Source organism: Staphylococcus sp. GDY8P54P (genome assembly GCF_017892645.1).
In the GTDB taxonomy this organism is placed as follows: domain Bacteria; phylum Bacillota; class Bacilli; order Staphylococcales; family Staphylococcaceae; genus Staphylococcus; species Staphylococcus ureilyticus.
Genome location: NZ_JAESLN010000001.1, coordinates 1 through 42,630 on the forward strand (window position 1 = coordinate 1; position 42,630 = coordinate 42,630).

The 42,630-nt window shown below is 33.4% G+C and carries 29 protein-coding genes and 1 riboswitch; of the genes, 9 read left to right on the plus strand and 20 right to left on the minus strand.

Going from position 1 to position 42,630, the window contains the following annotated elements:
- A partial coding sequence (locus KA883_RS00005; protein WP_210139801.1) for an Ig-like domain-containing protein occupies positions 1 to 7,285 on the minus strand: 7,285 nt, incomplete at its 3' end.
- A 375-nt stretch (positions 7,286 to 7,660) separates the two neighbouring features.
- On the opposite strand from KA883_RS00005, the gene KA883_RS00010 reads away from it, so the two are divergent.
- On the plus strand, positions 7,661 to 8,074 hold the full coding sequence (locus KA883_RS00010) for a DUF2871 domain-containing protein (RefSeq protein WP_210139802.1): 414 nt from the start codon (positions 7,661 to 7,663) through the stop codon (positions 8,072 to 8,074).
- 65 nt (positions 8,075 to 8,139) lie between these two features.
- Here the strand turns inward: KA883_RS00010 and KA883_RS00015 are convergent, their stop codons facing one another.
- Positions 8,140 to 8,880: a sulfite exporter TauE/SafE family protein gene (locus KA883_RS00015; RefSeq protein WP_046206959.1), complete on the minus strand. Its 741-nt coding sequence runs from the start codon at positions 8,878 to 8,880 to the stop codon at positions 8,140 to 8,142.
- Positions 8,881 to 9,249: 369 nt separating this feature from the next.
- On the opposite strand from KA883_RS00015, the gene KA883_RS00020 reads away from it, so the two are divergent.
- From KA883_RS00020 to KA883_RS00030, 3 genes are read left to right on the plus strand one after another with little or no spacing between them, the layout of a single operon-like run.
- Positions 9,250 to 10,176 (plus strand): VOC family protein, encoded by a 927-nt coding sequence (locus KA883_RS00020; RefSeq protein WP_046206958.1) that lies wholly within the window; start codon positions 9,250 to 9,252, stop codon positions 10,174 to 10,176.
- Between the two features lie 12 nt (positions 10,177 to 10,188).
- A complete protein-coding gene (locus KA883_RS00025; protein WP_046206957.1) occupies positions 10,189 to 11,250 on the plus strand; it encodes an LLM class flavin-dependent oxidoreductase in 1,062 nt (353 codons plus the stop codon).
- Between the two features lie 12 nt (positions 11,251 to 11,262).
- Positions 11,263 to 11,829, plus strand: a complete 567-nt coding sequence (locus KA883_RS00030) for an NADPH-dependent FMN reductase (protein ID WP_046206956.1) — start codon at positions 11,263 to 11,265, stop codon at positions 11,827 to 11,829.
- A gap of 198 nt (positions 11,830 to 12,027) precedes the next feature.
- Here KA883_RS00030 and KA883_RS00035 read toward each other — a convergent pair whose 3' ends face one another.
- The 11 genes from KA883_RS00035 to KA883_RS00085 all read right to left on the minus strand — a co-directional run bounded on the left by KA883_RS00035 (position 12,028) and on the right by KA883_RS00085 (position 31,706).
- A complete protein-coding gene (locus tag KA883_RS00035; protein ID WP_210139803.1) occupies positions 12,028 to 21,606 on the minus strand; it encodes a GA-like domain-containing protein in 9,579 nt (3,192 codons plus the stop codon).
- A 291-nt stretch (positions 21,607 to 21,897) separates the two neighbouring features.
- Entirely contained in the window at positions 21,898 to 22,884 is a 987-nt protein-coding gene (locus tag KA883_RS00040; protein ID WP_046206954.1) for a choloylglycine hydrolase family protein, read from the minus strand.
- Between the two features lie 125 nt (positions 22,885 to 23,009).
- Entirely contained in the window at positions 23,010 to 23,543 is a 534-nt protein-coding gene (gene nrdG / locus KA883_RS00045; protein WP_046206953.1) for an anaerobic ribonucleoside-triphosphate reductase activating protein, read from the minus strand.
- Positions 23,540 to 25,390: an anaerobic ribonucleoside-triphosphate reductase gene (nrdD, locus tag KA883_RS00050; protein ID WP_046206952.1), complete on the minus strand. Its 1,851-nt coding sequence runs from the start codon at positions 25,388 to 25,390 to the stop codon at positions 23,540 to 23,542. The genes nrdG and nrdD overlap by 4 nt, the downstream gene beginning before the upstream one ends.
- A 165-nt stretch (positions 25,391 to 25,555) precedes the next feature.
- Entirely contained in the window at positions 25,556 to 26,554 is a 999-nt protein-coding gene (locus KA883_RS00055) for a HesA/MoeB/ThiF family protein (RefSeq protein WP_046206983.1), read from the minus strand.
- Positions 26,554 to 27,321, minus strand: coding sequence for a thiazole synthase (locus KA883_RS00060; protein ID WP_046206951.1), 768 nt, complete (start codon positions 27,319 to 27,321; stop codon positions 26,554 to 26,556). Before KA883_RS00060 ends, KA883_RS00055 begins: the two co-directional genes overlap by 1 nt.
- 1 nt (position 27,322) lies before the next feature.
- Positions 27,323 to 27,523 (minus strand): sulfur carrier protein ThiS, encoded by a 201-nt coding sequence (thiS, locus tag KA883_RS00065; protein ID WP_046206950.1) that lies wholly within the window; start codon positions 27,521 to 27,523, stop codon positions 27,323 to 27,325.
- 39 nt (positions 27,524 to 27,562) lie between these two features.
- A complete protein-coding gene (locus KA883_RS00070) occupies positions 27,563 to 28,156 on the minus strand; it encodes a thiamine phosphate synthase (RefSeq protein WP_052722082.1) in 594 nt (197 codons plus the stop codon).
- Between the two features lie 75 nt (positions 28,157 to 28,231).
- A riboswitch (TPP riboswitch) is annotated at positions 28,232 to 28,344 on the minus strand.
- A gap of 155 nt (positions 28,345 to 28,499) precedes the next feature.
- Positions 28,500 to 29,987, minus strand: a complete 1,488-nt coding sequence (gene xylB, locus KA883_RS00075) for a xylulokinase (RefSeq protein ID WP_046206949.1) — start codon at positions 29,985 to 29,987, stop codon at positions 28,500 to 28,502.
- A gap of 339 nt (positions 29,988 to 30,326) precedes the next feature.
- Entirely contained in the window at positions 30,327 to 31,250 is a 924-nt protein-coding gene (locus KA883_RS00080; protein WP_046206948.1) for an AEC family transporter, read from the minus strand.
- A gap of 285 nt (positions 31,251 to 31,535) precedes the next feature.
- A complete protein-coding gene (locus tag KA883_RS00085) occupies positions 31,536 to 31,706 on the minus strand; it encodes a hypothetical protein (RefSeq protein WP_155390634.1) in 171 nt (56 codons plus the stop codon).
- Positions 31,707 to 32,339: 633 nt separating this feature from the next.
- Between KA883_RS00085 and KA883_RS00090 the strand changes: the two genes are divergently transcribed.
- Positions 32,340 to 32,894, plus strand: a complete 555-nt coding sequence (locus tag KA883_RS00090; protein WP_230623010.1) for a hypothetical protein — start codon at positions 32,340 to 32,342, stop codon at positions 32,892 to 32,894.
- Complete coding sequence (locus tag KA883_RS13545; RefSeq protein WP_192573705.1) at positions 32,891 to 33,160, plus strand: helix-turn-helix domain-containing protein; 270 nt, start codon at positions 32,891 to 32,893, stop codon at positions 33,158 to 33,160. Before KA883_RS00090 ends, KA883_RS13545 begins: the two co-directional genes overlap by 4 nt.
- A gap of 49 nt (positions 33,161 to 33,209) precedes the next feature.
- Here KA883_RS13545 and KA883_RS00095 read toward each other — a convergent pair whose 3' ends face one another.
- The 4 genes from KA883_RS00095 to KA883_RS00110 form a co-directional block, all read right to left on the minus strand.
- Positions 33,210 to 33,776 carry a DUF4064 domain-containing protein gene (locus KA883_RS00095; RefSeq protein WP_046206947.1) on the minus strand — a complete coding sequence of 189 codons (567 nt, stop codon included), beginning with the start codon at positions 33,774 to 33,776 and terminating at the stop codon, positions 33,210 to 33,212.
- Between the two features lie 121 nt (positions 33,777 to 33,897).
- On the minus strand, positions 33,898 to 34,350 hold the full coding sequence (locus KA883_RS00100; RefSeq protein ID WP_046206946.1) for a MarR family winged helix-turn-helix transcriptional regulator: 453 nt from the start codon (positions 34,348 to 34,350) through the stop codon (positions 33,898 to 33,900).
- A gap of 21 nt (positions 34,351 to 34,371) precedes the next feature.
- Positions 34,372 to 35,805 carry a YhgE/Pip domain-containing protein gene (locus KA883_RS00105; protein WP_046206945.1) on the minus strand — a complete coding sequence of 478 codons (1,434 nt, stop codon included), beginning with the start codon at positions 35,803 to 35,805 and terminating at the stop codon, positions 34,372 to 34,374.
- A 262-nt stretch (positions 35,806 to 36,067) separates the two neighbouring features.
- Positions 36,068 to 36,544 carry a peptide-methionine (S)-S-oxide reductase gene (locus tag KA883_RS00110; protein WP_046206944.1) on the minus strand — a complete coding sequence of 159 codons (477 nt, stop codon included), beginning with the start codon at positions 36,542 to 36,544 and terminating at the stop codon, positions 36,068 to 36,070.
- Between the two features lie 135 nt (positions 36,545 to 36,679).
- Between KA883_RS00110 and KA883_RS00115 the strand changes: the two genes are divergently transcribed.
- From KA883_RS00115 to KA883_RS00125, 3 genes are all read left to right on the plus strand, one after another.
- Positions 36,680 to 36,898, plus strand: a complete 219-nt coding sequence (locus KA883_RS00115) for a hypothetical protein (protein WP_046206943.1) — start codon at positions 36,680 to 36,682, stop codon at positions 36,896 to 36,898.
- Positions 36,899 to 37,187: 289 nt separating this feature from the next.
- Positions 37,188 to 38,135 carry an oxygen-dependent tRNA uridine(34) hydroxylase TrhO gene (trhO, locus tag KA883_RS00120; protein ID WP_046206942.1) on the plus strand — a complete coding sequence of 316 codons (948 nt, stop codon included), beginning with the start codon at positions 37,188 to 37,190 and terminating at the stop codon, positions 38,133 to 38,135.
- A 659-nt stretch (positions 38,136 to 38,794) separates the two neighbouring features.
- Complete coding sequence (locus KA883_RS00125; protein WP_046206941.1) at positions 38,795 to 39,712, plus strand: AEC family transporter; 918 nt, start codon at positions 38,795 to 38,797, stop codon at positions 39,710 to 39,712.
- A gap of 131 nt (positions 39,713 to 39,843) precedes the next feature.
- Here KA883_RS00125 and KA883_RS00130 read toward each other — a convergent pair whose 3' ends face one another.
- From KA883_RS00130 to KA883_RS00140, 3 genes are all read right to left on the minus strand, one after another.
- Positions 39,844 to 40,683, minus strand: coding sequence for a YitT family protein (locus tag KA883_RS00130; RefSeq protein WP_210139804.1), 840 nt, complete (start codon positions 40,681 to 40,683; stop codon positions 39,844 to 39,846).
- 371 nt (positions 40,684 to 41,054) lie between these two features.
- On the minus strand, positions 41,055 to 41,771 hold the full coding sequence (locus KA883_RS00135; RefSeq protein WP_210139805.1) for a transglycosylase family protein: 717 nt from the start codon (positions 41,769 to 41,771) through the stop codon (positions 41,055 to 41,057).
- A gap of 566 nt (positions 41,772 to 42,337) precedes the next feature.
- The coding region (locus KA883_RS00140; RefSeq protein ID WP_204173196.1) for a transglycosylase family protein at positions 42,338 to 42,630 on the minus strand (293 nt) is incomplete at its 5' end.

Here is a 42,630-nt window from a genome sequence, read left to right on the forward strand (position 1 = left end):
TCACCGTTGGTGCGTCTGGTGCTGTCGTGTCTACTACTGTTGTCGTTGCTTCTGTTGATGTGTTGTTATCTTTGTCTGTCGCTACAACTTTGATTGGCTCTCCACCTTCTAAATCCACATTTGATGGAATTTCAATCGTATAGTTGCCTTGATCATCAGCTGTGCCTGTTGCTGTTTTACCATCTGGGAATGTCACTGTAACCGTTGAGCCTGGTTCTGCTGTGCCACCAATTGTTGTAGCTTCGCTTGTTACTTCTTTCACCGTTGGTGCCTCTGGTGCTGTTGTGTCTTTAACTGTTGTTGTCGCTTCTTCTGATTTGTTGCCATCTTTATCTGTCGCTACAACTTTGATTGGTTCTCCACCTTCTAAATCTACATCTGATGGGATTTCGATTGTGTAGTTGCCTTCACTGTCTGCTGTTCCTGTTGCCGTTGTTCCGTCTGGGAACGTTACTGTAACCGTTGAGCCTGGTTCTGCTGTGCCACCAATTGTTGTAGCTTCGCTTGTTACTTCTTTCACCGTTGGTGCCTCTGGTGCTGTTGTGTCTACTACTGTTGTCGTTGCTTCTTCTGATTTGTTGCTATCTTTATCTGTTGCTGTTACGACAATGTTTTCTCCGCCTTTTAGGTCAACATTTGTTGGAATTTCGATTGTGTAGTTGCCTTCACTGTCTGCAGTACCTGTTGCTGTTTTACCATCTGGGAATGTCACTGTGACCGTTGAGCCTGGCTCTGCCGTGCCACTAACTGTTGTATCTTCGCTTGTTACTCCGTTCACCGTCGGTGCTGATGGCGCCGTTGTGTCTTTAACTGTTGTTGTCGCTTCTTCTGATTTGTTGCCATCTTTGTCTGCCGCTACAACTTTGATTGGCTCTCCACCATCTAATTTGACATCTGATGGAATTTCAATCGTATAGTTGCCTTGATCATCGGCTATTCCTGTTGCCGTTTTACCGTCTGGGAACGTCACTGTGACCGTTGAGCCTGGTTCTGCCGTTCCACTTACCGTTGTAGCTTCACTTGTCACTTCTTTCACCGTCGGTGCTGATGGTGCTGTTGTGTCTACTACTGTTGTCGTTGCTTCTGTTGACGTGTTGTCATCTTTGTCTGTCGCTACAACTTTGATTGGCTCTCCACCTTCTAAATCTACATTTGATGGAATTTCAATCGTATAGTTGCCTTCACTGTCTGCAGTACCTGTTGCTGTTTTACCATCTGGGAATGTCACTGTAACCGTTGAGCCTGGTTCTGCTGTACCACCAATTGTTGTATCTTCGCTTGTTACTCCGTTCACCGTCGGTGCATCTGGTGCCGTCGTATCTACTATTGTTGTCATTGTCTCTTCAGATGTATTGCCAACTTTATCTTTAGAAGTAACTTTGATATCTTCTCCACCTTCTAAATCTACATTTGATGGAATTTCAACTGTATAGTTACCTTCACTGTCTGCTGTTCCTGTTGACGTTGTTCCATCTGGGAACGTTACTGTGACTGTTGAGCCTGGTTCTGCCGTGCCACTTACTGTTGTAGCTTCGCTTGTCACTTCTTTCACCGTCGGTGCTGATGGCGCCGTTGTGTCTTTAACTGTTGTTGTCGCTTCTTCTGATTTGTTGCCATCTTTATCTGCCGCTGTTACGACAATGTTTTCTCCGCCTTTTAGGTCAATATTTGTTGGAATTTCGATTGTATAGTTACCTTGATCATCGGCTGTGCCTGTTGCCGTTGTTCCGTCTGGGAATGTCACTGTAACCGTTGAGCCTGGCTCTGCTGTGCCACTAACTGTTGTATCTTCGCTTGTTACTCCGTTCATCGTCGGTGCCTCTGGTGCTGTTGTGTCTTTAACTGTTGTTGTCGCTTCTTCTGATTTGTTGCCATCTTTATCTGTTGCTGTTACGACAATGTTTTCTCCGCCTTTTAGATCAATATTTGTTGGAATTTCGATTGTGTAGTTGCCTTCACTGTCTGCAGTACCTGTTGCTGTTTTACCATCTGGGAATGTCACTGTAACCGTTGATCCTGGCTCTGCCGTTCCACTTACCGTTGTAGCTTCACTTGTCACTTCTTTCACCGTCGGTGCTGATGGTGCTGTTGTGTCTACTACTGTTGTCGTTGCTTCTGTTGACGTGTTGTCATCTTTGTCTGTCGCTACAACTTTAATTGGTTCTCCACCTTCTAAATCTATATTAGATGGAATATCAACTGTATAGTTACCTTCACTGTCTGCTGTTCCTGTTGCTGTTTTACCATCTGGGAATGTCACTGTAACCGTTGAGCCTGGTTCTGCTGTACCACCAATTGTTGTATCTTCGCTTGTTACTTCTTTCACCGTTGGTGCTGCAGGTGCTGTTGTGTCTTTAACTGTTGTTGTCGCTTCTTCTGATTTGTTGCCATCTTTATCTGCCGCTGTTACGACAATGTTTTCTCCGCCTTTTAGGTCAATATTTGTTGGAATTTCAATTGTATAGTTACCTTGATCATCGGCTGTGCCTGTTGCTGTTGTTCCGCCTGGGAATGTCACTGTAACCGTTGAGCCTGGTTCGGCAGTGCCACCAATTGTTGTATCTTCGCTTGTTACTTCTTTCACCGTTGGTGCTGCAGGTGCTGTTATGTCTTTCACTGTTGTTGTTATAGAATCTGAGATATTTCCATTACCATCCATCGCTGATATTAATAGTTCTTCGTCACCTTTTAAATCTATTTTTTCAGGAATAGTAATTGTATATTCACCTTGGTTATTTGCTTTACTTTCTGCTGTAGTACCATCTGGGAACGTTACGGTAACTGTTGAACCTGGCTCTGATATGCCACTGATTGTTGTGTCTTCACTTGTTACTTCTTTCACTGTTGGTGCCTCTGGCGCTGTTGCATCAACTACTATTGTTGAAGCTTCTGTTGATTTATTATTAGATTTATCTTGTGCTATCGCTTGAATCTCTTCGCCACCAATTAAATCAATAGCATCTGGAATATCTACGCTAAAGTTACCGTGTTCATCCGCTTCTACATCAACCGTGATATTACCAGGGAATGTGATTGTGACTGTTGAATTAGGTTCTGAACTTCCCACAATTTGTGCGTCTTCACTTGATACTCTATTTATTTTAGGTGCATCCGGTGCTGTCTTATCTATAACAATCGTTGAAGTTGGATTTGAAATATTTCCTGTTTTATCTGTTGCTGTTACTTGTAGTTCTTCTCCACCTTCTAATTTAGTACCAGACGTAATATCTATTGTGTAATTACCTTGACCATCTGCTGTTCCTGTTGCCGTTGTCCCATCTGGGAACGTTACTGTAACCGTTGAGCCTGGTTCGGCAGTGCCACCGATTGTTGTATCTTCGCTTGTTACTTCTTTCACCGTCGGTGCCTCTGGTGCTGTTGTATCTTTAACCGTTGTTTTAACTGGTTCTGTTTCATTACCAGCATCGTCTGTAGATGTAACTTGTATTTCTTCGCCGCCTTCTAAACTAACTTCATTCGGAATTGCTATTGTATAATTTCCTGTTTCATCTGTTGCACCAGTAGCTGTTTCACCATTTGGAAATTTGATTGTTATTGTAGAATTTGGTTCTGCTGTCCCACTAATATTTTTATCTTGGCTAGTTACACTGTTAACCGTTGGTGGTGCAGGTGCTGTTGCATCTGTTACTGTTGTTGATCCAGCATGAGAAACATTACCAGCACTATCTTTTGATGTAGCACTAATCGTTTCTTTACCTTGTAACCCTTCATTTTCTGGGATAGTTACAGTGAAATTCCCATCTTGATCAGCTTTAGTTTCCACAACTTTGCCACTTGGGAATGTCACACTAACTGTCGAATTTGCTTCTGCTGTGCCTTTAACCTCTGTACTTACACTTGTCACATGGCTTATTTGTGGTACATCTGGCGCTGTTGCATCTATGACTTGAGTGCTACCTTTTTGAGAAACGTTACCTGCTTTGTCCTTCGACGTAGCTACTATCGTTTCCCCACCTTGTAATCCTTCGTTTTCTGGAATATCTACTGTGAAGTTTCCATCTAGATCTGCTACTGCATCTACAACTTCGCCACTCGGGAATGTCACACTAACTGTTGAATTTGCTTCTGCTTGCCCATTCAATTGCTTACTATTACTATTGACGTCATTTAATGTAGGAGCATCTGGAGCTGTTATGTCTGTTACTATACGCGTCGCAACAGGTGATTCATTACCTGCTTTATCTGTTGCTATAGCTTTAAATACTTCGCCACCTTGAAGAGTGACACCACTCGGTATATCTACTGCATATTTACCCTGACTGTCAGCAGTTGTTGAAACTTTACCACCACCTGGGAAAGCAACAGTTACTGTTGAATTAGGTTCTGCTGTACCAGTTACTTGTGTGGCTTTACTTGTTATTGGATTTATCACTGGTGCGTCTGGTGCTGTCGCATCTGTTACTGTAATTTGATCTGAAACTTCACTTGTTTTTCCACCTTTACTAGCTGTTGCAGTTAAAATAGTTCCAGCTTTCAATGGTTGATTCAATGTTAAAGAGGCAGCTGAACCATCATTGGGAATTTGAACTTTTCCAATTTCAACATTGTTATTATCTTTAACCGTAACAGTTGCACCCGCTGCACCATTAACTTTAATTACTGTATCATTGTCATCAACTGGATTAATTGATGGTGTTGGTACCTTGGAAATATCAATAACTTCGAATGTATTCACTTCATCATTTTCATAATTAGGTGAATCGATTGCGATAGTGTAGGTGCCCTCAGGTGATTGTGGTATAGATACTGAGAAAGTGCCATCAGGATTGACTGTTGATGTACCAATGACTTTTCCAGTTGCATCTAACACTTTTGCAGTTTGAGTTGCTGCACCTTCTTTTAATGGAACTGACCCAGTTACAACTCTAGCCTCATTTGTAATATCAGCCGCATCAGGTTTACCAACTAATGGTGACGTTTTATAATTGATAACTTCATCACCATCATTTTTACCATCTCCATCTGTATCTTCGTTTTCAGGATCTGAAAGTGATACTTGTCGTTCATATCGATCTAGTAAACCATCTTTATCATAATCTTGTAGTGCTAAAGTTGAAGTCCCTAACGTATTATTTATTAAAAGATTATTACTATCAGTTAAATAACCTGCGAAAGTAAAATCTTCTTTTTGTTTTGTTGTTTCTCGAATAAGATTACCTTCAGAATCATATTCCGCATCTTTAGTTAATATATTATTTACACTTTGATTTAATTTAATTACAATACGAACGCCTACTGTTTCAGGTAAAGTATTGTTAAACTCGATTAGTTTATTTAAGTCATTACTAGTAATTGTGCCATTACCGATACTATCAAGCTGTAAATCAGCTACTTTGTCTCCAGCATGATAGGTCTTGTCAAATCCTGAAAGACCTTTGTAGTCATATGTGTGTAGTTCTACTCCTTCAATATAAGGTAATAAATCTTTATCTATTTGATAGTTATATGACCATTGTTTTCCTTTAGTTTTAGAATATGCGAAAATACCATTTTTCATTATTTGTTGATCAATCAGTATTCCTCCGTGTTCTCCCACAGAACCATCATATGTAGCAGAGCCGCTACTTGCTTTAAATGCATTACTATTTTCTGGAGAAAGGTTATTTTCTAATTGACTTAAATCTTTATCAGCTGTAGTTAAGAAATAACCGCTACTTTCAGAAGTCTTAACAATTTTATTAGATAGTGAATCTCTAACAAACATTTGATAATTCAACTTATTATTACTTAATTCTCCAGATGCATTCAAAATGTTACCCACTGTATCATCTAATTCTATTTTACCGTTAGTCGCTGTATACTGTGATAGTATTTCAGCGCCTCCGAACAAACCATCATTTGCTCTGATAAAATTGATTTCCCAAGTATTAGTGAAATTACCGTTTTCATCTTTTAATCTTATAAATTCAACAGGGGTATTTCTACCACTAGGATTAGCAGATATTTTTGTGACATGATTTGCTATTTTCGGATCCAATTTCAGATCAATTTTATAGCGATCTCCTGAATTTGAGCCTGACATGTAACTATGAATATCAAAAGGAATGACATTGCTGTCTAGAGTCTTTTGTGAATCTAACTTACTTGGATCAAAAATCAATGATGCAAATGTATAGTTGTCCATATAGCCCAGTGATTTTTCAACTTTTTCATTTTGTTCTACTGCTGCTCGTAATGCAGTTGGCGTAGCCATTGAACGCAACAAAGTACGTTTTGGAGTGGCTAACGTTTTCGCTTTATCTTGTTCATTCGAAAGTTGAATAATTGAAGCCTTTAAAATTTCAATATTTATTGCTTCATCAGTTGTATTTTTATAATCAATATCAGCGTTTTCTAAAATTGCTTTAGTGTCTTCTGTTGAAAGCTGACTATTTAAATAATCTTCAACTGCCTTTTGTTTATTCTCTGTTTCTGACAGTTGTTTTGTTAATTTTGATTGTGTGTGATTACTCGTTTCAGGATTTTTCGTCATTTCTGTAGTTTTTTCATCATCAGAAGATGGTTCAGTTGATGGTTGTTTATCATTTTGCCCATCTAAATTTTCTGTTTTAGTGCCTTCTTTTGTATTATTAGAAGTGTCAGGATTTTTTTCTAGTGATTTTTCAGTTGGCGCTTCATTGCTAGATACATCTGTATCTTTTGTTGTTTCTGTTGACGTCTCATTTGTTGAATCTTTTACTTTATTGTTATCCGTTGTTGTTTCATTACTTTCAGTTGCTCTTTCTTGATCAGATTCTTCTTTGTTCGTACTATCTTCATCTAAATGTGAAGTATCACTGTTCTCATCTTGTTTTGTTTCAGATGTATCTGCTTTTTCTATTGTTTGTTTATTCAAAACCTCATTTGTAGATTCATTCTCGTTTGTAGACTCATTAGTGTTATTATATTCTTCTTGTTGACCTAAGGTTGCGTCGTTATTATCTGGCTCTTTTTGATCCTTACTTAGATCATTATCAGTTTCTTCTTTTTGTAATTCATTTTTAGAATTTTCTGTCTTTTCTTCAGTAACATTGTTTTCACTGCGACTTAACGTTGTGTCATTTTCTTCTACACTTTTTATGTCTTGCACATCAAGTGCTTCACCTTTATCTGAATCATTAGCCTTATTATCATTCGTAATTGAGTCTAATTCAGCAGCTTTTGCTTCACTACTTACTCCAAATACAAGTGTCGCCCCAATCAATAATGATGCTGTTCCAACTGTAAACTTTCTAATAGAGTATTTATTTAACCTATTAGGTAAAAATCCTTGTTTGTTTTTCATCTTTTCCCACCTCAAAATAAACTTTATCACAATTTAATTCTACTCAATTAATTCGAAAAATCAAGATATTTCTTAAAGGTAAGTTATTAATATGAAAAAATGTCGCAAATTACAGTTGTTCGCCATTTTAAATTTATATGTTTTAGCATGCCACAATCAAGATATTTTCAATATTGTTAATTTCTATATAGTTTCAGAAATTCTGTTTTACGAACAATTTTCTCCATTAAGCATGATAAAAAAATTGTTTTAAATTGTAAAATTAATTAAACAATGAAATGCCATACAAAAATAAAGAAGTTTTCAATCGTTCATATAGAGTTCACAATCTTACCTTATATTTAAATTAAACATTCATTACAGGAGGTCGTTAAAATGAAAAAATTAATGTTCAGTTCAGCATTTTATACATTATTAGGCATGCTAAGTGGTTTATTTTATAGAGAGATGTCAAAAGCAGAAAACTTTAGTGGTTATTCGCAATTAAATGTAACACATACACATTTACTTGTTTTAGGTACAATTATGTTTTTAATATTTATGGTGATAGAACATCAATTAAAACTTACTCAACACCACACTTTATTTAACTATTTCTTTTATGTCTATCATTTCGGTGTATTATTAACGGTTGCTATGCAATTTGTAAATGGTATAGCAACTATGAAAGGTTTTGAAGTGAGCCCTGCTATTGCTGGTATTTCAGGATTAGGTCACATTGCTATTTCTATCGCTTTCATTTTATTCTTTGTATTATTAAATAAAAGTATTAATGTCAATTCTAAATAAACGTAGATATAATTAAAGGTCGAATCACATTTCTAAACATAGAAATCGATTCGACCTTTTGACTTTCATATTAACAATAGTAAAAAACCTAAAATTATAATAAACAAGTAAATCCATTTTTCAAAATTATGATAAGTCGTATGGTTTATAAGATACTTTCCAACAACAACTGAAATAATCAAACAAGGTATGCTCAATAAAAATAATGATACCGTTTGACTGGTCCATATTCCTCCAGATGCTTGACCGATCACTACGAATATAGCTGTAATTAAAAAATGGGCTTGTATTGTACTTCTAAAATCTTTAATATGCCAAGGCGCCATTGTGCCATAAATGACAACTGGTACACCATGTGAATTATACAAACTTCCTAATACACCTGAAATCATACCTGTTAGGCTTGGCCATATGTTAGATTTTAATATGATATTATATCTATTTTTAAAAAAGGTAATTTTTCCAAACGCATATATACCATATAATATTAAAAATAACCCAAGCATAATTTGTATAAATGAAGTTGCAATATGCTGTAAAATCAAAATACCAAGTGGAACACCTAATAAACTCCCCAACAACATTAATAATAGTACTTTAATTTTTATATTTCTATAATCTAAAAATATATTTAAACTCGCTACTGTTAGTCCAGCCAACCCCACCAGTGAAATAGATGTATGTAAATTTAATCCTATCAATGCTAAAAGTGGCATACTCACGAGTGCTTCCCCAAAACCAAAATATGTTCTGACTAATCCACCTAAAAATATAGAAATCAAAATGTAAACTAAAAATAAATCCATGCTTTAACTCCTGATTCAATGCGTCATCCATAACAGCCATATCTCTTCTATTAATATTATGTTACTTATTAATTTATTTTGTTAACACTTACTAACGCTTATAATAATAACATTCATAAACTATCAAATTGATTATATTAAACTTTCATTATAATATTTTAAAAATCAGAGCACGCTTTATTCTACTATCATTCATAAACGCTCAAACTTGCTTTTTTTCTAAAAAGGAAATATATTATACAAAACTAGTATATTTTTTATACCGTTAGTGTTTAATCTACACGATAGTGGTTATGAGTATTGAGAAGTTTTATTACTACCATACTTAAAACACAAGCAACTAGAAAGTTTATTACGAGGAGGTATTATATGAATATCGTTGGTCACCATCACATTTCAATGTATACAAAAAACGCTCAAAAAAACAAAGATTTTTATACTCAAATTTTAGGACTAAGACTGGTTGAAAAGTCAGTTAACCAAGATAATCCTAAAATGTACCATTTGTTTTTTGGAGATGAAATTGGTTCGGCTGGGACACTATTAAGTTTTTTTGAAATACCACTTTTAGGAAAAAACCGTCCAGGAACTGATTCTATATATCGCTTATCATTACTTATACCTGACGAAAGTGCTTTGAATTTTTTTAAAGAAAGATTAAGTCAATTCAATATTACATGGACACCGTTAGTTTATTTAAATCAGCCTGCCATTACCTTTAAAGATATAGATGGTTTGGAGATCATTTTATTAGTTAATGACAATTATTATACACCGAATGCTTGGAGAAAAAATCCATATACTGAGATACCTGAGCAATACCAAATTTTAGGAATGGGTCCTGTAGAACTAAGAGTTAAAAATGCTCAAGCTACACTCGATTTTTTAAAAAATAGCTTATCATATACACTTAGAAGTGATTTAAACGAAACCGTGATGACTTTAGATCATAACGGATTATATACTGATTTTGTTATTGTAGAACAACAAGGTGAACGTGCTCGACCTGGCCAAGGTTATGTGCACCATATTGCTGTTAATACACCAAAAGATAGTGATTTAAATTCAATTCATAAAATAATAGAGCAACAACCTGAAAATAACTCAGGAATTATAGACCGATATTTTTTCAAATCTTTATATTTTAGACAAAACCGTATTTTATACGAATTTGCCACGGATGAACCTGGGTTTACAGTAGATACAAAAATAGAAGATTTGGGTAAACATTTAAATTTACCAGACTTTATGGAACCACAACGTACAGAAATTGAAAATAATCTACATGAATTATAGAAAGGTGATTATATGGCACAGTTAAAAATGAATGAAAATACTCCATTAGAATTTGGACTCTACTCATTGGGTGACCATTTATTAAATCCACATAATGGAGAAAAAGTGAGTTATGAACAAAGAATTAATGAACTTATTGAAGCTAGTCAATTAGCTGAACAGGCTGGTATAGATGTATTTGGTATCGGTGAAAGCCATCAAGAACATTTTACAACACAAGCACATACAGTAGTTTTAGGTGCCATAGCACAAGCCACTAAAACAATAAAAATTTCCAGTTCTTCTAGTATTATAAGTGCTGCAGATCCTGTAAGGGTATTTGAAGATTTTGCTACTTTAGACTTAATTTCACATGGCCGAGCTGAAATTGTAGCAGGTCGTGCTTCACGAACAGGTATATTTGATTTATTTGGATTAGATTTGAATAATTATGATGAACTTTATGAAGAAAAACTTAATTTATTAATGGAATTAAATAAAACAGATAAAATTACTTGGTCAGGCAAATTCAGACCTGATTTAAATAATATGAAGATTTTCCCACGTCCAATTGATGACACATTACCTATTTGGCGTGCAGTCGGAGGACCTCCAGCAAGTGCTATCAAAGCAGGTAGGCAAGGAATACCAATGATGATTACAACACTCGGTGGTCCAGCAATGACTTTTCAAGATTCTATAGAACAGTACAGATTAGCTGCAAAAGAAAATGGTTATGATAATTCACCTGAATCTTTACCAGTATCAACAGCAAGTTTATTTTATACTGCTGACACTACTCAAGATGCTTTAAAAGAATTCTACCCGCATCTAAATGTTGGAATGTCATTTATCAGAGGTGCAGGTTATCCAAAACAACAATTTGCAAAGGCCCCTGACTATAGAGATGCCTTAATGGTTGGTAGCCCACAACAAATCATTGAAAAAATTCTATATCAACATGAGTTATATAATCACCAACGATTTATGGCACAAATTGATTTTGGCGGTGTTCCATTTAATAAAATCATGAAAAATATAGACCTTATAGGCAATGAAATTATTCCAACAGTAAAAAAACATTTAAGAAAGTAGGTCAATGATACTATGAATATTGTATTACTATCTGGCTCTAGCGTTGGTTCAAAAACGCGTACTGCTATGACATATTTGAATCAAGCACTTATGAATCAAGATGATACACACCATATTAATTTTATTGATTTAAAAGAATTAGAACTAGTGTTTAGTGATGGCAGAAATTATTTAGATTACAATGGCGATACATTATATCTTACGCAAACTTTGATGAATGCTGATGTCATTTTTATCGGATTCCCAATTTTCCAAGCTTCTATTCCCGGTACATTAAAAAATGTATTTGATTTACTACCAGTTAATGCATTTAAAGATAAAATAGTAAGTATACTTGCAACTGCAGGATCGCCAAAACATTATCTCATCCCAGAAACACAACTAAAACCAATATTAGGTTATATGAAGGCACATATTATGCAAACTTATGTATTTATAGAAGAACGCGATTTTTCAAATAATGAGATTGTAAACGATGATATTTTATTTAGGATAGATGATTTAGTTTCATCTACATTACGTACTTCAAAAGCATATGCACAAGTTTTGAAAGAAGAAGAAGATCAATATGATTTCTAATTAATGATCATCAATATATTAAAATTCACGGTTGCTAAGTTTTAAGACTTATTTTGTTTACATGATTAGGAACAAAATAAGTCTTTTTTAATTACTATATACCATTAATTTTATTAAAAAAGCACTTTGGAGACTAGACTTTTAATCTAATCATTCCAAAGTGCTTATAAATCCAATGAAACTTTTTAAATTTTAAACTTAATGTTCTGTGTTTTTATCACTTTTTAAGTATCTTCTATAAACAATCATTAATCCTAAAATTCCAAATAGAATTTCGAATGCATAAGGGTTATTTTTGTCTAATCCACTATACGGTAAATTCATATTGAAATTATTTTCTTTGTTTGGATTTACAAATAATTTTTTGTTTAATCTTTCAAGATTGTGGTGATTATTTTGAACATTAAATTGACGTGAATGCATGTCTAGCAACTTATTATTTTTAGTCGTTTTTTCGTCATTTTCAAAATGACTTGAATTATATTTGTCATTTATTTTATCCATAACTAATGACTGTTTCTTATCTGATATACCATTACTTTCTATATCTTTTACTTTTGATAGCATTTCAGATGTGACTTTATCTAAGTTAGTCTGTAATTCAGCAATATTTGATGTACCGTTTGGCAAGTTACTTATTTTTTCTTTTGCAATACTTCTTAATGAATCTAATTTTTCAATTAGTTTGTCTAAGTCAGCTTGTTCACTTGGCGTAATCAAACCATCTTTTCTAATTTCTTTTATTTTATTAATCACTTTTGTTTGTGCTGCTTTAGCATCAGCAATTGCTTTTTTAGCTTCCGATACTTGTTTTGTATCTAGGACACCATTACTATCTGCATCATTCACTTCTGGTGATGTTACGGATGGTATTTGATTTAGTTTTCTTTGTAACTCTGCTTTTCCTGCTGTGCCGTTTGGTACTTTGGCTAACTTGTCTTTCACTGCTTGTTTTTCTTTATCTAATTTTTGAATCAACTTATCAATTTCTGCTTTCTCTTTTGGATTTACTAGTCCATCGGATTGAATCAATGCTAGTTTCTTATCTACTGCTGCTTTTGTTGATTCTGTTGCTTTAATCGCTTTACTTACCCCTGACACTTGTTTTGTATCTAGGACACCATTACTATCTGCATCATTCACTTCTGGTGATGTTACGGATGGTATTTGATTTAGTTTTCTTTGTAACTCTGCTTTTCCTGCTGTGCCGTTTGGTACTTTGGCTAACTTGTCTTTCATTGCTTGTTTTTCTTTATCTAATTTTTGAATCAACTTATCAATTTCTGCTTTTTCTTTTGGATTTACTAGTCCATCGGATTGAATCTCTGCTAGTTTCTTATCTACTGCTGCTTTTGTTGATTCTGTTGCTTTAATCGCTTTACTTACCTCTGATACTTGTTTTGTATCTTGAACACCATTACTATCTGCATCATTCACTTCTGGTGATGTTATCGATACAATATTATCCAATCTTCTTTGTAACGTATCTTTACCCGCAGTTCCGTTTGGTACATTCTCTAATTTCTCTTTCGCTACTTGTTTCGCAGTTTCTAATGTTTGAATCAACTGGTCTATTGCTGATTTTTCCTCTGGAGACACTAAGCCGTCGGATGTGATTTCAGTTAATTTTTTATCCACTGCTGTTTTTGCTATTTCAGCTGCTTCTATCGCTTTTTCCGCCTCTGATAATTGTTCTATATCCAAGATACCGTTACTATCTGCATCATTTACTTCTGGTGATGTTACTGATGTGATATTGTCTAATCTTCTTTGTAACACATCTTTACCTGGTATGCCATCCGGTACAGTATTCAATTTATTTTTCGCTGATTGTTTGATTACTTTCAATCCAAAGATTAGTCTATCAATTTCGGCTGCTTCACTTGGAGTTACTAAACCATCGAATGTTATCTCAGACAATTTTTTATCCACTGATGCTTTTGCTTTTTCCACATCTGCTATGATATGAGTCATTTCTAACAATTGGTCTGTATCTAAAACGCCATTACTATCTGCATCGTTTATCTCTGGTGACGTTACTGATGTGATATTGTCCAATCTTGTTTGTAAATCATCTTTACCCGCAGTGCCGCTTGGTACGCTATTTAGCTTTTCTTTTGCCGTTTGTTTTGCGCTTTCTAATGTTTGAATTAATGCATCTACTTCAGATTTTTCATCTGGCGTTACTAGACCATCGGATGTTATTTCTGTTAACTTGTTGTCCACTGTCGTTTTGGCTTGTTCCGCATTCACTACTGCTTGAGACGCTTCGGATAATTGCTCAGTATCTAGCACACCATTGTTATCTGCATCGTTCACTTCTGGTGGTGTTACTGATGTGATATTGTCCAATCTTGTTTGTAACTCGGCTTTCCCTGCGGTACCATTTGGCACACTACCTAATTTCTCTTTCGCTGCTTGTTTCGCGCTTTCTAATGCTTGGATTAACGCATCTACGCTCGCTTTTTCATCTGGAGTCACTAATCCATCTGCTGTTACCTCAGACAATTTTGTATCTATTGCTGCTTTTGCCTGTTCCACATTCACTACTGCTTTTCCTGCTTCAGAAATGTGTTGATTATCTCCATTACCATCACTATCTACATCATTTACTTCTGGTGATGTTACGGATTTAATGTTATCCAATCTTGTTTGGAGCTCATCTTTCCCTATGGTACCGCTCGGTACGCTATTTATTTTCTCTTTTGCAGTTTGTTTCGCGCTTTCTAATGCTTGAATTAACGCATCTACTTCTGCCTTTTCGTTTGAAGTCACCAATCCATCTGCTGTGATTTCAGTCAATTTCTTATCCACTGTCACTTTCGCTTTTTCCGCACTTACTACTGCTTGCGTTGCTTCAAACAATTGGTCTGTATCTAATTTACCATTACTATCCGCATCGTTTACTTCTGGTGATGTTACTGAAGCGATGCTGTCTAATCTTGTTTGGAGGTCACCTTTACCTGCAGTACCATTCGGCACACTTTCTAGTTTCTCTTTTGCAGTTTGTTTCGCGCTTTCTAATGCTTGAATTAATACATCTACTTCTGATTTCTCATCTGGTGTTACTAAGCCATCGGATGTTACATCTGTTAACTTCGTATCCACTGCGGTTTTCGCTTTCTCGGCATTCGTTATTGCTTGCGTTGCTTCAGACAATTGTTCAGTATCTAGCACACCATTGCTATCTACGTCATTTATTTCTGGTGATGTTACTGACGCGATGTTATCTAGTCTTGTTTGTAAATCATTTTTACCCGAAGTACCATTCGGTACGCTATTTACTTTCTCTTGGGCTGTTTGTTTCACACTTTCTAATGCTTGGATTAACGCATCTACTTCGGCTTTCTCATCTGGTGTTACTAGACCATCTGATGTTACTTCTGCTAATTTATTATCTACTGCGGTTTTCGCTTGTTCCGCATTCGCTACTGCTTGCGTTGCTTCTGATAATTGCTCTGTATCCAACACGCCATTGCTATCTACGTCATTTATTTCTGGTGATGTTACTGACACGATGTTATCTAATCTTGTTTGTAAATCATCTTTACCTTCTGTACTGTCCGGTATATTATCTAATTTCTCTTTCGCTACTTGTTTCTCAGTTTCTAATGCTTGAATTAATACATCTACTTCTGATTTCTCATCTGGTGTTACTAAGCCATCGGATGTTACATCTGCTAACTTCGTATCCACTGCGGTTTTCGCTTTCTCGGCATTCGTTATTGCTTGCGTTGCTTCAGACAATTTCTCTGAATCTAACTTACCATTACTATTCGCATCATTTACTTCTGGTGACGTTACTGATGTGATATTATCCAATCTTGCTTGTAAATCATCTTTACCCGCAGTACCATTCGGTACATTGTTTATCTTCTCTTTCGCCGTTTGTTTCACTGTTTCTAATGTTTGAATTAACGCGTCTACTGAAGTTTTTTCGTCTAGAGTCACTAAACCATCTGCTGTGATTTCGGCCAATTTCATATCCACTGCGATTTTTGCTTGTTCGGCTTTCGTCACTGCTTGCGATGCTTCTGATAATTGCTCTGTATCCAACACGCCATTACTATCTGCATCATTTATTTCTGGTGATGTTACGGATGTGATATTGTCTAATCTTCTTTGTAATACATCTTTACCTGGTGTGCCATCCGGTACAGTATTCAATTTATTTTTCGCTGATTGTTTGATTACTTTCAATCCAAAGATTAGTCTATCAATTTCGGCTGCTTCATTCGGAGTCACTAATCCATCTGCTGTTATCTCAGACAATTTTGTATCCACTGCTACTTTTGCCTTTTCCACATCTGCTATGATATGAGAAATTTCTAACAATTGGTCTGTATCTAAAACGCCATTACTATCTGCATCGTTTATCTCTGGTGACGTTACTGATGTGATATTGTCCAATCTTGTTTGTAAATCATCTTTACCCGCAGTGCCGCTTGGTACGCTATTTAGCTTTTCTTTTGCCGTTTGTTTTGCGCTTTCTAATGTTTGGATTAACGCATCTACTTCGGCTTTCTCATCTGGAGTCACTAATCCATCTGCTGTAATCTCAGATAACTTCGTATCCACTGCTGTTTTCGCTTGTTCGGCTTTCGCTACTGCTTTTCCTGCTTCAGAAATGTGTTGATTATCTACAATACCATCACTATCTACATCATTCACTTCTGGTGATGTTACCGATGTAATGTTGTCCAATCTTGTTTGTAGCTCGTCTTTACCTACGGTTCCGCTCGGTACAGTGTTTAGTTTTTCTGTTGCCGTTTGTTTTGCGCTTTCTAATGTTTGGATCAATGCATCTACTTCAGATTTTTCATCTGGCGTCACTAAGCCGTCTGATGTTACTTCTGCTAGCTTATTGTCCACTGCTGTTTTCGCTTGTTCTGCACTTACCACTGCTTGAGATGCTTCGGATAATTGATTCATATCCAAGACTCCGTTACCATCTGCATCATTTACTTCTGGTGATGTTACTGACACGATGTTATCTAATCTTGTTTGAAGATCAGACTTACCTTCGGTACTAGACGGTACACTATTCACCTTTTCTTGAGCCGTTTCTTTCGCTGTTTCTAATTTTTGAATTAGCGCATTTACTGCTGCTTTTTCATCTGGAGTCACTAAACCGTCTGACGTTATTTCAGTCAACTTCGTATCTACTGCGGTTTTCGCTTGTTTCGCATTCGCTACGGCTTGCGTTGCTTCGGATAATTGATCTGTGTCCAAGACTCCATTACTATCTGCATCATTTACTTCTGGCGATGTTACTGACGCGATGTTGTCTAATCTTGTTTGTAAATCATCTTTACCAGCAGTACCGTTCGGTACGCTATTTACTTTCTCTTGGGCTGTTTGTTTTGCGCTTTCTAATGTTTGTATTAACGCATCTACTGCTGATTTCTCATCTGGAGTTACTAATCCGTCTGATGTTACTTCTGCCAATTTCGCATCCACTGCGGTTTTTGCTTGTTCCGCATTAGTCACTGCTTGCGTTGCTTCGGATAATTGGTCTGTATCTAAGACTCCGTTACCATCTGCATCGTTTACTTCTGGTGATGTTACTGACGCGATGTTATCTAATCTTGTTTGTAAATCATCTTTACCCGCAGTACCATTCGGTACATTGTTTATCTTCTCTTGGGCCGTTTCCTTCGCTGCTTCTAATGCTTGAATTAACGCATCTCCTTCAGCTTTTTCATCTGGTGTTACTAGACCATTAGATGTTACTTCTGCCAACTTCGTGTCTACTGCCGTTTTCGCTTGTTCTGCATTCGCTACTGCTTGCGTTGCTTCAGACAATTGCTCAGTATCTAAAACACCATTACTGTCTACATCGTTTACTTCTGGTGATGTTACAGATAAAATGTTATCCAGTCTTGTTTGTTGCTCTGTCTTACCTTCGATACTTGCTGGTACATTATTTATCTTCTCTTGTGCTGTTTGTTTCGCACTTTCTAATGCTTGGATTAACGCATCTACTTCGGCTTTTTCATCTGATGTTACTAGACCATCTGTTGTGATATCAGATAACTTCGTATCCACTGCGGTTTTCGCTTGTTCCGCATTAGTCACTGCTTGCGTTGCTTCGGATAATTGATCCGTATCCAAGACTCCGTTACCATCTGCATCGTTCACTTCTGGTGATGTTACTGACGCGATGTTATCTAATCTTGTTTGAAGATCAGACTTACCTTCGGTACTAGACGGTACGCTATTTACTTTCTCTTGGGCTGTTTGTTTTGCGCTTTCTAATGTTTGGATTAACGCATCTACTTCAGCTTTTTCATCTGGTGTTACTAGGCCATCGGATGTTACTTCTGACAATTTAGTATCAACTGCGGTTTTTGCCTGTTCCGCTTTTGTCACTGCTTGATCTGCTTCGGATAATTGATCTGTGTCCAAGACTCCATTACTATCTGCATCGTTTACTTCTGGTAATGTTACTGATGCAATGTTATCTAATCTTGTTTGTAAATCTTCTTTACCAGCAGTACTAGATGGTACGCTATTTACCTTCTCTTTCGCTGTTTGTTTTACGCTTTCTAATGCTTGGATTAACGCATCTACTGCTGATTTTTCGTTCGGAGTCACTAAGCCATCTGATGTTACTTCTGACAATTTCGTATCCACTGCTGTTTTCGCTTGTTCTGCATTCGCTACTGCTTGCGTTGCTTCAGACAATTGTTCAGTATCTAGCACACCATTACTGTCTACATCGTTTACTTCTGGTGATGTTACTGACACGATGTTATCTAATCTTGTTTGTAAATCTGTCTTACCTGCGGTACTAGATGGTACTCTATTTACCTTTTCTTGAGCCGTTTCCTTCGTTGTTTCTAATGTTTGAATTAACGCATTTACTGCTGCTTTTTCATCTGGCGTCACTAATCCATCTGCTGTAATATCAGATAACTTCGTATCCACTGCGGTTTTTGCTTGTTCTGCATTAGTCACTGCTTGCGTTGCTTCAGACAATTGTTCAGTATCTAGCACACCATTGCTATCTACGTCATTTATTTCTGGTGATGTTACAGATGTGATGTTATCCAGTCTTGTTTGTAGCTCACCTTTGCCTGCAGTACCGTTCGGTACACTATTCACCTTTTCTTTTGCCGTTTGTTTCTCTGCTTCTAATGTTTGGATTAACGCATCTACTTCGGCTTTTTCATCTGGTGTTACTAGACCATCTGATGTTACTTCTGCTAATTTATTATCTACTGCGGTTTTTGCTTGTTCCGCATTCACTACGGCTTGAGATGCTTCGGATAATTGATCCGTATCTAAGACTCCGTTACCATCTGCATCGTTTACTTCTGGTGATGTTACGGATGCAATGTTATCCAATCTTGTTTGTAAATCTGTCTTACCTGCGATACTAGATGGTACGCTATTTACCTTCTCTTTCGCTGTTTGTTTCGCACTTTCTAATGTTTGGATTAACGCATCTACTGCGGCTTTTTCATCTGGTGTTACTAATCCATCTGCTGTAATATCAGATAACTTCGTATCCACTGCGGTTTTCGCTTGTTCGGCATTCGCTACGGCTTGAGACGCTTCGGATAATTGTTCAGTATCCAAGACTCCATTACCATCTAAATCGTTTACTTCTGGTGATGTTACGGATGCAATGTTATCTAGCCTTGTTTGGAGATCATCTTTTCCTACTATGATATTCGATACATTATTTAATTTTTCTTTCGCTGTTTGTTTTGCGCTTTCTAATGTTTGTATTAACGCATCTACTGCGGCTTTTTCGTCCGGAGTCACTAATCCATCTGCTGTTACTTCTGCCAACTTCGTATCTACTGCTGCTTTTGTCTGTTCCGCATTCACTACTGCTTGTGTTGCTTCAGACAATTGTTCAGTATCTAGCACACCATTACTATCTGCATCGTTTACTTCTGGTGATGTTACGGATGTAATATCATTTATTCTTTTTCGTAATAAATCTTTATTAGTGAGGCCATTCGGTAGAGCGTCTAATACTTGTATTGCTGATGATTTGGCCTTTTCAATTTCTACATTCATTTTATCTATTTCGGCTTTTTCATCTGGTGTTACTAATTGGTCTTGCGTCACTTCACCTAGCTTTATTTTGGCTTGTTTTTGCACTTGTGTTGCTGCTTCTATAGCATCTTCTACTTTTTTGATTTTTGCTTTTTTCAAAGCTTCATTGATTGTTTCTGCCACTTCTTGGATATTAACAGCTTTATTAGTAATATTTACGCCTCTTAATACATTAGTATCTGTAGTATCACTCAAGATATAACCAAATAATTTATCTTTATTCACATCAATATATTGATTAGCGTCAAAAGAAATGTAAAATTTTACTGATCCGCCTGATCCACCACCTCTATCAGGGTCACCATTTCCGCCACTGTTTGGACGTGTATATGAATAATAACCTAAATGATCTTGTCGTAGTACAACTCTTTGTCTACCCTCATAAACTGCTACGACCTGTTTAATTTTTTTATTGAGGCTATCATTTGGTCTTATCGCATAGTTTTCAAATCTATACGTTCCTCTACCTTTTTCTTTTGACAATTCCATTGTTGCTATTAAAGCTTCACCATCATGTAACACTTCATCTTTTACTATACCAAAATCATTTTTAGTTACATCATTTTGATTTGTAAATGTATATATACCTTGATAATTCGGACTGTCACGATTAACTGTTAAATCTTTCATTTTTGACAGTAGTGTGTTTATATTATTCGCTTGACTCCCTGTGATTTTTCTATTTCTTGCTACAGAATAATCCCTATTAAAAATTCTGTCATAAGCCGCTTTATTATTTTTTAATGAAGTTTGTCTAATAATATTTCTTAAAAACAGCTTTCTTTCTTCTTCCGTTAGTTCTCCTCTATTTCTTTCTACTTCATTAAGTGCCGTCGCAATATAATCTCCGGCTCTTAATGAATTATAAGATAATCTAGGTCCAAAGTAATGGTGATTATTGCTTATTCCATTATAGTATCGATTTCGGTCGATACTTCTAGCTACTCGAGTTTTTGGAATATATTGCTTTTCTGGTTGTTTTTCATTTTTGACGTCTTTTTCGTTCGTGCTCAAACCTTTTTCTGATTCATTTTTCTCTATATTATTATTAGGCACTTCAACTTTCGTTTCAGTAACTCTATTTTCCATCGAAATCAAATTTTGAGTGACTGATTGCTCTTTTTCGTTCAATTTCGAATTACTATTTATTTTAGTATCCGTATTTTCGGCAGTTGATGATTGTTTTTTATCTATATCTGGCTTTTCAGTATCTAACTCCTTTATTTCCTCATCGTTTTTTATTGTTTCAGGTGTTTTTTCTTGTTTATCATTTTGTATATCTTGTTCGTTTACATCTGAATGGTCTGGTTGTTCTTTATTTTCAATAATAGTATCGGCATTTGACTCGAATTGTTGCGACGTTATCTCAGTACCTTCCTCAACTGATTTTGTATCTTTTGAAGCACTTTTGTTTTCTGTTTTATTATCAATTTCAGCTTGGATGGGTTGTTGTACTGTGTCATTGTTACTCTCTTTTTCTAATATATTATTAAAATTTGAATCATTGTTAGTGTTCTCTTTATCTACTTTAGGAGGTATTTCTTTCACTTCTTGTTGTTCTTTTTGTAAAGTATCAGCTTGGGCTTCTTCACTATGTTGAAAAATTAATAAACTTCCTAAAAGTACTGAAGCTGTTCCAATCGTAAATTTGCGTATGGAATATCTATTATTTCTCCTAGCCATATACTCTCTAAATATCCTCATTGTTATCTAACTCTCCTTTTCGATAGTAAAATCATTTTAGATGTTATTAAATTTAATACAATTTATCTTTCTTTAATCATTATAATTTTAAATTTAATGACCAACAGTACTTATAATGCGTCAGTAAAAAAGTTGAATTTTTAAGTAAAATAGTGAGATAAAAACTTTTTTCCATCAAAAATGATTGTTATTAAACATAAAAAGACACATAAAAAACGATCGTTTTTTATGTGTCTCATATTAGTTATTGATTGTTTAAAATTCATTCTAATTAAGTGCTCGCTTTAAATCTTAATTCAAGCGATTTATCGCTAATCCATCAGTTGGCTCAAAAATAGTCATTTCTTTTTTATTCAGTAGATCTTCTGATAAATGTAGTTCAGTAATTTTATTAGAGTTATACCATTTAATATAAAATGTACGTGTCGTTAAATTTAAGACCGTCTGATATAACGAATAATGTAAATCATTTTGTTCATCTCTAACTGCGCCTTTAGGTATACTCATAATTTCCAATAATTTAAAAGCGTTAAGTATGTCTTGTTCAGGACTGTTTGCTGCTTCTTCTAAATAATTTTTCAAGTAAGCAATACGAACAAATCTTTCTGATGATGTGTATCCACCTGGTAAGCCATAGGTGCCACCTTCATTGCCTAATGATTTTAAATTAATATTAGCAAAATTTCTTTCATTTGGTTTATGTGGTGAAATGTTTATATAATTTCTTAAATTTTCATAATGCCAATTCAAATCAGGATTGTTAGTCAAAACGGCAACTGGATTGTCATTAACGACTATTTGACCTTTATCAAAAGTGAGTTCTACCGTTCTACCCGTATCATCAGAAATATGATAATGTAACGGTGGAACTTCAGAGAGATCGTTCAAAGTATGTGCCACGACATTAACATTTTGTGCGTTTTTAATTAAATCAGCTATGTTTTTGTTATAACCTAATATCCAATTTATCACTTCATTTTGAGCAATATTCATATAGCCTGCTTTAGTTTCATTTGCATAAGAAGCATAGCCTCTGAAATATTGTACTGAAACACCAACGCCATGCTCGTTAACACCATCTCCAAATAAAAATCCTTCCATATCGCTGCCAGAACCTACGAAGCCATACAATGTTTCACCTTTATACTCTACACGCGATTCCCAGTAATAGTGGCGTGGTTGAACCGCTGGATTACCTTTTAATTGATAAACAAAATCCATTGTTCGACCTAATATAGCTTGATGATTTTCAGACATAAATGAAAAACCTGTACACATTGCTCATACGCTCCTTTATTAGCAATTTGCTAAATCTATTTTTGTCTTAATTATGATTGTAATTAACTTTATATCATATTAATAGCAATTCGCCTCAATTTCAGGACACAGATATAACCACAATGTTAAATTATATACTCATGGATTCTACCATCGACTAATGATTTTTGCACATCGATCACACGTTGATTTAATGAACCTTTATAAGGTAAATTGGGTTTATATAAGTGATGCATGAAAGGACCGTCGACGAGTACATCTATAATTTTCAATAATTCATTTCTCTGAGATTGATCATTCCTTAAGTATTCAAATAAAAATCCAGTCCATACCCATAAGGTTTTGCTATGACCAAAACGTTGTCTAAATGCATGAGCACAATTGAGTGTTATATCTAAGTTACAAAATGGTTCCCCACCTAAAATACTTAAACCTTCTATATAATCAGGTTCGCAATTTTCTAATATTTCATTTAAAGTTTCAATATTAAATTTCTCACCATACTTAAAATTTTGAGCTGCTTTGTTATAACAATTTAAACATGCAAATGGACACCCTGAAACATATAAACTACATCTCACGCCTTCGCCATCTACGAAACTTTGTGACTCTATTTTGGCAATGTAACCTTGTCCATTAATGATATTTAGTATTGTCATATCGACTGGTCTTTCATGTGTTTTACTCTTGCACAAATTTCTTTATGTCTACCTTCGATTGTAGGACGTTGCACTGGATTACCTAAATAGCCACATGTTCGTTTTACTACATCTACGGTTTTAGGGTCGCTATTTCCACATTCTGGGCATTGATATCCTGATGCAGTTGTTTTAAAATCACCTTTAAAATCACATAAACGACAATGATCTATAGGAATATTTGTTCCTAGATAACTAACTTTGTCATATGAATAATCCCAAACCGCTTCTAATGCTTTAATGTTATGGTCTAATTTTGGATATTCACAATAATGTATGTAACCACCACTAGCATAAAATGGATAATCTTTCTCAAAATCTATCTTTTCAAATGGTGTAATATCTTTTCGCACATCGTAGTGGAACGAATTTTGATAATACCCCTTGCTTGTAATATCTAATATATCTCCGAATTTTTCTCTATCTAATCTGCAAAAACGATCTGTTAATGATTCACTTGGTGTACTATATATACTAAACCAAATGTCGTAGCGTTCAGTCCATTCCAATTGGTAAACTTTCATAGCTTTTAAAATTTGTAAGGTGAAGGCTTTACCTCTTGCAGTTTTTTCCCACTCAGGGCCATAAAAAACAGTAGCTGCCTCATACAGACCAATATAACCTATCGATAACGTAGCACGTTTGTTTTTAAATAATGACATAACACTCTCTTCATCACTTAAACGATGTTTAAACGCACCATTTTTATATAAAATTGGAGCGTTATCAGGTGTAGCTTGTTCCATACGTTTAATGCGATAAACTAATGCGTCGTGCATAATTTGCATTCGTTCATGAAAGATTTCCCAAAACTTTTCCATATCACCATCTGATTCTATAGCTATTCTCGGCACATTAAGCGTTACTACACCTAAATTACATCTTCCATTATTTTCTGCTTCACCTTGCTCATTTTTCCATACTGGTAAAAAAGAACGACAACCCATTGGCGCTTTAAAATCACCTAAAATTTCTACAGTTTTATCATAATTTAATATATCTGGATACATTCTTTTTGTAGAACACTCTAATGCTAATTTTTTAATATCATAATTAGGGTCATCTTCACTAAAATTCACACCTTTTTTAATAGAAAAAACTAATTTAGGAAATATAGCTGTTATACGGTCTTTTCCAAGTCCTTTTATTCGTGTTTTCAATATCGCTTGTTGAATTTTTCTACTATATTCATCTATACCTAGACCAAAACCAAGAGTGACAAATGGCGTTTGTCCATTTGAAGTATAAAGTGTATTTATTTCGTATTCTAGACTTTCAATTGCGTCATTAATATCTTGGGTGATTTGATAATCAACATATGTATCAATATGTGTATCATCAACAAATTGTTGTGCCAATTTTCTATGTTTTGCTTCGTTATATTTTACGTAATCACTTAATAATTCGTCTACTCGATCAATGGTACAACCCCCGTATTGACTACTAGAGACGTTGGCAATAATTTGTACAAGCTGAGCAGAAGCTGTTTGAATTGATTTTGGCGATGTCACAGATGCATTGCCAATTCGAAATCCATGTTTCAACATATTTTTAGCATCAATTAAACAACAGTTAGTGAGTGGTTGAAATGGGTGATAATCTAAGTCATGGAAATGTATATCTCCACTTTTATGTGCTTCAGCTATATGTTTAGGTAATAAGTAATCCAAAGCATATGATTTAGATACAACACCTGCTGTTAAATCTCTCATTGTAGAAAAAGTGGCACTATCTTTATTAGCATTTTCGTTAATAACTGTTGGATCTTTTGTAATAAGTTTCGTTAAATTTTGTTCTAATTTATTCATTTTACCCCTTCTTTTCTATATATTGTATATAAACATAATTTATACCACAATATATAGTGTTTCAATGTTGAGAAGAGCTGTTAACAAATATGTCACAAATTTGTTACGATTTAAGAAACTTTAATTTTTATTCTAAAATTTTTGCTTTTGAGAAATGTAAATGTCCTATTTTATGCTTTTAGCAAAATGTGTATATAATGCTTGCGCCTGTCCTTCATCTTCCAAGCCATAAACATTCATACGACCATCTTTAAATAAAGTAATATCGATTTCGTTATAAGAAAGTAATTTAGCAAAGCTATTGGCCTTTTTAATTTTGGCAGGTAGGTAATGTGCATATTCAAAAATATTTTCATCGAAACGAAGCAAAAATGTATTGCCACATTGAGATTCTACGTTTATATGTTGAGGTTGGTTCAGTAAATCATATCTCTGATGTACACAAATGCTACAATCGTCATTTTTAAGTTGGTTGATATTCACTGTATGGTACTGGATTGAAAAAGTATCTAGCGTTATTAATTTTTGAGAGAATCCAGATGCTGTTATCCAACGTAATAATTCTGAAACTTCCATGCTAGCTACTTGGTATATAACTGTAGGTAACACACCATTAATAGAACAACTTTCTGCAGATTCTGGCATCTTATCGAGCACACATTTTAAACATGGGCCTTTATAATCAATACCATAAACGGTACCTTGACTTCCGATTGCTGCCCCATAAATCCAAGGTATCGAAAATTTATGGCATACTTCGTTAATCAAGTATCTAATTTTAAAATGATCCATGCCATCCATGACGATATCAGGATTTGATTTTCTTAAAATGTGTTCAATGTTGGTGCAAGTTATTTCTTTGTATAATGTGTTGATTTTAATATTAGAATTTATATCTAACAAATGCTTTTTTAGTGCTTCCACTTTAGGCATCATCATTTGTGCATCGTTTTCAGTATATGTGGCTTGTCTATGCAAATTTGATAATTCTACAATATCCATATCAATAATCGTAAGCTCGCCAATCCCCATACGTGTTAATATTTCTGCACAATGACTTCCTAACGCTCCTGCTCCTACAATCATCACATGTGTTTGCGCTAGTTTACGCTGGCCTTGTTCACCAAAATTTTTATAGCGTATTTGACGAGAATATCTTTCCATCATAAAAATCCGATGCCTTCTGTTGGACTTGAAGCTTGAGCTGTGTACTTAACTGGTATTCTCCCTGCTTGATAACTCATTCTTCCTGCTTGAATACCCAACTTCATGGCTTCTGCCATTTTCCCTGGATCTTTCGCACTAGAAATTGCTGTGTTTAATAAAATGGCGTCGGCCCCTAATTCCATAGCATGACATGCATCTTTTGGTGATCCAACCCCTGCATCCACAATTACGGGTACATTGGCGCGTTCAATAATATAACGTAGATTTAAAGGGTTGTTTATTCCTCTTCCTGTACCAATAGGTGAAGCTAGTGGCATAATCGCGTGTACTCCTAATTCTTCTAAACGCTTAGCAAGTACAACATCATTTGAAATGTAAGGACACACTGTATAACCTTTTTCTAGTAAAACCTTGCACGCCTCATATGTTTCTAGCGGATCAGGTAGTAAGGTTTCCTGATCACCTATCACTTCTACTTTAATCATGTCACAAAGATTGGCATGATTAGCAATTTCTGCAATTCTTATCGCTTCCTCAGCTGATGTTGCTCCAGCAGTATTAGGAAAAGTAACAAAATTTGATAAGTCAACTTTTGCTAAAGGGTTAGGAAATTTCTCATCATATAAGTTCATTCGACGTACTGCAAAAGTTAAAACCTCTGTTTCAGACGCATTTATTGCCTCTTTTTGAATGGCTTCTGTTTCAAATTTACCAGTACCTAATAACAATCTTGAATTAAATTCAAATTTTCCTATTTTAAACATCTTATCCGCCTCCTACAAATTCTAATAATTCTAAACAATCTTTATCATTAACGATATGATTCTGAAATTGGTTTTGCTTAATTAATTTTTTATTATGTTCAACAATCACTCTTTTTTCGTCTAAACCAAGTGTTTGCAATACCTCTTGTATATTTAAAGGATTTTCAAATGTGAAATTATCACCATTAATAATGCAATGCATCATGATTCATTCCTTTCTCGCTTATTGATTAGTAAATCATTAATTTTGTGTTGTTTCATAATGTAACCATGCTCTGTGTAACGCTTGTACTGTTTTTATTGAGTGATTAAAAATAGAAATACCTGCGATACCTTGAAATCCCTTAGGCAAATGAGGCATAGTTGTTAAATTAATGCCACCTAATGCGATTACGGGAATATCACTTTTCAATGCTTCATTGACCTCACTAAATGATCTAGGGGTTAACCCCTTTTTAGACTTTGTTTCAAATACGTGCCCATAAAGTACAAAATCTAAATTTAAATCTTCTGCATATTGAATTGCATGGCTACTGTGTGTAGACATACTTATTTTTATGTCTGAACAATGTTGTTTTAAAGCACGGATTTGCTCATCATTTTCTCTAAAATGTATGCGTGATAAGCCGCAAGATTGGAGTACACGATAATCACTGTGAATAATAATTTTATCTTTTGGAAAATGTTGTTGCTTTAGTTGGTTAATCCATTCAATCTTCTCAGAAGTACACATCGGTGACCTGACGATGAGATAATCAATATAAGGTTCAACTTCACAATAATTCGCGCTATCTTTCTTGGTTAATTTATGATAATTGGTAATCGCAATAATCACTATAATCACTCCTAAAAATAAAAAAACGTTACTTTTCCAAATAGGAAAAATAACGTTAATATGAACGGACTAATACGGTTTATAACGCCACTTTTCCTACGCCAGTACAAACTGGATCAGGTTCAAGGAATTCTAGCGTATCACGCTCGTCTCAGCCTTTTGTCATAAAGGCACTTCCAGTGGTCTAAACTTATCTCTATTTAATTGATATGCATTTTATGTTTATTTCATGTTTAATTTAACGTAAAAACTGTATTTTTTCAACCGTCTATATTTTTTAAGCTTTTTATTTTCCAGGAAATATCATAAGAAATAGCGACATAATTGCACCGATATTATAATTTTATTGCGATAACTTTAATAATTCTTTTGTTATTTTTTTGGTATCACCATAGATTTTTTTATATATTGCAAAATACTGCTTATATTGCATATGGTTTTCTATACATGGTTCAAATACTTTATCATATTGTATAAATTGTCTTACCATCTCAGCGGTATCATGAAACCACCCTACACCTTTTGCTGCTATCATCGCTGCACCCATACTTGGTCCCTCTTCATGCTTTAATTTATATACTTTAGCGTTGAAGATATCAGCTTGTAATTGAAGCCAAAAATCACTTTTAGCTCCACCACCAATAGAAGTCATTTCTTTAATTTTTTTATCATTTTCACGTAAATAATAGATAGATTCATATAATGCAAAAGTAATACCTTCAATAACCGCGCGAGCCATATCTTTAATCGAATGCATACGGCTTAAGCCAATAAAACTTCCTCTAATTTGACTATCCCCATGAGGTGTACGTTCTCCTGATAGATATGGTGCATATATTAAACCATTACTCCCTATAGAAGACTGTTTTGCTTCATCCAAAATTTGACTATAAGTTAAATTTGGAGCGATGTTTTTTTGAAACCATTTCAAACTATCTCCTGCAGCTAATATTACTCCCATCGCATAAGATTTTTCAGGGAGTACATGATTAAAATGATGTATATTGTGATAATAAGTACCCGTATGCTCAGAATCACACGCTAGTATCACACCAGAAGTGCCGATACTGCATAATGTATCGCCATCGTTAATAACACCTGCACCTAATGCACCACAGGCATTATCTCCACCCCCAGCAAATACTGCCACATCATCACCCATACCTAATTCATCTGCAATTGAAGTATTGATGTATCCTACAAATTTTTGTGATTCAATTAAATTGGGACATAGTTGATATACACCATAATACTCACAAATTTTTTTATTCCAACACTTATATGCTATATCCATTAACAACGTGCTTGAGCCATCAGAATACTCCATATTTATCGTATCTGTGAATTTAAATCTCACATAATCTTTAGGCAATAAGAACACATTTGCTTTGGACCAAATCAATGGTTCGTTTTCTTTTACCCATAACAACTTAGTTAATGTAAATCCTTCTAACACAGGATTATCCATTACATATTCACCAAATTGCTGTTTTATTTGTTCGCATTGAAAAGTGGATCTTGTATCATTCCATAAAATGGCATTTCTAAGTGGTTGAAATTGATGATCAAGCAGTACTAAACTGTGCATTTGGCCAGAAAATGAAATACCTTTGATCTTCATATTTGCTAACTTTACAGAATTTAATAAGTACTTAATGCAATCTTTAGAAGCTTTAAACCAATCATCTGGATTTTGTTCACTAAAACCTGTTTGTTGATTAATAACATCGATGGGTTCGCTGACGCTATCTAAAACGTCACCTCTTTTATTAATAGCAATGGCTTTAACAGAACTTGTACCGATATCTATGCCTAATACAATCTCTTTCACATATACCATCCTTCAATTTATAGTTATTTTCAAACTATTTATTTTAAATGTCGTTCACGCTATATTTATAGCACAATAAATTTGAAAATAAAAATTATTTTTACAAATAAAATATTTTCGATTCAATTTTTATACAATAGACAAACAAGGATATTACATGGTTTAAGTTTGATATAGCAAGAAAAGTGGCATTAAAATTTTCAGCACTTTAAATACATCAGTGATTTTTTAATTCATAAAAATTTGCTAAAAACTGAAATAAAAAACGCCAAGATTTAATTTTTATATCTCAGCGCTTAAACGTATTGGTAATGATAATTCATATAACTTTTTATTTATCTAAAATAATAATTTAGAAGCATAAATAACAATTACCACAGTAATTGAACTTAATAAAGTTGATAAAAAGACAAGTTCTGCTGCAAGTTCAGGATGATTGTCATACTCTTGCGCTATCACAGAACTATTTACTGATGTTGGCATTGCTGAAGCGATAAAAAGTGTTTGTGCAATCACTCCTTCAATACCCATGATTTTTATAATGATTAATGCGATAGCTGGTCCAATGACTAAACGTACAAATATAAAAATATATGATAGTGACCACTTGAAAGTAAAGTTTATATTCGCAATTTGTGCTCCTAGCATGATTAAAGCAATTGCAATCATCGCATCTGCCACATAATTAGCTGGCGTCCAAATAAATTCCGGTATGGGGATATCCGCATAATTTAAAATAATTGCAAGTAACAAAGCGTATAGCACTGGCATTTTAAAATACCCTAACATCGCTTTTAACTTTCCAATTTGTGCAGACTGTATTGCAAAAATGCCATACGAAAAAGTGAAAATATTTTGTAATGATAAAACGATGACTTGAACAGACATCGCGAGTGGATCTCCCTTAAACACTAAGTCATTAACTGGTACACCATAATTTCCAGAATTAAAAAATAATACACTATTGGTTAACGTCGTAGCTTCCCCTTTATCTCTCTTGTTTATTAAAGTTAAAGCTTTGCCCACGATATATAAACAAATTATGTATATTATAAAGAAAACTACAATATATAATAATAAATGTAATTCAAAATTTGTCTTATAAAACTTTACAAAAATAAATCCTGGTACAAACACATATATATTTAATTTCGCTAAAGTTTTTAAATCTAGTGTGAACTTTTTCTGTAAGATAAATCCCAATACAATCATTATGAAAATAGGTAATAATACACTTTGTAATATATATATCATTTCACTCATTATATAACACTTCCTTGTAAGAAAATTTAACACTAGACATATTTCATTTGTGTTTAAGTTAAATTTAGATATCTGACCATTAAAATTATGTCGTTGATATACTTTGAAAATATAAAAATTAGGAGTGAAATAAAAATTGATAAATTAGAAATCAATTTTATATTTCAACTCCTATATCGTATCAATAGAATGCTAAACTTTGCTTTGTTCATACTATTTTAATATGTGCATGATTTAATGGAGCACTTTACTATTTAAAGAGGTTTATAACAATAAAATAATGAATTATTCATCTTTACGGTTATCCTCATTGCTATTAGTCGTATTATTTATGTGCTTTTGATCATCGTTATTATTTTCTTGCTCTCTTTTGTTTCGTTTTTTTTCTTCCAAAATTGACATAACTATAAAGCCAATAACCAATAGCGGTGTAAGTATACCAATCATCATCATCATTTAGCTCACCTCATTCGTTAATTTCAATTTAATGTCTATATTAACCTTTACTATCAATTTACATGTTTTTATTATCTTCCTCAATAGAACAACTTATTTTATTGCATTTTAATTTAGTTTAATAACAATCCAATTTATGCTACTTGATTTGATATTACCCCAATTTGTATACAGCATTCTATTTTTTGGACGCTAAACTCACTAAAATGCTACTTTTATGATTCTCATTTTATGGAAATCAATACCCTATGACATCTTGCTAATTAGCTGGAATACTGACTTAATACAACGCTGAAAATATTTTCAATTATTCAGTACTTCAAAATTATTCACGAATTGTTCGAATTTATCACTATTTTTACGCTCAATAATAGAATATATTATAAACAGATGTAAAAATTATCCATTTTTTTAGTTTTAGAATTTTATTTTATTATAATTACGCAACATTAATTGACGTATTAATTTTAAAAAGAGTACTATTTAAATAAATGAAATTAAATTTAAGTATATCTACATTTCCAAAACAAATTTATTGCTCTCACTCCCAATACCTTAATACTTAATCTGATTCTCATTTTACATAAATTGATGCTAACTTTTCTAGCAACATTTAAGGAATGGAGGGTTTCAATGGATTATAATCACATCATTTATGATGAAGGTGATCAATTAGAACATTTAAATACACCTAACTTTTCCAATATATATTTGGTTATTTCAGGTATGATTCATTTCCAAAAAGTAAAATCAAATTTTATATTTCATCGAGGCGATGTATTTGTGGTATACGATTTCGAAGAAAATCTCATTGTACATCGAGAAGGTATGCTTGCTTGTATTTCAGTAAATAATTTAAGTTATCATCGTTTCACCTTAATCAATCGAGAAAATCTTCTAGAAAAATATAAATTAAGTAAGTTGATTACCGAAACTTATATTACAACTTTAAAAAATATTTTAGAAAATAATTTATTTAATGGAGACATCGGAGTTATTAAATTAATTAATTACCTCAATTCATCTCAAGCAAATATATATGGTCAGTTGACTTACTCGAATAAATTAATTAAAAACGTTGTAGAATATATTAACCAACATTACAAGCAACCATTAACGCTTAATTTACTAGCTAAAACATTTTACGTAAATAGTAGTTATTTATCTAGAGAATTTTCAAAAAAATGAATATTTCATTAATCAAATACATTAAAAAAGTTAAAATCTATAGTTTATCTAGGGATTTATTAACAAATGGCAATAGCGAATCAATTTGGGTAGATTATGGGTTCCGTTCATACAATACTTATTTGAGAGATTTCAAAAATGTGATGCATATGACACCAAAAGATTTTATAAAACAACATAATTCTAAAAATACAAATACGAAGATAGAACCACATCAATTATATAACCAACTCCAATTAATTTTAGATACAATCAAATCTGAATAATATATAAAAAATCCAAGTTTACCTATCAAAGGCAAACTTGGATTAAAAATTAATATTTATATTTATTATCCTCGTCAGTATCGGAATAATTTTCTTTGATTTTTTCTTGTTCGTTCTCTTTTTGATTTTCAGATAATACATATGAGTTATTATGTTCATTTACTTGTGACCCATCTTTGATAAAGGGATTAGCATCATCTTCTTCATCTCTGCTATAAATAGGTTTTTGAGGTTTTCTTACTAGCAACATGATACCGGCTACTAACCATAAAATGGCAGTAATCCAGTTACCGATTAATGAAATAACACCCACAATGATTAATAAAATGCCGGCAGCTTTGGCTTTTTTACCAATTAACACTGCACCAATAATCGCCACTATAAGTAGCACAATAGATAATACTAGTCCTGCAGTTACCAAGGCACTTAACATATTAATAACCGCTTCTCCATTTTCATATGTGATTGAACTATCATCTTCCATCATTGCTTGTATCATTGCATTTTTATTGTCACCATTTCCAATTAATGGTAAGAATATTGCCAGAACAATTACACCTAATAGCTGTAAACCAATACCAATCCAGGCAAGTATACGTTCAGCTGTTCTTTTCATTATGTTTCACCCCTAATCAAAAATTTATGTTTTTCAGTTAGTATACGCTTGAAATTATATCATTTAGTATACTAATCCTGTAGCTACAAGTCCATGTATAACTCATTTAATTGCTTAGTAATTATTTACTTTTTCTAAACGCTTCATCGATTCGTTCCAATTGATTTACAAAATCTTCTATTTCTTCAAGTGAAAATTGGTTACCTAAGCGATTTTTCACTGATTCACTCATTGCTGAAGTCGCTTGTTTTAAGAAACTTTCACCTTCTAAACTTAATTGGACTAATTTAATTCTTTTATTATTTGAGTGTGCCCTTTGCACATAACCCATTTCTTCAAGTTTACCGATTCTTTTTGAAGCAGCTGTTTTAAATATATTTTGTAGCCCAGCTAACTCATTAATCGTAACTTGACCTTTTGTTTGAATAATTCTCATCGCTTCAATTTGTTCTCTTGAAAGTAGGTTTGTGAGAGATGATTCATTCACCATTTCAATAATTTCTTTGTTTAAATACAGCATCACGATTTGAAATTTGGTTATCGCTTTCTCAATCGATGCATCTACATCATTCATCACTTTATCCCCCTTTATAAGTTACTTGAATTCGATAGAAAGTGGTAATTTTTCACGTTTATTAAACCATAATAAAACTAAATATTGTAAAATCATCATTACGATAATGATTCCGATAAGTAGAGCTACAACAAATCCAAAGTCGAAGTGACCTGCATTAGTGAATATTGCTTCTCTATATCCTTGAATAGCATATGACATTGGTGAAAATGGATGTATCCATCTATAGAACGTTGCAGAAAGCTCTATTGGGAACATACCTTCACTTGCACTCAATTGTAAGATTAAAAGAATCATTGATATAAAGAGTCCTATTCTATCTAAGAATAATGTTAGGAATGATGTGATTGTAATTGCTGCAATAGCCCATAATAACCCTACTAATATAAATTTCCAGACATTACCAACTGACATATTAAATACAAATAATACCCAACTACTCATGAACAATGCAGATAACGCACCTTGAACAATATATAATGCAAATTTTCCTAAAGTTTGTCTTATTGAAGTTGTAGATTTATCAATCGTTTTTCTCAATGGATAAATCGCACTAAACGATAGCGCACCAACAAATAAACTTACACTTGCCATATAAGGAACAATTGTTGCACCATATTCATCAGCATTCGTCGGATTATTTTCTTTTACTTTAGTAACATCATTAAGCGCTTTTTCATTTTCGGATTCAAATGAAACATTGTTTTGCTGACTCACTGCGTCGTCTATTTTTGATTTTAATTCGTCATTATTAGCCTGAAGCTCTTTCAACCCATCTGTTACTTGCTGATTTCCTGATAATAACTTTTGAGCTGGTTGACCTACCATCGGCGCCATTTGTTGAATACCATCTGTCACTTCTTGATTACCATCAATAAGTTGTGTTTCTGCATCAGACATTTGCCCTAATGCATCAGATGTATCTTGATAACCTGATTGTGATTTTTTAGCACTAGCGAATAATTCATTCAAATAATTTGATCTAATATTATCTTTTATAGATTCAGTCACTGTATTGATAGCTGAATTTGCAGATTGACTGCCCGTATAGCTAGAGCCTGGGTTCACCTTAGTTTCCAGATTTATTTTTTTAGGATTTTCATCTAAAATTGTCGTTGCATTGGATGAAGCATTCTTAGGAACGATAATTGTTCCTACACTTTCACCTCTATTCAATTGCTTATCTGCTTCTTTTTCAGAAACAACTTGAAAATCAAACTTATCATTATCTTTTAATTTGTCTACTAAATCATCACCGATAGTAATATCTTTATTATTAAGCGTTGCTTTTTCATCATGGTTGACAACAGATATTTTTAGATTTTCTGTCTTGTCGTATGGATCCCACATTGAACCAACAAACAAAGCTACATATAGCAATGAAATAAGCGATATAGCAATTAAAGAGACCACTAACATTTTATTTTTAAAAATAAATTTAAATTCATTCAACATTTTTCCAACTACCTTCCTTTAATCGTACATCCCGTGTACTATAAGATAAAAAAAGACTAAAACAAAAATATTTGTCTTAGTATAATGCGTATGACTAAGTATTTAAAGGGATGAAAATACATTAGTACACCCCATGTACTTTTAGTATATTACGCGCCTTAAATTTAAATGTCAAACCCTTTTTTCAAAAATTTTATGGTTACTTTTTATGAAAATGTTTTCAAAATATACAAAGAAGTTTTACTTTAAAATCTATATTGTTTCATCGCTTTTTATACTTATTAATAAGTCCTTTAGGTATATGACAGTAGTCATTTGGAAATTTTGATAATCTGTCTTGATGTGCTTCTGCACTTTTAACATAATTCGTCAGTGGCAATACCTCTGTGGCTATAAGATGATGATCTTCAATTGCATCTATGTATGCCTGTGCTTCTTTTAAATGTTTTGCGTCTTCACTATATAAGCCAGTTCTATATTTTAATCCTATATCTTGACCTTGTTGATTTACACTATAAGGGTCAATAATTTCAAAAAGATACCCCATTAAATCAGAAACAGATACTTTTTCCGGTTCAAAACTCGTTTTAATTACTTCTACATAACCATCATATTCTCCATCAAGTGTATGCGTAATACCATTTGCCCTACCAGCTTCTGTTTGAATGACACCTGGTAATGTCTTAACGAATGCCTGAACACCCCAAAGGCATCCACCTGCTAAATATACAGTTTCCATTCTATCCTCTCCTGCTTTATTTCATTGATTAATAAAAGTATAGCCACCTCAAGCATATGATGCAAACACCTATATATTGATGGTTTATTTTTTGTTAATAGGGAAAAATTATAATAGAGAATAAGGAGGTATAACATGCCTAAAGTTAAAGAAAGATTATTAGAAGATATTGAAGAAAAGCCTTCAAGAGCTGACAGTGATTTTAATTCAGAGAAAGAAATGCAACAAAATGCTTTTGAACGATTAGGCAAAGATGTAGTGATTATAGAAACACTTTCTATTATGAATATTATCTTTGCTATCAGTACAATTAGTTTAGTAGTTGCACTTATCTTTACAAATAAAAATAAGTAAATTTATATACATGTTCTTTTCATTGATAATAAATTTGAAAAGAACATGTTTTTTATCATAATTCAAATGCTCTTCAAAAAATTTTTGACAATATTTAGTTTTACAAAATTTTTAAATTGAATATTGTTCCTTTTTTGTTACAATATATTGAGGAGAATTTCGTCCTTTTATAAAAGCATATAGCAAACATTCATAATATCATTATGAATGATAGCCGCACGACATCACTAAACTATTAATTTTATATAAAACTATTATAAACAGAAATAAATTAGAGGAGAATAGAATTATGGATTACAGAGTATTATTGTATTATAAATATACAACGATTGAAGACCCAGAAACATTTGCTACAGAGCATTTAGATTTTTGTAAAGATTTGGAGCTTAAAGGACGTATCTTAGTATCAACTGAAGGTATTAATGGTACTGTATCAGGAACAGTTGAAGCAACAGAAAAATATATGAACGCATTACAATCAGATGAAAGATTCAAAGGAATTACTTTCAAAATTGATGAAGCAGATGGTCACGCGTTTAAAAAAATGCACGTGCGTCCTAGAAAAGAAATTGTAGCATTAGATTTAGAGCAAGATATTAACCCTAAAGAACTTACTGGTAATTATTTATCACCTAAAGAATTTAAAGAAGCATTATTTGATGATGACACAATTGTTATCGATGCGCGTAATGATTATGAATATGATTTAGGACATTTCCGTGGTGCGATTCGACCTAATATTACTCGTTTTAGAGATTTACCAGACTGGATTAAAGAAAATAAAGATCAATTTATGGATAAAAAAATCGTCACTTATTGTACTGGCGGTATTCGCTGTGAGAAATTCTCCGGTTATCTACTAAGAGAAGGTTTTGAAGACGTAAGCCAACTTGAAGGTGGTATCGCCACTTATGGAAAAGATCCAGAAACAAAAGGTGAGTATTGGGACGGCAAAATGTATGTATTTGACGAACGTATCAGTGTAGATGTCAATCAAGTTGAAAAAACTGTTGTAGGTAAAGAATGGTTTGATGGGACACCTTGTGAACGTTACATCAATTGCTCTAATCCTGAATGTAACCGTCAAATTTTAGTATCTGAAGAAAATGAAGCACGTTATTTAGGCGCTTGTTGCCATGAATGTGCTGAACACGAAAATAATCGCTATGTTAAAAAACATGGTATTAGTGATGAAGAAAAAGCAAAACGCCTAGAAAACTTTAAACAACTTGTCTAGTAAATGATGCTTTGAAACACTGTATGAACATACGATAATGTCATACAAAATATTAGACATATCTATCAAGTTAACTAAAAAATAGTCTGGGACATAAAGTTCTTAGACAAGTGAAAAAGGCAATTTCTATTGAAATAATATAGAAATTGCCTTTTTCAATACTGTTTTAATTATAGTTAGCTCATTGAGTTACTACTTGGATTGATATAGTGTCTTTTTTTTAAAGTATTTAACGTAAAAGTACATATGAATACATTGTATTTTGGCGAGACGTTTGCTGGAACAAGACAATCTGAAGACGAGACAGACTGAATCTGTCCCTAAGAAATCGAGCCAACAATATGCTGCAATATTGAATAATCAAAGAAACACTCAGATGGATTGAATTAAATCATATGAGTGTTATTTTTCTAGGGTTTATGTTTCAGTACCTTGTCTTTTTAAAATTACTTTTTTTACATAATTAGCTACCGCACGCTTTATATTTATTGAGATTTTTACATTTCACTTACTATTTGAGCAACATAATGATAACCTTTACTTATCAATTCTAATTATTAAGATTTATTTTACTTATAATAAATATGTGCTAACGTAAAAGTAAATGAATATTGCATTATTTTTCATCACATAAAATTTTTAGAGATAGAAGGTTGCTTATGTTTATTTTTATTCTTTCAGAAGTTATTTTGCCTATTTTACTTCTGATATTGTTGGGTTTAATACTTCAAATAAAATTTTCTTTTAATCTTAAACACTTTTCCACTTTAATAACATACTGCTTAATGCCGGCATCAGTATTTGTAAACATTTACCAAATTAACATTGATATACCTTTATTACTAAACATAATATATTATATTATCATTTTCAGCGTTATTTTAATTTTACTTGGCAATTTAATTTCTAAATGTCTACATTTAGAAAAAGGAGAAAGTGCTGCTCTAAAAAATAGTATTTCGTTAATGAATTCAGGAAATTACGGGTTACCAGTCAGTCAACTCGTATTTAGTCATAATCCAATCGGTGTCTCAGTCCAAATTTTCATTTTAGTATTTCAAAATTTACTCACATATTCTTATGGTATGTATAATCTACTATCAGCTAGTAAATCAATGGCAGATATCACACGCGGATTTTTACGTCTACCAGTTTTTCATGCACTTCTACTAGGAATTATCTGCCAAGTTTTTACTGTTAAGCTTCCCAAAACGATTTTAATTCCCCTCGATCAACTCTCTGATGGATTTGTAGCTATAGCACTGATTTTGTTAGGAGCACAACTTGCCAGAATTAAAATCAACTTTTTCCATCGCGTTATTTCATGGTCACTTATTGGTCGTTTAATAATAAGTCCAATACTTTCTTTAGCAGTTATCTATTTATTAGGTTTAGACGGTGTTGTGGCACAATCACTTTTTATTGCTAGTTCTTTCCCTACTTCAAGAAATACTTCTACGATTGCCATGGAATATCAAATTGAACCGGAATTACATGCACAAATTGTATTGTTTTCTACATTATTTAGTATTTTTACAGTTACCACTGTTATCTTTTTATCTCGTATCTTATTTTAAAAATTGGTAAAGATAACATATTTATCCCATAACAAATGCGCATATAAAAATACCAGCCATCCAATATATAAATGAAAGACTGGTATTTTCAAATTTTTGTAGTTAATTTGAAGATATTTGCTTTTCTATGCTTATTGTAATTTCATAAACCCATTTCCTAGGACATCTCGTACATCATGGATTACTAAAAAGGCATTTTCATCATGACGATTTACAATTTTTTTAATTCTAGCTAACTGATTTTGAGGAACGACTACGTAAAGTACATTCGTCTCTTTTTGTTGATATCCTCCTACACCATTTAGCAGTGTTGAGCCACGACCTGTTTCTTCATTAATTTGTTTACTAATGTCTGCATTAAAATCTGAAATAATAGTAATCGCTTTTTTAGGATTAAATCCTTCTATTACAAAAGACATGCTTTTTTCAACGATAAACAACATGACAATAGTATAAAGTACCTTTTGTATAGGTAAGACAAGTAAGAATGATAAAACTATCAATGAATCAAGTATAAATAATGCTTGTGACGTTTTAATTTCGCTGTATTTGTTTATAATTTTTGCAATAACTGAAGTACCGCCCAATGTACTACGGGCAGATATCACAAAGCCTGTACCGATACCAATGAGCACGCCTGAAAAAATAGTATTGATAAAATCAGACTCTAAATTTAAATTAAAAGATTCAGTAATACCCAAGAAGAATGAACTTGCAACCACAGTAATCAAAGTATAAAGTGCAGTTGTTTTACTTAGATATTTCCAACCAACACCAATTAATATGATGTTAATGATAAGTGTCGTCAACGCTGGAGAAAGACCTAAAGTATATTTTAGATTCAAAGAAATACCGACTGTGCCACCTTCTCCTAAATTTGAAGCTAAAACAAAAGAATTGACGCCTATTGCAATTAAAAAAGTACCTAAAAGACAAAAACAAATATTTTTCAGATGAATTTTATATACCATTGAACCAACACCTCTTTCTATAGATTAATCTATTTTTTGAACAACCATTTTCTTAACTATACTTCGTCCATTTTGCTTTCAACACAAAAAGAAACTTTTCAGCAATAGCTAAAAAGTTTCAGAATTACAATTTCAAATTATAATTTTTTTAATACAGAAAACATAATAATAAAAATACGTATGTTTTTCAATGTATGCGGGTTATGTTGAATTATAAGTATATAATGTTTACTTCAATTTATTATAAGCTGTTTAATATTATGCTCTAATTTAATCATTTTCATGTTCCACTAAAAAATGAAAAATCCCTAGATTCTATAAAAGAACCTAGGGACTGATGACACAATATTTCAAAATTAAATATTATTTTATTATGCAGTAACCCACTGTGAAGCACCTTCAGATTCATATAAATCCATTGCTGCTTGGTCTTGTACTGATTCTGGTGCTTCTGTTGGTGATTGACCTTTATATTCATCTGGCGCTACTGAATCCCATGTACTTTGTAAGAATTGATATTTACCTGCTGCACCTGAAGATGGATTAACTGCTTTTAAGTCGCCACCTGATTCACGTTGCGCGATTTGTTTCAAGTGATCGTTTACTTCTACTGATGAACCACTTGATGCTTCACTTGAATTATCTGTTGATTGTTGTGATGAAGCTGCTTCTTGTTGTGGTTGTTGCGTTTGCTCAGTTTGAGGTGCTTGCTCTTGTGCTGGTTGTTCTGATGAAGCTTGTTGTGGTTGTGTTTGGTCTTGAGTTTGCGGTGCTTGTTCTTGTTGTCCTGCATTAGTTGTTGATTGTGTTGATGCATCACTTGATCCGTTTGAACCTTCACCATAGCTCCATGACCAATTTGTACCATCAGATTCAAAGTTATAATTTAAATTATCTTGATTAAAGTTATAGTTATAAGCACCTTCATGTACTGGCTTAGCATTTAATTGTTCAGGGTTGTTTTGTGCTTGTTGAGCTAGTTGTGCTTGATCGATACCTTGTTCAGACGCATCTGCTGAATTTCCTGCTGCGATCCCTGTTACGCCGAGTCCTACTGCTAACGTTGAAGCTAATACTGTTTTTTTCATTATTAATAAATCCTCCTAAGAGATAATACTTTTAAATTTGTGTTTAAATTTGTGTTTTCGATTTTGCAAAATTACTTTTATCAAATTTGCTAATCCCTACTGTAACATCTAGAAAAAGCTTGTGGGTTACAGTGAAGTTAAAAAATATCTAGAATTTTTACGTCCTAATGACATAAAAGTTAAATATTACACTCATCAAAAAACCTTAGAACGCCATCATCATCGTTTTAGGGTTAGTTATATTTTCAATTTTATTGTAATGATGTTGTAATAAAAGCACTTTTTATTCTATTATTGCAAGATTTAGTTCATTAATTAATAAGTCAGCAGTTTTAAATTAAGTATTATTTTTAGTATATTATTTAAATATCTTTTTTAAAATTAACTTTTCTATTAATTTTCTACAATTAATTCTATAACTTTCGAAAATATATGTCTTTCCCTCAATGTAAAAAGGACTAATCCATGTTGTTGCTAACGGATTAGTCCTTTATTTTTAACATGAGCTTTATATGTCACTCACTCTATACATTTATATTCATATTTTAAAATTGCATATTATCTTATTATGCAGTAACCCATTGTGAAGCACCTTCAGATTCATATAAATCCATTGCTGCTTGGTCTTGTACTGATTCTGGTGCTTCCGTTGGTGATACACCTTTATATTCATCTGGTGCTACTGAATCCCATGTACTTTGTAGGAATTGATATTTACCTGCTGCACCTGAAGATGGATTAACTGCTTTTAAGTCGCCACCTGATTCACGTTGCGCGATTTGTTTCAAGTGATCGTTCACGTCTACAGATGAACCACTTGATGCTTCACTTGAACTACCTGTTGATTGTTGTGATGAAG

Bases quoted from the DNA above. Each gene is read 5' to 3' on its own strand.
- KA883_RS00105 (WP_046206945.1), bottom strand. From the start codon at position 35,805: ATGTTGAATGAATTTAAATTTATTTTTAAAAATAAAATGTTAGTGGTC.
- KA883_RS00110 (WP_046206944.1), bottom strand. From the start codon at position 36,544: ATGGAAACTGTATATTTAGCAGGTGGATGCCTTTGGGGTGTTCAGGCA.
- thiS (WP_046206950.1), bottom strand. From the start codon at position 27,523: ATGCATTGCATTATTAATGGTGATAATTTCACATTTGAAAATCCTTTA.
- KA883_RS00035 (WP_210139803.1), bottom strand. From the start codon at position 21,606: ATGAGGATATTTAGAGAGTATATGGCTAGGAGAAATAATAGATATTCC.
- KA883_RS00020 (WP_046206958.1), top strand. From the start codon at position 9,250: ATGAATATCGTTGGTCACCATCACATTTCAATGTATACAAAAAACGCT.
- KA883_RS00085 (WP_155390634.1), bottom strand. From the start codon at position 31,706: ATGATGATGATGATTGGTATACTTACACCGCTATTGGTTATTGGCTTT.
- nrdD (WP_046206952.1), bottom strand. From the start codon at position 25,390: ATGAATAAATTAGAACAAAATTTAACGAAACTTATTACAAAAGATCCA.
- KA883_RS00055 (WP_046206983.1), bottom strand. From the start codon at position 26,554: ATGGAAAGATATTCTCGTCAAATACGCTATAAAAATTTTGGTGAACAA.
- KA883_RS00030 (WP_046206956.1), top strand. From the start codon at position 11,263: ATGAATATTGTATTACTATCTGGCTCTAGCGTTGGTTCAAAAACGCGT.
- KA883_RS00130 (WP_210139804.1), bottom strand. From the start codon at position 40,683: ATGGTATATAAAATTCATCTGAAAAATATTTGTTTTTGTCTTTTAGGT.
- KA883_RS00135 (WP_210139805.1), bottom strand. From the start codon at position 41,771: ATGAAAAAAACAGTATTAGCTTCAACGTTAGCAGTAGGACTCGGCGTA.
- KA883_RS00080 (WP_046206948.1), bottom strand. From the start codon at position 31,250: ATGAGTGAAATGATATATATATTACAAAGTGTATTATTACCTATTTTC.
- KA883_RS00100 (WP_046206946.1), bottom strand. From the start codon at position 34,350: ATGAATGATGTAGATGCATCGATTGAGAAAGCGATAACCAAATTTCAA.
- KA883_RS00090 (WP_230623010.1), top strand. From the start codon at position 32,340: ATGGATTATAATCACATCATTTATGATGAAGGTGATCAATTAGAACAT.
- KA883_RS00125 (WP_046206941.1), top strand. From the start codon at position 38,795: ATGTTTATTTTTATTCTTTCAGAAGTTATTTTGCCTATTTTACTTCTG.
- KA883_RS13545 (WP_192573705.1), top strand. From the start codon at position 32,891: ATGAATATTTCATTAATCAAATACATTAAAAAAGTTAAAATCTATAGT.
- KA883_RS00060 (WP_046206951.1), bottom strand. From the start codon at position 27,321: ATGTTTAAAATAGGAAAATTTGAATTTAATTCAAGATTGTTATTAGGT.
- KA883_RS00010 (WP_210139802.1), top strand. From the start codon at position 7,661: ATGAAAAAATTAATGTTCAGTTCAGCATTTTATACATTATTAGGCATG.
- KA883_RS00015 (WP_046206959.1), bottom strand. From the start codon at position 8,880: ATGGATTTATTTTTAGTTTACATTTTGATTTCTATATTTTTAGGTGGA.
- trhO (WP_046206942.1), top strand. From the start codon at position 37,188: ATGGATTACAGAGTATTATTGTATTATAAATATACAACGATTGAAGAC.
- nrdG (WP_046206953.1), bottom strand. From the start codon at position 23,543: ATGACAATACTAAATATCATTAATGGACAAGGTTACATTGCCAAAATA.
- KA883_RS00040 (WP_046206954.1), bottom strand. From the start codon at position 22,884: ATGTGTACAGGTTTTTCATTTATGTCTGAAAATCATCAAGCTATATTA.
- KA883_RS00095 (WP_046206947.1), bottom strand. From the start codon at position 33,776: ATGAAAAGAACAGCTGAACGTATACTTGCCTGGATTGGTATTGGTTTA.
- KA883_RS00025 (WP_046206957.1), top strand. From the start codon at position 10,189: ATGGCACAGTTAAAAATGAATGAAAATACTCCATTAGAATTTGGACTC.
- KA883_RS00115 (WP_046206943.1), top strand. From the start codon at position 36,680: ATGCCTAAAGTTAAAGAAAGATTATTAGAAGATATTGAAGAAAAGCCT.